This window comes from Pseudomonas sp. A39 (genome assembly GCF_058145955.1).
The window spans coordinates 1-55,983 of sequence record NZ_JBYVMD010000009.1; the positions used below are offsets into that span (position 1 = coordinate 1).

The 55,983-nt window shown below is 58.0% G+C and carries 58 protein-coding genes and 1 pseudogene; 47 read left to right on the forward strand and 12 right to left on the reverse strand.

Annotated elements, in window-relative coordinates; translation table 11 throughout:
- The 38 genes from rplJ to bfr all read left to right on the forward strand — a co-directional run.
- Nucleotides 1-390: 50S ribosomal protein L10 (gene rplJ / locus AC3ZU9_RS09075; RefSeq protein ID WP_490090622.1), on the forward strand; the 390-nt coding region annotated here is incomplete at its 5' end.
- Nucleotides 391-470: 80 nt separating this feature from the next.
- Entirely contained in the window at nt 471-836 is a 366-nt protein-coding gene (gene rplL / locus AC3ZU9_RS09080) for a 50S ribosomal protein L7/L12 (RefSeq protein WP_008073881.1), read from the forward strand.
- Between the two features lie 220 nt (nt 837-1,056).
- Complete coding sequence (gene rpoB, locus AC3ZU9_RS09085) at nt 1,057-5,130, forward strand: DNA-directed RNA polymerase subunit beta (RefSeq protein ID WP_015886138.1); 4,074 nt, start codon at nt 1,057-1,059, stop codon at nt 5,128-5,130.
- A 64-nt stretch (nt 5,131-5,194) separates the two neighbouring features.
- Complete coding sequence (gene rpoC, locus AC3ZU9_RS09090) at nt 5,195-9,394, forward strand: DNA-directed RNA polymerase subunit beta' (protein WP_015886137.1); 4,200 nt, start codon at nt 5,195-5,197, stop codon at nt 9,392-9,394.
- A 216-nt stretch (nt 9,395-9,610) separates the two neighbouring features.
- Nucleotides 9,611-9,982 (forward strand): 30S ribosomal protein S12, encoded by a 372-nt coding sequence (gene rpsL / locus AC3ZU9_RS09095; protein WP_002555494.1) that lies wholly within the window; start codon nt 9,611-9,613, stop codon nt 9,980-9,982.
- 118 nt (nt 9,983-10,100) lie between these two features.
- Nucleotides 10,101-10,571, forward strand: a complete 471-nt coding sequence (gene rpsG, locus AC3ZU9_RS09100; protein WP_002555493.1) for a 30S ribosomal protein S7 — start codon at nt 10,101-10,103, stop codon at nt 10,569-10,571.
- A gap of 30 nt (nt 10,572-10,601) precedes the next feature.
- Nucleotides 10,602-12,707, forward strand: a complete 2,106-nt coding sequence (gene fusA, locus AC3ZU9_RS09105) for an elongation factor G (RefSeq protein ID WP_015886136.1) — start codon at nt 10,602-10,604, stop codon at nt 12,705-12,707.
- A 30-nt stretch (nt 12,708-12,737) separates the two neighbouring features.
- Nucleotides 12,738-13,931, forward strand: a complete 1,194-nt coding sequence (gene tuf / locus AC3ZU9_RS09110; protein ID WP_003176426.1) for an elongation factor Tu — start codon at nt 12,738-12,740, stop codon at nt 13,929-13,931.
- Between the two features lie 159 nt (nt 13,932-14,090).
- Nucleotides 14,091-14,402, forward strand: coding sequence for a 30S ribosomal protein S10 (gene rpsJ, locus AC3ZU9_RS09115; RefSeq protein ID WP_003186070.1), 312 nt, complete (start codon nt 14,091-14,093; stop codon nt 14,400-14,402).
- Between the two features lie 81 nt (nt 14,403-14,483).
- Entirely contained in the window at nt 14,484-15,119 is a 636-nt protein-coding gene (gene rplC / locus AC3ZU9_RS09120) for a 50S ribosomal protein L3 (protein ID WP_003194649.1), read from the forward strand.
- Nucleotides 15,120-15,131: 12 nt separating this feature from the next.
- A complete protein-coding gene (rplD, locus tag AC3ZU9_RS09125; protein WP_003176424.1) occupies nt 15,132-15,734 on the forward strand; it encodes a 50S ribosomal protein L4 in 603 nt (200 codons plus the stop codon).
- Entirely contained in the window at nt 15,731-16,030 is a 300-nt protein-coding gene (rplW, locus tag AC3ZU9_RS09130; RefSeq protein ID WP_002555488.1) for a 50S ribosomal protein L23, read from the forward strand. The genes rplD and rplW overlap by 4 nt, the downstream gene beginning before the upstream one ends.
- Nucleotides 16,031-16,044: 14 nt before the next feature.
- On the forward strand, nt 16,045-16,869 hold the full coding sequence (gene rplB, locus AC3ZU9_RS09135) for a 50S ribosomal protein L2 (protein WP_003176423.1): 825 nt from the start codon (nt 16,045-16,047) through the stop codon (nt 16,867-16,869).
- Nucleotides 16,870-16,885: 16 nt separating this feature from the next.
- On the forward strand, nt 16,886-17,161 hold the full coding sequence (gene rpsS / locus AC3ZU9_RS09140; protein WP_003232420.1) for a 30S ribosomal protein S19: 276 nt from the start codon (nt 16,886-16,888) through the stop codon (nt 17,159-17,161).
- Nucleotides 17,162-17,172: 11 nt separating this feature from the next.
- Nucleotides 17,173-17,505, forward strand: a complete 333-nt coding sequence (gene rplV, locus AC3ZU9_RS09145) for a 50S ribosomal protein L22 (protein WP_003103908.1) — start codon at nt 17,173-17,175, stop codon at nt 17,503-17,505.
- Nucleotides 17,506-17,518: 13 nt separating this feature from the next.
- On the forward strand, nt 17,519-18,205 hold the full coding sequence (gene rpsC, locus AC3ZU9_RS09150; protein ID WP_003176422.1) for a 30S ribosomal protein S3: 687 nt from the start codon (nt 17,519-17,521) through the stop codon (nt 18,203-18,205).
- Nucleotides 18,206-18,217: 12 nt separating this feature from the next.
- Nucleotides 18,218-18,631 carry a 50S ribosomal protein L16 gene (gene rplP / locus AC3ZU9_RS09155; RefSeq protein ID WP_003176421.1) on the forward strand — a complete coding sequence of 138 codons (414 nt, stop codon included), beginning with the start codon at nt 18,218-18,220 and terminating at the stop codon, nt 18,629-18,631.
- The gene (gene rpmC / locus AC3ZU9_RS09160) at nt 18,631-18,822 is read left to right on the forward strand and encodes a 50S ribosomal protein L29 (RefSeq protein ID WP_002555481.1); all 192 of its coding nucleotides are present in this window, start codon (nt 18,631-18,633) and stop codon (nt 18,820-18,822) included. The genes rplP and rpmC overlap by 1 nt, the downstream gene beginning before the upstream one ends.
- Nucleotides 18,823-18,824: 2 nt before the next feature.
- Nucleotides 18,825-19,091 carry a 30S ribosomal protein S17 gene (gene rpsQ, locus AC3ZU9_RS09165; protein ID WP_003176419.1) on the forward strand — a complete coding sequence of 89 codons (267 nt, stop codon included), beginning with the start codon at nt 18,825-18,827 and terminating at the stop codon, nt 19,089-19,091.
- Nucleotides 19,092-19,114: 23 nt separating this feature from the next.
- Nucleotides 19,115-19,483, forward strand: a complete 369-nt coding sequence (gene rplN, locus AC3ZU9_RS09170) for a 50S ribosomal protein L14 (protein WP_002555479.1) — start codon at nt 19,115-19,117, stop codon at nt 19,481-19,483.
- Between the two features lie 11 nt (nt 19,484-19,494).
- Nucleotides 19,495-19,809 carry a 50S ribosomal protein L24 gene (gene rplX, locus AC3ZU9_RS09175; protein ID WP_003176416.1) on the forward strand — a complete coding sequence of 105 codons (315 nt, stop codon included), beginning with the start codon at nt 19,495-19,497 and terminating at the stop codon, nt 19,807-19,809.
- A 20-nt stretch (nt 19,810-19,829) separates the two neighbouring features.
- Nucleotides 19,830-20,369, forward strand: a complete 540-nt coding sequence (gene rplE / locus AC3ZU9_RS09180; RefSeq protein ID WP_003176415.1) for a 50S ribosomal protein L5 — start codon at nt 19,830-19,832, stop codon at nt 20,367-20,369.
- Between the two features lie 13 nt (nt 20,370-20,382).
- A complete protein-coding gene (rpsN, locus tag AC3ZU9_RS09185) occupies nt 20,383-20,688 on the forward strand; it encodes a 30S ribosomal protein S14 (RefSeq protein WP_003176414.1) in 306 nt (101 codons plus the stop codon).
- A 208-nt stretch (nt 20,689-20,896) separates the two neighbouring features.
- Entirely contained in the window at nt 20,897-21,289 is a 393-nt protein-coding gene (rpsH, locus tag AC3ZU9_RS09190; RefSeq protein ID WP_010566853.1) for a 30S ribosomal protein S8, read from the forward strand.
- 12 nt (nt 21,290-21,301) lie between these two features.
- Nucleotides 21,302-21,835 carry a 50S ribosomal protein L6 gene (gene rplF, locus AC3ZU9_RS09195; protein ID WP_003176412.1) on the forward strand — a complete coding sequence of 178 codons (534 nt, stop codon included), beginning with the start codon at nt 21,302-21,304 and terminating at the stop codon, nt 21,833-21,835.
- Nucleotides 21,836-21,845: 10 nt separating this feature from the next.
- Entirely contained in the window at nt 21,846-22,196 is a 351-nt protein-coding gene (rplR, locus tag AC3ZU9_RS09200) for a 50S ribosomal protein L18 (protein ID WP_015886135.1), read from the forward strand.
- A 3-nt stretch (nt 22,197-22,199) separates the two neighbouring features.
- The gene (gene rpsE / locus AC3ZU9_RS09205) at nt 22,200-22,700 is read left to right on the forward strand and encodes a 30S ribosomal protein S5 (RefSeq protein ID WP_003176409.1); all 501 of its coding nucleotides are present in this window, start codon (nt 22,200-22,202) and stop codon (nt 22,698-22,700) included.
- A 2-nt stretch (nt 22,701-22,702) separates the two neighbouring features.
- Nucleotides 22,703-22,879: a 50S ribosomal protein L30 gene (gene rpmD, locus AC3ZU9_RS09210; protein WP_003176408.1), complete on the forward strand. Its 177-nt coding sequence runs from the start codon at nt 22,703-22,705 to the stop codon at nt 22,877-22,879.
- Nucleotides 22,880-22,882: 3 nt separating this feature from the next.
- On the forward strand, nt 22,883-23,320 hold the full coding sequence (rplO, locus tag AC3ZU9_RS09215; RefSeq protein ID WP_003176407.1) for a 50S ribosomal protein L15: 438 nt from the start codon (nt 22,883-22,885) through the stop codon (nt 23,318-23,320).
- A complete protein-coding gene (gene secY / locus AC3ZU9_RS09220) occupies nt 23,321-24,649 on the forward strand; it encodes a preprotein translocase subunit SecY (RefSeq protein ID WP_003176406.1) in 1,329 nt (442 codons plus the stop codon).
- A gap of 28 nt (nt 24,650-24,677) precedes the next feature.
- Nucleotides 24,678-24,794 carry a 50S ribosomal protein L36 gene (gene rpmJ / locus AC3ZU9_RS09225; RefSeq protein WP_002555468.1) on the forward strand — a complete coding sequence of 39 codons (117 nt, stop codon included), beginning with the start codon at nt 24,678-24,680 and terminating at the stop codon, nt 24,792-24,794.
- Between the two features lie 129 nt (nt 24,795-24,923).
- On the forward strand, nt 24,924-25,280 hold the full coding sequence (rpsM, locus tag AC3ZU9_RS09230) for a 30S ribosomal protein S13 (protein ID WP_003210063.1): 357 nt from the start codon (nt 24,924-24,926) through the stop codon (nt 25,278-25,280).
- Between the two features lie 30 nt (nt 25,281-25,310).
- Nucleotides 25,311-25,700, forward strand: coding sequence for a 30S ribosomal protein S11 (gene rpsK / locus AC3ZU9_RS09235; RefSeq protein WP_002555466.1), 390 nt, complete (start codon nt 25,311-25,313; stop codon nt 25,698-25,700).
- A gap of 18 nt (nt 25,701-25,718) precedes the next feature.
- Complete coding sequence (gene rpsD / locus AC3ZU9_RS09240; RefSeq protein ID WP_003176404.1) at nt 25,719-26,339, forward strand: 30S ribosomal protein S4; 621 nt, start codon at nt 25,719-25,721, stop codon at nt 26,337-26,339.
- Nucleotides 26,340-26,361: 22 nt separating this feature from the next.
- A complete protein-coding gene (locus tag AC3ZU9_RS09245) occupies nt 26,362-27,363 on the forward strand; it encodes a DNA-directed RNA polymerase subunit alpha (RefSeq protein ID WP_003176403.1) in 1,002 nt (333 codons plus the stop codon).
- A 41-nt stretch (nt 27,364-27,404) separates the two neighbouring features.
- On the forward strand, nt 27,405-27,791 hold the full coding sequence (rplQ, locus tag AC3ZU9_RS09250) for a 50S ribosomal protein L17 (protein WP_003176402.1): 387 nt from the start codon (nt 27,405-27,407) through the stop codon (nt 27,789-27,791).
- Nucleotides 27,792-28,029: 238 nt separating this feature from the next.
- Complete coding sequence (locus AC3ZU9_RS09255; protein WP_046035682.1) at nt 28,030-29,478, forward strand: catalase; 1,449 nt, start codon at nt 28,030-28,032, stop codon at nt 29,476-29,478.
- Nucleotides 29,479-29,633: 155 nt separating this feature from the next.
- Nucleotides 29,634-30,098: a bacterioferritin gene (gene bfr, locus AC3ZU9_RS09260; RefSeq protein WP_015886133.1), complete on the forward strand. Its 465-nt coding sequence runs from the start codon at nt 29,634-29,636 to the stop codon at nt 30,096-30,098.
- Between the two features lie 65 nt (nt 30,099-30,163).
- On the opposite strand, the gene uvrA is transcribed toward bfr, so the two are convergent.
- A complete protein-coding gene (gene uvrA, locus AC3ZU9_RS09265; RefSeq protein ID WP_015886132.1) occupies nt 30,164-32,998 on the reverse strand; it encodes an excinuclease ABC subunit UvrA in 2,835 nt (944 codons plus the stop codon).
- 178 nt (nt 32,999-33,176) lie between these two features.
- Between uvrA and AC3ZU9_RS09270 the strand changes: the two genes are divergently transcribed.
- The 4 genes from AC3ZU9_RS09270 to tam all read left to right on the forward strand — a co-directional run bounded on the left by AC3ZU9_RS09270 (nt 33,177) and on the right by tam (nt 36,892).
- On the forward strand, nt 33,177-34,571 hold the full coding sequence (locus AC3ZU9_RS09270) for an MFS transporter (RefSeq protein WP_015886131.1): 1,395 nt from the start codon (nt 33,177-33,179) through the stop codon (nt 34,569-34,571).
- A 9-nt stretch (nt 34,572-34,580) separates the two neighbouring features.
- The gene (locus tag AC3ZU9_RS09275) at nt 34,581-35,096 is read left to right on the forward strand and encodes a single-stranded DNA-binding protein (protein WP_015886130.1); all 516 of its coding nucleotides are present in this window, start codon (nt 34,581-34,583) and stop codon (nt 35,094-35,096) included.
- A 169-nt stretch (nt 35,097-35,265) separates the two neighbouring features.
- Nucleotides 35,266-36,024: a DUF4365 domain-containing protein gene (locus AC3ZU9_RS09280; protein ID WP_490090623.1), complete on the forward strand. Its 759-nt coding sequence runs from the start codon at nt 35,266-35,268 to the stop codon at nt 36,022-36,024.
- 106 nt (nt 36,025-36,130) lie between these two features.
- Entirely contained in the window at nt 36,131-36,892 is a 762-nt protein-coding gene (tam, locus tag AC3ZU9_RS09285) for a trans-aconitate 2-methyltransferase (RefSeq protein WP_122810784.1), read from the forward strand.
- A gap of 21 nt (nt 36,893-36,913) precedes the next feature.
- Here tam and AC3ZU9_RS09290 read toward each other — a convergent pair whose 3' ends face one another.
- The gene (locus AC3ZU9_RS09290) at nt 36,914-37,474 is read right to left on the reverse strand and encodes a cysteine hydrolase family protein (protein ID WP_015886127.1); all 561 of its coding nucleotides are present in this window, start codon (nt 37,472-37,474) and stop codon (nt 36,914-36,916) included.
- A 96-nt stretch (nt 37,475-37,570) separates the two neighbouring features.
- Here AC3ZU9_RS09290 and AC3ZU9_RS09295 point away from each other — a divergent pair, with 96 nt between their 5' ends.
- From AC3ZU9_RS09295 to AC3ZU9_RS09305, 3 genes are all read left to right on the forward strand, one after another.
- Nucleotides 37,571-38,530, forward strand: coding sequence for a GlxA family transcriptional regulator (locus AC3ZU9_RS09295; RefSeq protein WP_490090624.1), 960 nt, complete (start codon nt 37,571-37,573; stop codon nt 38,528-38,530).
- Nucleotides 38,531-38,701: 171 nt separating this feature from the next.
- Entirely contained in the window at nt 38,702-39,811 is a 1,110-nt protein-coding gene (locus tag AC3ZU9_RS09300; protein WP_490090625.1) for a DUF3182 family protein, read from the forward strand.
- The gene (locus AC3ZU9_RS09305; protein ID WP_122810781.1) at nt 39,801-40,556 is read left to right on the forward strand and encodes an alpha/beta hydrolase family protein; all 756 of its coding nucleotides are present in this window, start codon (nt 39,801-39,803) and stop codon (nt 40,554-40,556) included. The genes AC3ZU9_RS09300 and AC3ZU9_RS09305 overlap by 11 nt, the downstream gene beginning before the upstream one ends.
- A gap of 55 nt (nt 40,557-40,611) precedes the next feature.
- On the opposite strand, the gene AC3ZU9_RS09310 is transcribed toward AC3ZU9_RS09305, so the two are convergent.
- From AC3ZU9_RS09310 to AC3ZU9_RS09325, 4 genes and pseudogenes are all read right to left on the reverse strand, one after another.
- A complete protein-coding gene (locus AC3ZU9_RS09310) occupies nt 40,612-41,568 on the reverse strand; it encodes a lysylphosphatidylglycerol synthase domain-containing protein (RefSeq protein ID WP_015886123.1) in 957 nt (318 codons plus the stop codon).
- On the reverse strand, nt 41,558-42,820 hold the full coding sequence (gene clsB / locus AC3ZU9_RS09315; RefSeq protein ID WP_046035686.1) for a cardiolipin synthase ClsB: 1,263 nt from the start codon (nt 42,818-42,820) through the stop codon (nt 41,558-41,560). The genes AC3ZU9_RS09310 and clsB overlap by 11 nt, the downstream gene beginning before the upstream one ends.
- Nucleotides 42,817-43,596: an endonuclease/exonuclease/phosphatase family protein gene (locus AC3ZU9_RS09320; RefSeq protein ID WP_046035687.1), complete on the reverse strand. Its 780-nt coding sequence runs from the start codon at nt 43,594-43,596 to the stop codon at nt 42,817-42,819. The genes clsB and AC3ZU9_RS09320 overlap by 4 nt, the downstream gene beginning before the upstream one ends.
- 346 nt (nt 43,597-43,942) lie before the next feature.
- Nucleotides 43,943-44,137: pseudogene (locus tag AC3ZU9_RS09325) on the reverse strand (MFS transporter); the annotation flags it as partial.
- Between the two features lie 185 nt (nt 44,138-44,322).
- On the opposite strand from AC3ZU9_RS09325, the gene AC3ZU9_RS09330 reads away from it, so the two are divergent.
- The gene (locus AC3ZU9_RS09330) at nt 44,323-46,428 is read left to right on the forward strand and encodes a mechanosensitive ion channel family protein (RefSeq protein ID WP_490090626.1); all 2,106 of its coding nucleotides are present in this window, start codon (nt 44,323-44,325) and stop codon (nt 46,426-46,428) included.
- Nucleotides 46,429-46,541: 113 nt separating this feature from the next.
- On the opposite strand, the gene AC3ZU9_RS09335 is transcribed toward AC3ZU9_RS09330, so the two are convergent.
- Nucleotides 46,542-50,801, reverse strand: coding sequence for an Lhr family helicase (locus AC3ZU9_RS09335; RefSeq protein ID WP_490090627.1), 4,260 nt, complete (start codon nt 50,799-50,801; stop codon nt 46,542-46,544).
- Nucleotides 50,802-50,942: 141 nt separating this feature from the next.
- On the opposite strand from AC3ZU9_RS09335, the gene AC3ZU9_RS09340 reads away from it, so the two are divergent.
- Nucleotides 50,943-51,827, forward strand: a complete 885-nt coding sequence (locus AC3ZU9_RS09340; protein WP_015886118.1) for a sugar nucleotide-binding protein — start codon at nt 50,943-50,945, stop codon at nt 51,825-51,827.
- 154 nt (nt 51,828-51,981) lie between these two features.
- Here AC3ZU9_RS09340 and AC3ZU9_RS09345 read toward each other — a convergent pair whose 3' ends face one another.
- The 5 genes from AC3ZU9_RS09345 to AC3ZU9_RS09365 form a co-directional block, all read right to left on the reverse strand.
- The gene (locus AC3ZU9_RS09345; RefSeq protein WP_015886117.1) at nt 51,982-52,680 is read right to left on the reverse strand and encodes an OmpW/AlkL family protein; all 699 of its coding nucleotides are present in this window, start codon (nt 52,678-52,680) and stop codon (nt 51,982-51,984) included.
- 94 nt (nt 52,681-52,774) lie between these two features.
- Nucleotides 52,775-53,296: a DUF3299 domain-containing protein gene (locus AC3ZU9_RS09350; protein WP_015886116.1), complete on the reverse strand. Its 522-nt coding sequence runs from the start codon at nt 53,294-53,296 to the stop codon at nt 52,775-52,777.
- Nucleotides 53,297-53,307: 11 nt separating this feature from the next.
- Entirely contained in the window at nt 53,308-54,573 is a 1,266-nt protein-coding gene (locus tag AC3ZU9_RS09355) for an ABC transporter permease (protein ID WP_490090628.1), read from the reverse strand.
- A 1-nt stretch (nt 54,574) separates the two neighbouring features.
- Entirely contained in the window at nt 54,575-55,285 is a 711-nt protein-coding gene (locus AC3ZU9_RS09360) for an ABC transporter ATP-binding protein (RefSeq protein ID WP_015886114.1), read from the reverse strand.
- Nucleotides 55,286-55,291: 6 nt separating this feature from the next.
- Nucleotides 55,292-55,882, reverse strand: a complete 591-nt coding sequence (locus AC3ZU9_RS09365; protein ID WP_490090629.1) for a DUF2796 domain-containing protein — start codon at nt 55,880-55,882, stop codon at nt 55,292-55,294.
- Nucleotides 55,883-55,983 lie beyond the last annotated feature (101 nt).

A 55,983-nucleotide genomic window follows, 5' to 3' on the forward strand; every position in this document is an offset into this window, starting at 1 on the left:
ATGACCGGACTCCGTAAAGAGGCTCGTGAAGCTGGCGTATACGTACGTGTTGTACGTAACACCCTGCTCAAGCGCGCCGTTGCTGGCACTCAATATGACGTGCTCAACGGCGTGTTCACCGGCCCGACCTTGATTGCATTTTCGAAAGAACATCCGGGCGCTGCTGCTCGTATCTTCAAAGAATTCGCAAAAGGTCAGGATAAGTTCGAGATCAAGGCAGCTGCGTTCGAGGGCAAGTTCCTCGCAGCTAATCAGATCGACGTACTGGCAAGTCTGCCGACCCGTGACGAAGCAATTTCTCAGCTGATGAGCGTGATTCAAGGCGCAACCAGCAAATTGGCTCGTACTCTGGCGGCCCTTCGCGACCAGAAAGAAGCTGCCGCAGCCTAAGGCTGAGCGACTCCTTTCAGCGTTTATTGTTTATTTCGATGGCCGCGTAGGCTGTCACCCCAATACAGGAATTTATAGTCATGTCTCTGACTAACGACCAAATCATCGAAGCAATCGGCGAAAAATCCGTTCTGGAAATCGTTGAGCTGATCAAGGCCATGGAAGAGAAGTTCGGCGTTTCCGCTGCCGCTGCTTCCGCTGGTCCAGCTGCTGTTGCTGCCGTTGTTGAAGAACAAACTGAATTCAACGTCATGCTGACCGAAGCTGGTGAGAAGAAAGTTAACGTGATCAAGGCAGTACGTGAACTGACCGGTCTGGGCCTGAAAGAAGCCAAGGCTGTAGTTGACGGCGCTCCTGCGATGGTTCTGGAAGCTGTTTCGAAAGACGCAGCTGACAAAGCCAAAGCAACTCTGGAAGAAGCAGGCGCTAAAGTCGAGCTGAAGTAAGCATCGACTTTGCACCTCCAGCCCGAGCGTTAAGCGACAGGCTGATGGCTGGTGGCTCTTGCCACCGGCCTTTTTCCGTTATTGGCAGCCGACTGGGTCGGTGCTGGTAACGAGTTGTAACCACCCGATGCGGTGGCGCAAACCATGGGGTTTGCACGATTTTCTGGCTGCTCCCGTCGGGAGGGGCCAAACAAGCAGGTGACCAAGCTGGGGAACGCTGATGGCTTACTCATATACTGAGAAAAAACGTATCCGCAAGGACTTTAGCAAGTTGCCGGACGTCATGGATGTCCCGTACCTTCTGGCTATCCAGCTGGATTCGTATCGTGAATTCTTGCAGGCGGGAGCGACCAAAGATCAGTTCCGCGACGTGGGCCTGCATGCGGCCTTCAAATCCGTTTTCCCGATCATCAGCTACTCCGGCAATGCTGCGCTGGAGTACGTCGGTTATCGCCTGGGCGAACCGGCATTTGATGTCAAAGAATGCGTGTTGCGCGGTGTCACGTACGCCGTACCTTTGCGGGTAAAAGTCCGCCTGATCATTTTCGACAAAGAATCGTCGAACAAAGCGATCAAGGACATCAAAGAGCAAGAAGTCTACATGGGCGAAATCCCATTGATGACTGAGAACGGTACCTTCGTTATCAACGGTACCGAGCGTGTTATCGTTTCCCAGCTGCACCGTTCCCCGGGCGTGTTCTTCGACCACGACCGCGGCAAGACGCACAGCTCCGGCAAACTCCTGTACTCCGCGCGGATCATTCCGTACCGCGGTTCGTGGTTGGACTTCGAGTTCGACCCGAAAGACTGCGTGTTCGTGCGTATCGACCGTCGTCGCAAGCTGCCGGCCTCGGTACTGCTGCGTGCGCTCGGCTATACCACTGAGCAAGTGCTGGACGCTTTCTACACTACCAACGTATTCAGCCTGAAGGATGAAACCCTCAGCCTGGAGCTGATTGCTTCGCGTCTGCGTGGTGAAATTGCCGTACTGGACATCCAGGATGAAAAGGGCAAGGTCATTGTTGAAGCTGGCCGTCGTATTACTGCGCGCCACATCAACCAGATCGAAAAAGCCGGTATCAAGTCGTTGGACGTGCCTCTGGACTACGTCCTGGGTCGCACCACCGCTAAGGTTATTGTTCACCCGGCCACAGGCGAAATCCTGGCTGAGTGCAACACCGAGCTGAACACCGAGATCCTGGCAAAAATCGCCAAGGCTCAGGTCGTTCGCATCGAAACCCTGTATACCAACGATATCGACTGCGGTCCGTTCATCTCCGACACATTGAAGATCGACTCCACCAGCAACCAATTGGAAGCGCTGGTCGAGATCTATCGCATGATGCGTCCTGGCGAGCCACCAACCAAAGACGCTGCCGAAACCCTGTTCAACAACCTGTTCTTCAGCCCTGAGCGTTATGACCTGTCTGCGGTCGGCCGGATGAAGTTCAACCGTCGTATCGGTCGTACCGAGATCGAAGGTTCAGGCGTGCTGTGCAAGGAAGACATCGTTGCGGTCCTGAAGACTCTGGTCGACATCCGTAACGGCAAAGGCATTGTCGATGACATCGACCACCTGGGTAACCGTCGTGTTCGCTGCGTAGGCGAGATGGCCGAGAACCAGTTCCGCGTTGGCCTGGTACGTGTTGAGCGTGCGGTCAAAGAGCGTCTGTCGATGGCTGAAAGCGAAGGCCTGATGCCGCAAGACCTGATCAACGCCAAGCCAGTGGCTGCGGCGGTGAAAGAGTTCTTCGGTTCCAGCCAGCTCTCGCAGTTCATGGACCAGAACAACCCGCTCTCCGAGATCACCCACAAGCGCCGTGTTTCCGCACTGGGCCCGGGCGGTCTGACGCGTGAACGTGCAGGCTTTGAAGTTCGTGACGTACACCCGACGCACTATGGTCGTGTATGCCCGATCGAAACGCCGGAAGGTCCGAACATCGGTCTGATCAACTCCCTGGCCGCTTATGCGCGCACCAACCAGTATGGCTTCCTCGAGAGCCCGTACCGTGTGGTGAAAGACGCTCTGGTCACCGACGAGATCGTATTCCTGTCCGCCATCGAAGAAGCTGATCACGTGATCGCTCAGGCTTCGGCCACGATGAACGACAAGAAAGTCCTGATCGACGAGCTGGTAGCTGTTCGTCACTTGAACGAGTTCACCGTCAAGGCGCCGGAAGACGTCACCTTGATGGACGTATCGCCGAAGCAGGTAGTTTCGGTTGCTGCGTCGCTGATCCCGTTCCTGGAGCACGATGACGCCAACCGTGCGTTGATGGGTTCCAACATGCAGCGTCAAGCTGTACCCACCCTGCGTGCTGACAAGCCGCTGGTAGGTACCGGCATGGAGCGTAACGTAGCCCGTGACTCCGGCGTTTGCGTCGTGGCTCGTCGTGGCGGCGTGATCGACTCCGTTGATGCCAGCCGTATCGTGGTTCGTGTTGCCGATGACGAAGTTGAAACTGGCGAAGCCGGTGTCGACATCTACAACCTGACCAAATACACCCGCTCGAACCAGAACACCTGCATCAACCAGCGTCCGCTGGTACGTAAGGGTGATCGCGTTCAGCGCAGCGACATCATGGCTGACGGCCCGTCCACCGACATGGGTGAATTGGCACTGGGTCAGAACATGCGCATCGCGTTCATGGCATGGAACGGCTTCAACTTCGAAGACTCCATCTGCCTGTCCGAGCGTGTTGTTCAAGAAGACCGTTTCACCACGATCCACATTCAGGAACTGACCTGTGTGGCACGTGACACCAAGCTTGGGCCAGAAGAAATCACTGCAGACATCCCGAACGTGGGTGAAGCTGCACTGAACAAGCTGGACGAAGCCGGTATCGTTTACGTAGGTGCCGAAGTAGGCGCAGGCGACATCCTGGTTGGTAAGGTCACTCCGAAAGGCGAGACCCAGCTGACGCCGGAAGAAAAACTGCTGCGTGCCATCTTCGGTGAAAAAGCCAGCGACGTTAAAGACACCTCCCTGCGCGTACCTACCGGTACCAAGGGCACTGTCATCGACGTACAGGTCTTCACCCGTGATGGTGTTGAGCGTGATGCTCGTGCGCTGTCCATCGAGAAGACTCAACTCGACGAGATCCGCAAGGACCTGAACGAAGAGTTCCGTATCGTTGAAGGCGCGACCTTCGAACGTCTGCGTTCCGCGCTGGTAGGCCACAAGGCCGAAGGCGGCGCAGGCCTGAAAAAAGGTCAGGACATCACCGACGAAATCCTCGACGGTCTTGAGCACGGCCAGTGGTTCAAACTGCGCATGGCTGAAGATGCTCTGAACGAGCAGCTCGAGAAGGCCCAGGCCTACATCGTTGATCGCCGCCGTCTGCTGGACGACAAGTTCGAAGACAAGAAGCGCAAACTGCAGCAGGGCGATGACCTGGCTCCAGGCGTGCTGAAAATCGTCAAGGTTTACCTGGCAATCCGTCGCCGCATCCAGCCGGGCGACAAGATGGCCGGTCGTCACGGTAACAAGGGTGTGGTCTCCGTGATCATGCCGGTTGAAGACATGCCGCACGATGCCAATGGCACCCCGGTCGACGTCGTCCTCAACCCATTGGGCGTACCTTCGCGTATGAACGTTGGTCAGATCCTTGAAACCCACCTGGGCCTCGCGGCTAAAGGTTTGGGCGAGAAGATCAACCGTATGATCGAAGAGCAGCGCAAGGTTGCTGACCTGCGCAAGTTCCTGCACGAGATCTACAACGAGATCGGCGGCCGCAAAGAAGAGCTGGATACCTTCTCCGACCAGGAAATCCTGGATCTGGCGAAGAACCTGCGCGGCGGCGTTCCAATGGCTACCCCGGTGTTCGACGGTGCCAAGGAAAGCGAAATCAAGGCCATGCTGAAACTGGCAGATCTGCCAGAAAGCGGCCAGATGCAGCTGTTCGACGGCCGTACCGGCAACAAGTTTGAGCGCCCGGTTACTGTTGGCTACATGTACATGCTGAAGCTGAACCACTTGGTAGACGACAAGATGCACGCTCGTTCTACCGGTTCGTACAGCCTGGTTACCCAGCAGCCGCTGGGTGGTAAGGCTCAGTTCGGTGGTCAGCGTTTCGGGGAGATGGAGGTCTGGGCACTGGAAGCATACGGTGCTGCTTACACTCTGCAAGAAATGCTCACAGTGAAGTCGGACGATGTGAACGGTCGGACCAAGATGTACAAAAACATCGTGGACGGCGATCACCGTATGGAGCCGGGCATGCCCGAGTCTTTCAACGTGTTGATCAAAGAAATTCGTTCCCTCGGCATCGATATCGATCTGGAAACCGAATAACACGTGACGCGAATCGAGAGCGGGGCTGTTTAGCCCGCTCTCTGCTCCGCCAGGAGGAAAGGCCTTGAAAGACCTACTGAATTTGCTGAAAAACCAGGGTCAAGTCGAAGAGTTCGACGCCATCCGTATTGGATTGGCATCGCCTGAGATGATCCGTTCGTGGTCGTTCGGTGAAGTTAAAAAGCCGGAAACCATCAACTACCGTACGTTCAAACCTGAGCGTGACGGCCTGTTCTGCGCCAAGATCTTTGGCCCGGTAAAGGATTACGAGTGCCTGTGCGGTAAGTACAAGCGCTTGAAGCACCGTGGCGTTATCTGCGAGAAGTGCGGCGTTGAAGTTGCACTGGCCAAGGTTCGTCGTGAGCGCATGGCGCACATCGAACTGGCTTCGCCGGTTGCCCACATCTGGTTCCTGAAATCGCTGCCGTCCCGTATCGGCTTGCTGATGGACATGACCCTGCGTGATATCGAGCGCGTTCTCTATTTCGAGAGCTATGTCGTTATCGATCCAGGCATGACCACCCTTGAAAAAGGTCAGCTGCTGAACGACGAGCAGTACTTCGAAGCGCTGGAAGAGTTTGGCGACGATTTCGATGCCCGCATGGGTGCCGAAGCTGTCCGCGAACTGCTGCACGCTATCGACCTGGAGCACGAGATTGGCCGCCTGCGCGAAGAAATTCCGCAAACCAACTCGGAAACCAAGATCAAGAAGCTGTCCAAGCGTCTGAAGTTGATGGAAGCCTTCCAGGGTTCCGGCAACTTGCCAGAGTGGATGGTGCTGACCGTTCTGCCGGTTCTGCCGCCAGACCTGCGTCCGCTGGTACCGTTGGACGGTGGTCGTTTTGCGACGTCCGACCTTAACGACCTGTACCGCCGCGTGATCAACCGTAACAACCGCTTGAAGCGCCTGCTTGATCTGTCCGCTCCGGACATCATCGTGCGCAACGAAAAGCGTATGTTGCAGGAAGCTGTCGATGCCTTGCTCGACAACGGTCGTCGTGGCCGCGCTATCACCGGTTCCAACAAGCGTCCTCTGAAATCCCTGGCTGACATGATCAAGGGTAAGCAAGGTCGTTTCCGTCAGAACTTGCTCGGTAAGCGTGTTGACTACTCAGGTCGTTCGGTAATTACCGTAGGCCCGACCCTGCGTCTGCACCAGTGCGGTCTGCCTAAGAAGATGGCACTTGAGCTGTTCAAGCCATTCATCTTCGGCAAGCTGGAAATGCGCGGTCTCGCGACCACCATCAAAGCGGCCAAGAAAATGGTAGAGCGCGAACTGCCAGAGGTTTGGGACGTTCTCGCTGAAGTGATTCGCGAACACCCGGTTCTCCTCAACCGTGCACCGACCCTTCACCGTCTGGGTATCCAGGCGTTTGAACCGGTACTGATCGAAGGTAAGGCTATCCAGCTGCACCCTCTGGTCTGTGCTGCGTACAACGCCGACTTCGACGGCGACCAAATGGCCGTGCACGTACCGCTGACACTGGAAGCCCAGTTGGAAGCGCGTGCGTTGATGATGTCGACCAACAACATTCTGTCGCCAGCCAACGGTGAGCCAATCATCGTTCCGTCGCAGGACGTTGTATTGGGTCTGTACTACATGACGCGTGAAGCGATCAACGCCAAGGGCGAAGGTCGTGTATTCGCTGATCTGCAAGAAGTTGACCGTGTGTTCCGTGCCGGCGAAGCCGCCCTGCACGCCAAGGTCAAAGTGCGGATCAACGAAACCGTCAATGACCGTGATGGCGGCAGCGTGACCAACACCCGTATCGTCGACACCACTGTCGGCCGTGCGCTGTTGTATCAAGTTGTGCCAAAAGGTCTGTCGTACGACGTTGTTAACTTGCCGATGAAGAAAAAGGCGATCTCCAAGCTGATCAACCAGTGCTACCGCGTGGTTGGTTTGAAAGAGACCGTGATCTTCGCTGACCAGTTGATGTACACAGGTTTTGCTTACTCGACCATTTCCGGCGTTTCGATCGGTGTTAACGACTTCGTTATCCCGGATGAAAAAGCCCAGATCATCGGTGCTGCTACCGATGAAGTGAAAGAGATCGAAAGCCAGTACGCATCCGGCCTGGTAACCCAGGGCGAGAAGTACAACAAGGTGATCGACCTTTGGTCCAAGGCCAACGACGAAGTGTCGAAGGCGATGATGGCTAACCTTTCGAAAGAAAAGGTTATCGACCGTCATGGTGTAGAAGTTGATCAAGAGTCGTTCAACTCGATGTACATGATGGCCGACTCGGGCGCACGGGGTTCTGCTGCGCAGATCCGTCAGCTCGCCGGTATGCGTGGCCTGATGGCCAAGCCGGACGGTTCTATCATCGAAACGCCGATCACTGCGAACTTCCGTGAAGGTTTGAGCGTACTTCAGTACTTCATCTCGACTCACGGTGCTCGTAAAGGTCTGGCGGATACCGCGTTGAAAACCGCTAACTCCGGTTACCTGACTCGCCGTCTGGTAGACGTTGCACAAGACTTGGTTGTGACTGAAGTCGACTGCGGTACCGAGCACGGTCTGCTGATGACTCCGCACATCGAAGGCGGCGACGTTGTAGAGCCGTTGGGTGAGCGCGTACTGGGTCGAGTAATCGCCCGTGACGTATTCAAGCCAGGTACCGAGGAAATTATTGTTCCTGCAGGCACCCTGGTAGACGAGAAGTGGGTCGAGTTCATCGAACTCAACAGCATCGACGAAGTGATCGTTCGCTCGCCGATCAGCTGCGAAACCCGCTACGGCATCTGCGCCAAGTGCTACGGTCGTGACTTGGCTCGTGGTCACCAAGTGAACATCGGTGAAGCGGTCGGCGTTATCGCTGCCCAGTCCATCGGTGAGCCGGGTACCCAGCTGACCATGCGTACGTTCCACATCGGTGGTGCGGCAAGCCGGACCTCTGCAGCCGACAGCGTTCAGGTGAAGAATGGCGGTACCGTCCGTCTGCACAACCTGAAACACGTTGAGCGAGTGGATGGCCACCTGGTTGCTGTGTCCCGTTCCGGTGAGCTGGCGATCGCTGATGACTACGGTCGTGAGCGTGAGCGCTACAAGCTGCCGTACGGTGCTGTGATTTCGGTTAAAGAAGGTGACAAGGTCGACGCTGGCGCAATCGTGGCTAAGTGGGACCCGCACACTCACCCAATCGTTACCGAAATGAAAGGTACCGTGACCTACGTGGGCATGGAAGAAGGCATCACGATCAAGCGTCAGACTGACGAATTGACCGGTATGACCAACATTGAAGTACTCGACGCCAAAGATCGTCCAGCTGCCGGTAAAGACATCCGTCCTGCCGTGAAGATGGTCGATGACAACGGCAAGGATCTGTTGCTGCCAGGCACTGACGTAATCGCTCAGTACTTCCTGCCAGCCAACGCCTTGGTCGGTGTGGCGGATGGTGCGAAGATCGCGATCGGTGATGTTATCGCGCGTATCCCGCAAGAAACTTCGAAAACCCGCGACATCACCGGTGGTCTGCCGCGTGTTGCCGACTTGTTCGAAGCTCGTCGTCCGAAAGAAGCGTCGATTCTGGCTGAAGTCAGCGGCACCATCGCGTTCGGTAAAGAGACCAAAGGCAAGCGCCGTCTGGTTATTACCCCGAACGACGGTAGCGATCCGTACGAAGAGCTGATTCCGAAGTGGCGTCACCTGAACGTGTTCGAAGGCGAACAGGTAAACCGCGGCGAAGTTATCTCCGACGGCCCAAGCGATCCACACGACATCCTGCGTCTGCTGGGTGTGAGTGCGCTGGCCAAGTACATCGTTAACGAGATCCAGGACGTTTACCGCCTGCAAGGCGTGAAGATCAACGATAAGCACATCGAGACCATCCTGCGTCAGATGCTGCGTAAAGTTGAAATCGCTGAATCCGGCGATTCCAGTTTCATCAAGGGCGACCAGATGGAACTGACTCACGTACTGGTAGAGAACGAACGTCTGGGCGCGGAAGACAAGTTTGTCTCCAAGTTCACTCGTGTGTTGCTGGGTATCACCAAGGCGTCGTTGTCCACTGAGTCGTTCATCTCGGCGGCCTCCTTCCAGGAGACCACTCGCGTACTGACCGAAGCAGCGGTAACCGGCAAGCGCGATTACCTGCGCGGCCTGAAAGAAAACGTGGTCGTGGGTCGTCTGATCCCGGCAGGTACCGGTTTGGCTTACCACAGCGAGCGCAAGCGCCGCCGTGATGCTGACAAGCCGTTGCGCGTAAGCGCCAGTGAAGTGGAAGCTGCACTGACCGAAGCACTGAACTCAAGCGGTAACTGAGTTCTGCACTAGATAAGTCCGGGCCCTGGCAGCCCCATTCGTCGGAACGAGGCAAATTTGCCCCGGTTCGACGAGAGGGGAGGTCGGGGCCTTGCCTTGACTGGGGGCAAGATCCTCTTTAGACTCTTGTACCCCTAAATTTGGCGGGAATTCGTTCCTGCCATTTTGCTTTTCTTGCAAGACAATAGCGTCGCAAGACAACAGTGGAGCTAGTAGATGGCAACTATCAACCAGCTGGTACGTCAGCCGCGTAAGCGTATCGTCGAGAAATCCGACGTGCCTGCGCTGCAGAACTGCCCGCAACGTCGTGGCGTATGCACTCGCGTGTATACCACTACGCCGAAAAAACCTAACTCGGCACTGCGTAAAGTATGCCGTGTGCGCCTGACCAACGGTTTCGAGGTTTCCTCGTACATCGGTGGTGAAGGTCACAACCTGCAAGAGCACAGCGTGGTACTGATCCGCGGCGGTCGTGTAAAAGACTTGCCAGGTGTTCGTTACCACACCGTACGCGGCTCCTTGGATACTTCCGGCGTTAAAGGTCGTAACCAGGGTCGTTCGAAGTACGGTACCAAGAAGCCTAAGTAGTAGCGGCTTTTTGCAAAACTGAATCATCTTATTTTCTGAGTCGATAAGAGTAAGGTCGGAGGCGTCCCGAAAGGGCACCGATTCCGAGCGAACCTGAAGACCGTTTGAGGGCTTATCCATGCCAAGAAGACGCGTAGCAGCCAAGCGCGAAGTGCTTGACGATCCAAAATACGGAAGCCAAATTCTGGCCAAGTTCATGAACCACGTGATGGAAAGCGGCAAGAAAGCCGTTGCCGAGCGTATCGTTTATGGCGCGCTGGAAAAGGTTAAAGAACGCAAGAACAGCGACCCCCTGGAAATCTTCGAGAAAGCTCTCGACGCCATCGCTCCGCTGGTCGAAGTGAAGTCGCGCCGTGTAGGCGGTGCTACTTACCAGGTTCCGGTTGAAGTTCGTCCGTCCCGTCGTAACGCCCTGGCAATGCGCTGGTTGGTAGACTTCGCCCGTAAGCGTGGCGAGAAGTCTATGGCTCTGCGTTTGGCCGGCGAGTTGTTGGACGCTGCTGAAGGTAAAGGTGCTGCTGTTAAGAAGCGTGAAGACGTGCACCGTATGGCTGAAGCTAACAAAGCTTTCTCGCACTACCGCTTCTAATCTTAGCTTCACTAATTTTGCGAGGGCTTTATGGCTCGTACTACTCCGATTAGCCGCTACCGTAACATCGGTATCGTTGCTCACGTGGATGCTGGTAAAACCACCACCACTGAGCGCGTACTGTTTTACACCGGCAAAAGTCACAAAATGGGCGAGGTGCATGACGGCGCCGCGACCACAGACTGGATGGTTCAGGAGCAGGAGCGTGGTATTACCATTACTTCTGCTGCTATTACCGCCTTCTGGAAGGGTTCCGAGAAGCAGTACAAAGACGAGCACCGTTTCAACGTAATCGATACCCCAGGCCACGTAGACTTCACCATTGAAGTTGAGCGTTCCCTGCGCGTACTCGACGGCGCTGTCGTTGTGTTCTGCGGCACCTCGGGTGTTGAGCCTCAGTCGGAAACCGTATGGCGTCAAGCCAACAAATACGGCGTTCCACGTCTTGTTTACGTAAACAAGATGGACCGTGCTGGTGCCAACTTCCTGCGCGTGATCGGTCAGATCAAGCAACGTCTGGGTCACACCCCAGTGCCAATCCAGTTGGCTATCGGTTCCGAAGACAACTTCCAAGGCCAGATCGATCTGCTGACCATGGAAGCGGTTTACTGGAACGACGCTGACAAAGGTATGGTTCCTGTTCGCAAGCCTATCCCTGCAGAGTTGCAGGAACTGGCTGACGAGTGGCGCAACAACATGGTTGAAGCTGCGGCTGAAGCCAACGAAGAGCTGATGAACAAGTACCTCGAAGGTGAAGAACTCACCAACGTGGAAATCAAGGCTGCTCTGCGTCAGCGTACTATTGCTGGTGAGATCGTCTTGGCTGTTTGCGGTTCCTCGTTCAAGAACAAGGGTGTACCCCTGGTTCTCGATGCTGTGATCGACTATCTGCCAGCACCTGTTGATATTCCTGCCATCAAGGGTACCGACCCGGATGACGAGACTATCGAGCTGGAGCGTCACGCAGACGACGCAGAACCGTTCTCCGCTCTGGCATTTAAAATTGCCACTGACCCATTCGTGGGTACCTTGACCTTCGTCCGTGTTTACTCGGGCGTGTTGAACTCCGGCGACGGCGTGATCAACTCGGTTAAAGGCAAGAAAGAGCGCGTGGGTCGTATGGTGCAAATGCACGCAAACGCCCGTGAAGAAATCAAGGAAGTGCGCGCTGGTGACATCGCGGCCTTGATCGGCATGAAGGACGTCACCACTGGTGAAACTTTGTGCAACGCTGACAAGCCAATCATCCTGGTTCGCATGGACTTCCCGGAGCCGGTTATTTCGGTTGCCGTAGAGCCTAAGACCAAGGATGACCAGGAAAAAATGGGTATCGCTCTGGGCAAGCTTGCTCAGGAAGATCCATCTTTCCGCGTCAAAACTGATGAAGAGACTGGTCAAACGATCATCTCCGGCATGGGCGAGTTGCACCTGGACATCCTGGTTGACCGGATGCGCCGTGAGTTCAACGTCGAAGCCAACATCGGTAAGCCTCAGGTTTCCTATCGTGAGCGCATCACGAAGAACTGTGAAATCGAAGGCAAGTTCGTTCGTCAGTCCGGCGGTCGTGGTCAGTTCGGTCACTGCTGGATCCGTTTTGCTCCTGCTGACGAAGGTCAGGAAGGTCTGCAATTCGTGAACGAAGTAGTAGGTGGTGTTGTTCCTAAGGAATACATCCCTGCTATCCAGAAGGGTATCGAAGAGCAGATGAAGAACGGTGTTGTTGCCGGCTATCCGCTGATCGGCCTGAAAGCAACCGTTTTTGACGGTTCTTACCACGACGTCGACTCCAACGAGATGGCGTTTAAGGTGGCTGCTTCCATGGCAACCAAGCAACTGGCCCAGAAGGGCGGTGGTGAGTTGCTTGAGCCAATCATGGCGGTAGAAGTTGTTACACCTGAAGACTATATGGGTGATGTCATGGGCGACCTTAACCGTCGTCGCGGCATGATCTTGGGTATGGAAGACACGGTTTCCGGCAAAGTGATTCGCGCCGAGGTTCCGTTGGGTGAGATGTTCGGTTATGCGACCGACGTTCGCTCCATGTCCCAGGGTCGCGCAAGCTACTCTATGGAATTCAAAAAATACAACACAGCTCCGGCGCACATCGCTGAAACTGTATCCAAAAAACAAGGCTGATTCAGTCCTTTAGGCAAGGAGTTAATTGTCGTGGCTAAAGAAAAATTTGATCGTTCCCTACCGCACGTCAACGTTGGCACTATCGGTCACGTTGACCACGGTAAAACCACTCTGACTGCTGCTCTGACTCGCGTTTGCTCCGAAGTATTCGGTTCTGCAATCGTTGATTTCGATAAAATCGACAGCGCACCAGAAGAGAAAGCTCGTGGTATCACCATCAACACCGCGCACGTTGAATACAACTCGCTGATCCGTCACTACGCTCACGTTGACTGCCCAGGTCACGCTGACTATGTGAAGAACATGATCACCGGTGCTGCCCAGATGGACGGCGCGATCCTGGTTTGCTCGGCCGCTGATGGTCCGATGCCACAAACCCGTGAGCACATCCTGCTGTCCCGTCAGGTAGGCGTTCCGTACATCGTGGTTTACCTGAACAAGGCTGACCTGGTAGACGACGCTGAGCTGCTGGAACTGGTTGAGATGGAAGTGCGCGATCTGCTGAGCACTTACGACTTCCCAGGCGACGACACTCCGATCATCATCGGTTCTGCTCGTATGGCTCTGGAAGGCAAAGACGACAACGAAATGGGCACCACGTCCGTTCGTAAACTGGTTGAGACTCTGGACAGCTACATCCCAGATCCAGTCCGTGTTATCGACAAGCCGTTCCTGATGCCAATCGAAGACGTATTCTCGATCTCCGGTCGTGGTACTGTTGTGACTGGTCGTATCGAGCGCGGTATCGTTAAGGTTCAAGATCCACTGGAAATCGTTGGTCTGCGTGACACTACCGTCACCACCTGCACCGGTGTTGAAATGTTCCGTAAGCTGCTCGACGAAGGTCGTGCTGGCGAGAACTGCGGCGTTCTGCTGCGTGGTACCAAGCGTGACGACGTTGAGCGTGGCCAGGTTCTGGTCAAGCCAGGTTCGGTTAAGCCGCACACCAAGTTCGAAGCTGAAGTGTATGTGCTGAGCAAAGAAGAAGGCGGTCGCCACACTCCGTTCTTCAAAGGCTACCGTCCACAGTTCTACTTCCGTACTACTGACGTGACTGGTAACTGCGAGCTGCCGGAAGGCGTTGAGATGGTAATGCCAGGCGACAACATCAAAATGGTTGTCACCCTGATCAAAACCATCGCAATGGAAGACGGTCTGCGTTTCGCTATCCGCGAAGGCGGCCGTACCGTTGGTGCTGGTGTTGTAGCTAAAATCATCGAGTAATTATCTCTTCTGAGATAGCTCGGTTTTTTTGAGAAGGCCCCCGCTTAGCGGGGGCCTTTTTTATTGGGTTGACACCTATCTGGGGCGTCTATAGAATTGCGCCTCCTTTTAACGGGCGTATTGCGCTCGCTGGGAATAGCAGCCGGAGTCTGAAATCCAATGCAAAATCAGCAAATCCGTATCAGGTTGAAGGCTTTTGACCATCGCCTGATCGACCAATCCACCCAGGAAATCGTGGAAACCGCGAAACGTACTGGTGCTCAAGTGCGTGGTCCAATTCCACTGCCTACCCGTAAAGAGCGGTTCACCGTTCTGGTCTCCCCGCACGTCAACAAAGACGCGCGTGACCAGTACGAGATCCGTACTCATAAGCGCGTACTGGACATCGTCCAGCCAACGGATAAAACCGTTGATGCACTTATGAAGCTCGATCTGGCGGCCGGTGTGGAAGTACAGATCAGCCTCGGCTAAGACTTGGGTCTTAGTCGTGTAACGCTCTGAAATGGGCGGCCATAGCGGGTGAAAGCCCCGTACACTCATGAGGTTTACAACATGACTATTGGTGTAGTCGGTCGTAAATGCGGTATGACCCGTATTTTCACCGAAGAAGGTGTCTCCATTCCGGTTACGGTCATTGAGATCGAACCGAATCGCGTCACCCAGTTCAAAACTGAAGAGACCGATGGCTATCGTGCAGTGCAAGTCACTGTCGGCGAGCGTCGTGCTTCGCGCGTGACTGCTGCTCAAGCAGGTCACTTCGCTAAAGCAAACGTTGCAGCTGGTCGCACTGTTATGGAGTTCCGTCTCGAAGACGGCGACTACCAGGCTGGCGATCTGATCAACGCTGAAATCTTCGCCGCTGGTCAACTGGTTGATGTAACCGGTCAGTCCAAAGGTAAAGGCTTCCAGGGTACGATCAAGCGTTGGAATTTCCGTGGCCAAGACAACACTCACGGTAACTCCGTTTCCCACCGCGTCCCGGGCTCTATTGGCCAGTGCCAGACTCCTGGTCGTGTATTCAAGGGCAAAAAAATGTCCGGTCATATGGGCGCTGAGCGCGTGACCGTGCAGTCCCTCGAAGTAGTGCGCGTCGACGCTGAACGCAATCTGTTGTTGGTCAAGGGTGCTGTTCCTGGCGCTACTGGCGGCAACCTGGTTGTACGTCCAGCGGCCAAGGCTCGCGGTTAAGGGGAAGCTGACATGCAATTAAATGTAAATGACGCTCAAGCGATCGAAGTTTCCGAACTGACGTTTGGCGGCGAGTTCAACGAGACGCTGGTTCACCAAGCAGTCGTGGCCTACATGGCCGGCGGCCGTCAAGGTAGCAAGCAGCAAAAGACCCGTTCCGACGTTCGTGGTGGCGGTAAGCGCCCTTGGCGTCAGAAAGGTACTGGCCGTGCTCGTGCCGGTACTATCCGTAGCCCAATCTGGCGTGGCGGCGGTACCACTTTCGCAGCTCGTCCACAGGATCACTCGCAGAAGCTCAACAAGAAGATGTACCGCGCAGCTCTGCGCTCCATCCTTGCTGAACTCGTGCGTACTGACCGTCTGGTCGTGGTTCAGGATTTCGCTGTTGAGAGTCCAAAAACCAAAGATCTGCTGGGCAAACTGAACAACATGAGCCTGACCGACGTTTTGATCGTGTCGGAAGCTGTTGATCAGAACCTGTACCTGGCTGCTCGCAACCTGCCACACGTTGATGTACGTGACGTGCAAGGTTCCGATCCAGTTAGTCTGATCGCATACGACAAGGTGTTGATCACCGTGTCGGCCGTGAAGAAATTCGAGGAGCTGCTGGGATGAACCAGGAACGCGTATTTAAAGTTCTGCTTGGCCCGCACGTTTCCGAAAAGGCTACGGTTCTGGCTGACAAGAAAGGCCAGTTCGTTTTCAAGGTTGCAACTGACGCAACCAAGCTGGAAATCAAGAAGGCCGTCGAAAGCCTGTTCAGCGTGAAAGTAGAGCGTGTTACTACCCTGAATGTTCTGGGTAAGAGCAAGCGCACTGCTCGCGGTCTGGGCAAGCGTAATGACTGGAAGAAGGCAGTTATCTCCCTTCAGCCAGGCCAAGATCTCGATTTCAGCAGCAGTGCTGAGTAAGGAAGGGGTGCATCATGGCAATCGTTAAATGCAAACCGACTTCCCCTGGCCGCCGTTTTGTGGTCAAGGTGGTCAACCAGGAGCTGCATAAAGGCGCTCCTCACGCACCGCTGCTCGAGAAAAAATCGAAGACTGGTGGTCGTAACAACAATGGTCGTATTACCACTCGTCACATCGGTGGTGGCCATAAGCAGCATTATCGTCTGGTCGATTTCCGTCGCAACGACAAAGATGGCATCTCCGCCACTGTCGAGCGTATTGAATACGATCCAAACCGTACTGCTCACATCGCACTGCTGCTGTACGCAGATGGCGAGCGTCGCTACATCATCGCCCCTAAAGGCGTGAGTGCTGGTGACCAGCTGATCGCAGGTGCCTTGGCGCCGATCAAGCCGGGCAACGCTCTGCAACTGCGCAACATTCCAGTTGGTAGCACCGTACACGGCATCGAATTGAAGCCAGGTAAAGGCGCGCAAATCGCTCGTTCCGCTGGTGCTTCGGCTCAGTTGATCGCTCGTGAAGGTGTCTACGTGACCCTGCGTCTGCGTTCTGGTGAGATGCGTAAAGTGCTGGCTGAATGCCGCGCGACCCTGGGCGAAGTCTCGAACTCCGAGCACAGCCTGCGTTCGCTGGGTAAAGCTGGTGCCAAACGCTGGCGTGGCGTTCGCCCAACCGTTCGTGGTGTTGCCATGAACCCGGTTGACCACCCACACGGTGGTGGTGAAGGTCGTACCTCTGGTGGTCGTCATCCGGTATCGCCATGGGGCTTCCCGACTAAGGGCGCGAAGACTCGTGGTAATAAGCGTACCGACAAAATGATCGTCCGTCGTCGCAAGTAAATAGAGGGATACGACAGTGCCACGTTCTCTGAAAAAAGGTCCTTTTATTGATCTTCACCTACTGAAGAAGATCGAAGTGGCGGCGGAAAAGAACGATCGCAAACCAGTTAAGACCTGGTCGCGTCGTTCGATGATCCTGCCACAAATGGTCGGTTTGACCATCGCTGTACACAACGGTCGCTTGCACGTCCCAGTTCTCGTGAACGAAGACATGGTCGGCCACAAACTAGGCGAGTTTGCCGGTACCCGCACTTATCGTGGGCACGTGGCAGACAAGAAAGCCAAGCGTTAAGGGGTTAGGAAATGGAAGTAGCCGCTAAGTTGTCGGGCGCTCGAATCTCCGCCCAGAAAGCCCGCTTGGTCGCCGACCAGATCCGCGGGAAGAAGGTGGGCGAAGCGCTCAACCTGTTGGCTTTCAGCAGTAAGAAAGCCGCCGAGATCATGAAGAAAGTGCTGGAGTCGGCCGTAGCCAACGCCGAGCATAACGAAGGCGCAGACGTTGATGACCTGAAGGTCAGCACCGTTTTCGTCAACGAAGGGCGTTCGCTGAAGCGCATCATGCCACGTGCCAAAGGCCGTGCTGATCGCATCGTCAAGCGGTCTTGCCATATCACTGTCAAGGTTGCTGACAAGTAACGGAGTCGAAGAGATGGGTCAGAAAGTACATCCCATTGGCATTCGCCTGGGAATCGTCAAGGAGCACACCTCCGTCTGGTACGCAGACGGTCGGACTTATGCGGACTATTTGTTCGCTGATCTGAAGGTGCGTGAGTATCTCCAAGACAAACTAAAAAGCGCGTCCGTAAGCCGTATCGATATCCATCGTCCGGCGCAAACTGCACGTATCACCATCCACACCGCTCGTCCAGGTATCGTTATCGGGAAGAAAGGTGAAGATGTTGAGAAACTGCGTCAGGACCTGACCAAGCAAATGGGTGTGCCTGTGCACATCAATATCGAAGAGATCCGTAAGCCGGAGCTCGACGGTATGCTGGTTGCGCAGAGCGTAGCTCAGCAGCTGGAGCGTCGCGTAATGTTCCGTCGCGCTATGAAGCGCGCTGTACAGAACGCCATGCGCATTGGTGCCAAAGGCATCAAAATCCAAGTGAGCGGTCGTCTCGGCGGTGCTGAAATCGCACGTACTGAATGGTATCGCGAAGGTCGTGTGCCACTGCACACCCTGCGTGCCGACATCGACTATGCCAACTACGAAGCTCACACCACTTACGGTGTGATCGGTGTAAAGGTTTGGATCTTCAAAGGCGAAGTAATTGGTGGTCGCCAAGAAGAACTGAAACCACAAGCACCAGCGCCTCGTAAAAAAGCTGCTAAGTAAGGGGTACGCCAAATGTTGCAACCTAAGCGTACGAAGTTCCGCAAGCAGATGACAGGCCACAACCGTGGTCTGGCTCAGCGCGGTAGCAAAGTCAGCTTCGGCGAGTTCGCGCTGAAGTCTGTAGCTCGTGGTCGTCTCACCGCTCGTCAGATCGAGTCAGCGCGTCGTGCTCTGACCCGTCACGTAAAACGTGGCGGCAAGATCTGGATCCGTGTATTCCCGGACAAGCCGATTTCCAAAAAACCTCTCGAGGTTCGGATGGGTAAAGGTAAGGGTAACGTGGAATACTGGGTAGCCCAGATTCAGCCAGGTAAAGTCCTGTATGAAATCGAGGGTGTTTCTGAAGAGCTGGCGCGTGAGGCTTTCGCCCTGGCTGCTGCAAAGCTGCCGCTCGCCACCTCCTTTGTTAAACGGACGGTGATGTGATGAAAGCGAATGAACTTCGTGAAAAATCCGCACAGCAGCTGAACGAGCAACTGCTCGGCCTGCTGCGCGACCAGTTCAATCTGCGTATGCAGAAAGCAACTGGCCAGTTGGGGCAGTCTCATCTGCTCTCGCAAGTTAAGCGTGACATTGCTCGCGTGAAGACTGTGCTCAACCAGCAGGCAGGTAAGTGATCATGGCTGAAGCCGAAAAGACTGTCCGTACGCTGACTGGCCGTGTTGTCAGCGACAAGATGGACAAAACCATCACCGTTTTGATCGAGCGTCGCGTTAAGCACCCGATCTACGGTAAATATGTTAAGCGTTCGACTAAGCTGCACGCGCACGACGAAACCAACCAGTGCCACATCGGCGACAAAGTCACTATTCGTGAAACTCGTCCGCTGGCCAAGACCAAGTCTTGGGCGCTGGTTGATGTTCTCGAACGCGCTGTGGAAGTCTAAGGACTAGGGGTCGGAGAAATTATATGATTCAGACTCAATCCATGCTCGATGTGGCCGATAACAGCGGCGCTCGCCGCGTTATGTGCATCAAGGTGCTGGGTGGCTCCCATCGTCGTTACGCTGGTATCGGTGACATCATCAAAGTTACCGTGAAGGAAGCAATTCCTCGCGGTAAAGTGAAAAAAGGCCAAGTGATGACTGCTGTTGTAGTCCGCACTCGTCACGGCGTACGCCGTGCTGATGGCTCCATTATCCGCTTTGATGGCAACGCTGCTGTTCTTCTGAACAACAAGCAAGAGCCGATCGGCACCCGTATCTTTGGGCCAGTGACCCGTGAACTTCGTACTGAGAAGTTCATGAAGATCGTCTCGCTCGCCCCAGAAGTGCTGTAAGGAGATCCGACATGCAAAAGATTCGTCGTGACGACGAGATCATCGTGATCGCCGGCAAAGACAAAGGTAAGCGCGGTAAGGTGCTTAAGGTTCTCGCTAATAACCGTCTGGTTATCGGTGGTCTGAACCTGGTTAAGCGTCATACCAAGCCTAACCCGATGTCGGGCGTACAAGGCGGTATCGTCGAAAAAGAAGCTCCACTGGACGCTTCTAACGTCGCCATTTTCAACGGCGAAACCAACAAGGCTGACCGCGTTGGTTTCAAAGTAGAAGATGGCAAGAAAATTCGTGTCTTCAAGTCGACCCAAAAAGCGGTTGATGCTTGAACACTGCTAGGTAGAAGACCATGGCACGACTAAAAGAGATTTACTGGAAAGAAATCGCACCGAAACTTAAGGAAGAACTTAAGCTTTCGAACGTGATGGAAGTTCCACGCGTTACCAAAATCACCCTGAACATGGGTCTTGGCGAAGCGGTCGGCGACAAAAAAGTCATCGAACACGCTGTAGCTGACCTGGAAAAGATCACCGGTCAAAAAGTCGTTGTGACTTACGCTCGGAAATCCATCGCTGGCTTTAAAGTCCGTGAAGGTTGGCCGATCGGCGTCAAAGTGACTCTGCGCCGTGAGCGTATGTACGAATTCCTGGATCGTCTGCTGTCGATCTCCCTGCCTCGGGTTCGCGACTTCCGCGGCCTGAATGCCAAGTCCTTCGATGGTCGTGGTAACTACAGCATGGGCGTGAAAGAGCAGATCATCTTCCCGGAAATCGACTACGACAAGATCGATGCTCTCCGCGGTCTGGACATCACCCTGACCACCACTGCCAAGAACGATGATGAAGGTCGCGCCCTGCTGCGTGCTTTCAAATTCCCGTTCCGCAACTGATTGGAGTAGGACCATGGCCAAGATGAGCATGAAAAACCGCGAGCTGAAGCGTCAGCTCACGGTTGCCAAGTACGCCAAGAAGCGTGCAGCACTGAAAGCAATCATCGTTGATCTGAACGCAAGTCCAGAAGCGCGTTGGGAAGCTACAGTTGCCCTGCAGAAGCAGCCACGTGACGCAAGCGCTTCGCGCATGCGTAACCGCTGCCGCCTGACCGGTCGTCCACACGGCGTTTACCGCAAGTTCGGCCTCGGCCGTAACAAACTGCGTGAAGCGGCAATGCGTGGTGACGTACCAGGTCTGGTTAAAGCCAGCTGGTAAGTACTTTCAACGTCCGGGTGGTCTGAGTCGCAAGATACTGACCGCCGGTGACCTTGAATCTGGAACAAGCCCCTTTTGGGGCTTGTTTCATTTCCGTAGTGTGTCTAAAATACGCGGCTCGCCTGAGCCCGTGTTTTTTACGCTCGGAGATTCTCGGCGACATATGTAGCCGCAAGGCTAATTTTTTTGTATTAGGAGCGTCTAGCCCATGAGTATGCAGGACCCGTTAGCGGACATGCTAACTCGTATCCGTAATGCCCAGATGGCTGAAAAGTCCGTCGTAAGCATGCCATCTTCCAAGTTGAAGGTAGCTGTTGCCAAAGTCCTGAAAGACGAAGGCTACATTGCGGGTTATCAGATCAGCAGCGAAACCAAGCCACTGCTGTCCATCGAGCTGAAGTACTTCGAAGGCCGTTCGGTCATCGAGGAAGTGAAGCGCGTTAGCCGTCCAGGCCTGCGTCAGTACAAGTCCGCCGAAGATCTGCCGAAAGTTCGTGGCGGTCTGGGTGTGTCTATCGTCTCCACCAACAAAGGTGTGATGACGGATCGTGCTGCGCGCGCTGCCGGTGTCGGCGGCGAAGTTCTTTGCACTGTGTTCTAAGGGGGGATAAGCATGTCACGCGTCGCTAAGAACCCCGTTAAGCTGCCAGCCGGTGTCGAAGTCAAATTCGCAGGCCAACAGCTTTCGGTGAAGGGTGCCAAGGGTACTCTTGAACTGAACATCCATTCGTCCGTTGAGATCGTTGAAGAAGCTGGTGAGCTGCGTTTCGCTGCTCGCAATGGCGATCAACAAACTCGCGCAATGGCCGGTACCACGCGTGCGTTGGTAAACAACATGGTCCAAGGCGTAAGCCAAGGCTTCGAGCGTAAGCTCCAGCTGGTCGGTGTTGGTTACAAAGCGCAAGCAAAAGGCACGGTTTTGAACCTGGCCCTTGGCTTCTCGCACCCAGTGGATTACGAACTGCCGGAAGGCATCACCGCTGAGACCCCTAGCCAAACCGATATCCTGATCAAGGGCATCGATAAGCAGCTGGTAGGTCAGGTGGCCGCTGAGATCCGCGACTTCCGTCCACCAGAGCCGTACAAAGGCAAAGGTGTGCGCTACGCGGACGAAGTCGTCCGTCGTAAAGAAGCCAAGAAGAAGTAGGGCATAGCAAATGACCGACAAAAAAGTTACTCGACTGCGTCGCGCTCGCAAAGCACGCCTGAAAATGCACGAACTCGAAGTCGTGCGTCTCTGCGTGTATCGCTCGTCGCAGCACATCTACGCCCAGGTCATCTCGGCCGACGGCAACAAAGTCCTGGCAAGCGCCTCGACTTTGGATAAAGAACTGCGTGATGGTGCCACTGGCAACATCGACGCGGCCACAAAGGTTGGCCAGCTGGTCGCTACGCGTGCTAAGGCCGCCGGCGTCTCGCAAGTGGCTTTCGACCGCTCTGGCTTCAAGTACCACGGTCGCGTGAAAGCGCTGGCTGATGCTGCTCGTGAAGCTGGGCTGGAGTTCTAAGTTATGTCAAATAACGACCAAAAGCGCGACGAAGGCTACATTGAGAAGCTGGTTCAAGTTAACCGCGTAGCCAAAACCGTTAAAGGCGGCCGTATCTTCACTTTCACCGCGTTGACCGTGGTAGGTGATGGTAAAGGGCGTGTTGGCTTCGGCCGTGGCAAGTCACGTGAAGTGCCTGCTGCGATCCAGAAGGCAATGGAAGCTGCTCGTCGCAACATGATCCAAGTTGATCTGAACGGCACCACTCTGCAGTACGCAATGAAATCCGCCCATGGCGCTTCCAAGGTGTACATGCAGCCTGCTTCTGAGGGTACCGGTATCATCGCTGGCGGCGCTATGCGTGCTGTCCTCGAAGTGGCTGGTGTTCAGAACGTTCTGGCCAAGTGCTACGGCTCGACTAACCCGGTAAACGTGGTTCACGCCACTTTCAAAGGTTTGAAAGCTATGCAATCTCCTGAGTCCATCGCTGCCAAGCGTGGTCTGACTGTCAAGGAGATCTTCTGATCATGGCTACCGTTAAAGTAACGCTGATCAAAAGCATGACCGGCCGCATCCCTAACCACAAACTGTGCGTTAAAGGTTTGGGTCTGCGTCGCATCGGTCACACTGTAGAAGTCCAGGATACTCCCGAGAATCGCGGGATGATCAACAAGGCTTACTACATGCTGCGTGTAGAGGGTTAATCGATGAAACTCAATGATCTGAGTCCAGCGCCGGGTTCCCGTCGCGAAAAGCATCGTCCGGGCCGTGGTATCGGTAGCGGTTTGGGTAAGACTGGTGGCCGTGGCCACAAAGGTCAAACCTCCCGCTCCGGTGGCACCATCGCTCCAGGCTTTGAAGGCGGTCAACAGCCGCTGCATCGTCGCCTGCCTAAGTTCGGTTTCGTATCCCTGAAAGCTATGGATCGCGCAGAAGTGCGTCTGTCCGAGCTGGCTAAAGTGGAAGGCGACATCGTTACTGTGCAGACCCTGAAAGATGCCAACGTGATCAACGTCAACGTACAGCGTGTGAAAATCATGCTGTCCGGTGAAGTGACTCGCGCTGTCACTATCGGCAAGGGAATCGGCGCCACCAAAGGTGCGCGTTCGGCTATCGAAGCAGCTGGCGGCAAGTTCGAGGAATAAATGGCTAAGCAAGGTGCTCTCTCAGCGCTCGGCAAAGGCGGTATGTCTGAACTTTGGGCTCGTCTGCGTTTTCTGTTCCTGGCGATTATCGTCTACCGAATAGGCGCACACATCCCGGTTCCAGGTATCAACCCGGACCGACTCGCAGACCTGTTTCGACAGAATGAGGGGACCATTCTTAGCTTGTTCAACATGTTTTCCGGCGGCGCGCTGGAACGGATGAGCATCTTTGCACTGGGGATCATGCCGTACATCTCGGCATCGATCATCATGCAACTGATGACCGCCGTCAGCCCGCAGCTGGAGCAGTTGAAGAAGGAAGGTGAAGCTGGCCGTCGCAAGATTAGCCAGTACACCCGCTACGGCACTGTCATCCTCGCCCTGGTTCAAGCTATCGGCATGTCCGTTGGCTTGGCGGGGCAGGGTGTTGCGTTCACTGGTGACTTTGGCTTCCATTTCGTCGCGGTATCCACGTTTGTGGCTGGTGCGATGTTCATGATGTGGCTGGGTGAGCAGATTACTGAGCGTGGTGTTGGTAACGGTATCTCGATGTTGATTTTCGCAGGTATCGTCGCCGGTCTTCCGAGAGCAATCGGGCAGTCTTTCGAGTCTGCGCGTCAGGGTGATATCAATATTTTCGCCCTGGTTGCCATCGGTTTGCTGGCAGTAGCGATTATCGGTTTTGTGGTGTTCATTGAGCGTGGCCAGCGTCGTATTGCTGTTCACTACGCCAAGCGTCAGCAGGGCCGTAAGGTCTTTGCTGCGCAGACCAGCCACTTGCCGCTGAAAGTGAATATGGCCGGTGTTATTCCGGCAATTTTCGCGAGCAGCATTTTGCTGTTTCCGGCTTCGTTGGGTACCTGGTTTGGTCAGTCTGAAAATATGGGCTGGCTGCAGGACCTCTCTCAGTCGATCGCTCCTGGTCAGCCGTTGAATATTCTGCTGTTTAGTGCAGGGATTATTTTCTTCTGCTTCTTCTATACGGCGTTGATGTTCAATCCGAAAGACGTAGCGGAAAACCTGAAGAAGTCCGGTGCCTTTATTCCGGGCATCCGTCCAGGTGAGCAGTCTGCGCGCTACATTGATGGCGTTCTGACTCGTTTGACCCTGTTCGGTGCTCTATATATGACGGCCGTGTGCTTGCTTCCCCAGTTCCTGGTGGTTGCAGCAAACGTTCCGTTCTACCTTGGCGGGACCTCGTTGCTGATCGTGGTCGTGGTTGTGATGGACTTCATGTCCCAAGTACAATCGCACCTCGTTTCGCACCAGTACGAATCCCTGATGAAGAAAGCCAACCTGAAGGGCTACGGCAGCGGCATGTTGCGCTGAGTACCCCATAAGGTTCGAGGAGTTGGTGATGAAAGTTCGTGCATCGGTGAAAAAGCTGTGCCGTAACTGCAAGATTATTCGCCGCGAAGGTGTTGTTCGAGTAATTTGCAGCGCGGAACCGCGTCACAAACAGCGCCAAGGCTGAGTGTGATCCGCTTGAAGCCCGGCAGCTAGTGCGCTGCCGGGTTGATTATTTGTTATTACAGCGATATTATCTCGCGCCCTATTTCTTGGCTTCCGGGGCGTAGGTAGCTGTCAATTGGAGTCCCACTGAATGGCCCGTATTGCAGGCGTTAACATTCCAGATAACAAGCACACTGTTATCTCGCTGACCTACATCTATGGTGTTGGTCGCACTACTGCGCAGAAAATTTGCGCAGATACTGGGGTAAACCCAGCCGCAAAGATCAAAGATCTGAGCGACGAGCAGATTGAGCTGTTGCGTGGCGAAGTGGCGAAGTTCACCACTGAAGGTGACCTGCGTCGCGAAATCAACATGAAAATCAAGCGTTTGATGGACCTCGGTTGCTACCGTGGTCTGCGTCATCGTCGTGGTCTTCCAGTGCGCGGTCAGCGTACCAAGACTAACGCGCGTACCCGTAAAGGTCCGCGTAAGCCGATCCGCAAGTAATCGCCCACGCGAATCGACAGGAAAATTATCATGGCAAAACCTGCTGCTCGTCCTCGTAAAAAAGTTAAAAAGACAGTGGTTGATGGCATCGCCCACATCCATGCATCTTTTAACAACACCATCGTGACCATCACCGACCGTCAAGGTAACGCGCTTTCTTGGGCTACCTCCGGTGGTTCGGGTTTCCGCGGTTCCCGCAAGTCCACCCCGTTTGCTGCTCAAGTAGCTGCTGAACGTGCTGGTCAAGCTGCGCTGGAATACGGCCTGAAAAACCTCGACGTTAACGTCAAAGGTCCAGGTCCAGGTCGTGAGTCTGCTGTCCGTGCTTTGAACGGCTGTGGCTATAAGATCGCCAGCATCACCGACGTGACGCCAATCCCGCACAACGGGTGCCGTCCGCCGAAGAAGCGCCGCGTGTAATCCAGGAGATTGTAAAGAATGGCTCGTTACATTGGTCCAAAATGCAAACTCGCTCGTCGTGAAGGCACCGATCTCTTCTTGAAGAGCGGCGTGCGCGCGATCGAATCGAAGTGCAACATTGAAGCAGCACCTGGTATCCACGGCCAACGCCGCGGTCGCCAGTCCGATTACGGCACCCAACTGCGTGAAAAGCAGAAGGTCCGTCGTATCTACGGCGTTCTCGAGCGTCAGTTCAGCGGCTACTACAAAGAAGCTGCTGGCAAGAAAGGTGCAACCGGTGAAAACCTGCTGCAACTGCTCGAATGCCGTCTGGACAACGTTGTATACCGTATGGGCTTTGGTTCGACTCGTGCCGAATCCCGTCAGCTGGTATCGCACAAATCGATCAGCGTTAACGGTCAGACCGTAAACGTTCCGTCCTACCAGGTTCGTGCTGGTGACGTGGTCGCAGTCCGCGAGAAAGCAAAAAACCAACTTCGCATTGTCCAAGCTCTCGATCTGTGTGCCCAACGTGGCCGCGTAGAATGGGTAGAAGTAGACACTGAGAAGAAGTCGGGCGTTTTCAAGAACGTTCCTGCTCGCAGTGATCTGTCCGCCGACATCAACGAAAGCCTGATTGTCGAGCTCTACTCCAAGTAAGGGCTAGAAAATAGGTGCATCCATGCAGATTTCGGTAAATGAGTTCCTGACACCCCGCCACATTGATGTGCAGGTTGTCAGTCCAACCCGCGCCAAAATTACTCTCGAGCCTCTCGAGCGTGGTTTTGGCCACACCCTGGGCAACGCGCTGCGCCGCATCCTGTTGTCCTCAATGCCCGGCTGTGCAGTAGTCGAGGCCGAGATTGACGGTGTGCTCCACGAGTACAGCGCCATCGAAGGTGTACAGGAAGACGTAATTGAAATCCTGTTGAACCTTAAAGGTCTGGCTATCAAGCTGCACGGCCGTGACGAAGTTACGCTGACCTTGTCGAAGAAGGGTTCGGGGGTGGTTACCGCTGCCGATATTCAGCTGGATCATGATGTCGAGATCGTTAACCCCGATCACGTAATCGCTAACCTGGCGTCTAACGGCGCCCTGAACATGAAGCTCACCGTAGCTCGTGGTCGTGGTTATGAACCGGCCGACTCGCGTCAGAGCGATGAAGACGAAAGCCGCAGCATTGGTCGCTTGCAGCTTGACTCTTCGTTCAGCCCGGTTCGCCGTATCGCATACGTGGTGGAAAACGCCCGTGTCGAGCAGCGTACTAACCTGGACAAGCTGGTTATTGATCTGGAAACCAACGGTACTCTGGACCCTGAAGAGGCTATCCGTCGCGCTGCAACCATCCTGCAACAGCAGTTGGCTGCGTTCGTCGACCTCAAAGGTGACAGCGAACCAGTGGTAATCGAGCAGGAAGACGAGATCGATCCGATCCTGCTTCGCCCGGTTGACGATCTGGAACTGACTGTACGTTCGGCTAACTGCCTTAAGGCGGAAAACATTTACTACATCGGTGACCTGATTCAGCGTACCGAAGTAGAACTGTTGAAGACTCCGAACCTGGGCAAGAAATCCTTGACTGAAATCAAGGACGTTCTGGCCTCCCGCGGTCTGTCCCTCGGCATGCGCCTCGACAACTGGCCGCCTGCAAGTCTTAAGAAGGACGACAAGGCGACTGCCTGATCGTCGTAATCACCGAACGTGAGTTTGGTAAGGAATGAACCATGCGTCATCGTAAAAGTGGTCGTCACCTGAGCCGTACCAGCTCGCACCGCAAGGCCATGTTCCAAAACATGGCGGTGTCGCTGTTCGAGCACGAGCTGATCAAAACTACACTGCCGAAAGCTAAAGAACTGCGTCGCGTTGCTGAGCCGCTGATCACTTTGGCCAAGACAGACAGCCTGGCTAACCGCCGTCTGGCTTTCGACCGTACTCGTTCGAAAGCTATCGTTGGTAAGCTCTTCAACGACCTGGGCAAGCGTTACGCTACCCGTGAGGGTGGCTACCTGCGCATCCTCAAGTGCGGTTTCCGCGCTGGCGACAACGCGCCTATGGCGTACGTCGAGTTGGTTGATCGTGCTACTGCCGGCGAAGCTGTAAGCGCCGAGTAAGACGACAAGCTGTAACGAAGAACCGGGCCTAGTGCCCGGTTTTTTGTGCGCGTAATAAAAGCGCGATTTGTACAAGCTTGCTCGAGCTATGCTCGGCACTATTAGGCCTGGGGATATTGGTAGTTATTTTCTATCGGTGACTAAAATTTAATGAATTTGTAGGCGTCATATTGATGATCAATACTCCCTCCAAGCCGATTAGCCGGCAGTTCCAAGTCCGACCTGAGGGAAATTGAGCATGAGCCAGAATAAAATCCTTACTACCGCCAGCGGAGCTCCCGTTGCGGACAATCAGAATTCCCGTTCCGCCGGCCCGCGCGGCCCGTTGCTGCTCGACGATTTTCACCTGATCGAGAAGCTTGCCCACTTCAACCGTGAAAACATTCCTGAGCGTCGCGTACATGCCAAGGGCTCGGGCGCCTATGGGACCTTCACGGTCACACAAGACATCACGCAATACACCAGCGCCAAGCTGTTTGAGTCCATCGGCAAACAAACGCCGACGTTCCTGCGGTTTTCCACCGTGGGCGGTGAGCGCGGTTCGGCTGACACCGAGCGTGACCCTCGTGGTTTCGCCCTGAAGTTCTATACCGAAGAGGGCAACTGGGACATCGTGGGTAACAACACCCCTGTGTTCTTCATTCGTGACCCATTGAAGTTTCCTGACTTCATCCACACCCAAAAGCGCCTGCCACAAAGCAACCTGAAAAGTGCGCAGATGATGTGGGACTTCTGGTCGCACTCCCCTGAGGCGTTGCACCAGGTCACCATCCTGTTTTCGGACCGTGGTATCCCGGACGGCTACCGCCACATGCACGGCTTCGGTAGCCACACCTACAGCCTGATCAACGCCAAGGGCGAGCGTCACTGGGTCAAATGGCACTACAAGACCAAGCAAGGCATCAAGAACCTGTCGCCTGCTGACGCTGCACGCTTGGCCGGTACCGACCCTGATTACGCCCAACGCGATCTGTTTGGCGCTATCGAACGCGGTGATTTCCCGAAATGGCGTGTGTGCATCCAGATCATGACTGAAGCCCAGGCCAGCGCTCACTACGAGAACCCTTTCGACGTGACCAAGACCTGGTCGCAGAAAGAGTTCCCATTGATCGAAGTCGGTGAGCTGGAGCTGAACCGTAACCCGCTTAACTACTTCGCTGAGGTTGAGCAGGCTGCTTTCGGTCCAAGCAACATGGTTCCGGGTGTTGGTTTGTCGCCGGACCGCATGCTGCAAGGTCGTGTGTTCGCTTACGCTGATGCCCACCGCTACCGTGTCGGCACCAACCACCAGCACCTGCCGGTGAACGCGCCACGCAGCCCGGTTAACAGCTACCAGCGTGATGGTTCGATGGCATTCGGCAGCAATGGCGGTGCGGCTCCAAACTACGAGCCAAATAGCTACGCCGATGCACCGAAGCAGGCTCCGCAGTATGCCGAGCCGGCATTGGCACTGAGTGGCTCGGCGGATCGTTATGATCATCGCGAAGACAGCGATTACTACAGCCACGCCGGTGCGTTGTTCCGCTTGATGAATGATGAGCAGAAAGCCCTGCTGATCAACAACATTGCCGGCGCCATGGCGGGCGTTTCCAGCGACGTTGTTCAGCGTCAGTTGCAGTACTTCTTCAAGGCAGATCCTGCTTATGGAGAAGGGGTCGCATCTGCACTGGGTGTATCGCTTAACTAACTCTAAACGATAAGCAGAACCGCCCTCATTTGGGCGGTTTTTGCGTTATTTCAGCTACTTTTCTCCGGAAATGTTCACTTTTCTGCCGTTGGTCCCGTGACCTTCAAGTCATCATGGTTCAAACTACAGACTTTCAAGCAGGGAGATGTAGGGCGATGCAAGGTCACCCCGACGTAATCGATTACCTCAACACGTTGCTGACGGGCGAACTGGCTGCTCGTGACCAATATTTCATCCACTCGCGCATGTACGAAGACTGGGGCTTTACCGAGCTCTACGAGCGTATCAACCACGAGATGGAAGAAGAGGCACAGCACGCCGACGCACTGATGCGCCGTATCCTCATGCTCGAAGGCACGCCGCGTATGCGTCCCGATGATCTGGATGTGGGCACCACGGTACCTGACATGCTCGCTGCCGACCTGCGCCTCGAGTACAAGGTCCGTGCCGCGCTCTGCAAGGGCATCGAGCTCTGTGAGCAGCACAACGACTATGTCACTCGGGAAATTCTGCGGGTGCAGTTGAATGACACCGAAGAAGATCATACCTACTGGCTTGAAAAGCAGCTGGGCCTGATCAAGCTGGTGGGCCTGGAGAATTACCTGCAATCGCAGTTCTGATTCCGGCTATAAAAAAGCCCCTGTCACTTTGCAGTGACAGGGGCTTTTTATTGGGCCTGAATAACTCAGGCCCGGTCGCGTGCTAACAACGGTTTCAAGTAGTAACCGGTGTGCGACTGTGGCATTTCGGAGACCTGCTCCGGTGTGCCAACGGCGATGATCTGGCCACCCTTGGAGCCGCCTTCCGGCCCCAGGTCGACCAACCAATCCGCGGTCTTGATCACATCAAGGTTGTGCTCGATCACCACCACGGTATTGCCGTGGTCGCGCAGGCGGTGCAACACGTCCAGCAGTTGCTGGATATCCGCGAAGTGCAGGCCGGTGGTCGGCTCATCGAGGATATACAGGGTCTTACCGGTATCGCGCTTGGACAGCTCGCGAGACAGCTTCACCCGCTGCGCCTCACCACCCGACAGCGTGGTCGCCGATTGGCCCAGCTTGATATACGACAAACCCACGTCCATCAGTGTCTGCAGCTTGCGCGCCAACGCCGGGACCGCATCAAAGAACACCCGTGCTTCCTCGATGGTCATTTCTAAGGTTTCGTGGATGCTCTTGCCCTTGTACTTGATCTCCAGGGTTTCGCGGTTGTAGCGCTTGCTCTTGCATACATCGCACGGCACGTAGATGTCCGGCAGGAAGTGCATCTCCACCTTGATCAAGCCATCGCCCTGGCAGGCTTCACAGCGACCGCCTTTGACGTTGAACGAGAACCTGCCAGGCCCGTAACCCCTTGAGCGGGATTCCGGCACGCCAGCAAACAGCTCACGAATAGGCGTGAACAACCCGGTGTAGGTCGCCGGGTTGGAGCGCGGCGTGCGGCCAATCGGGCTCTGATCGATATCGACCACCTTATCCAGGTGTTCCAGGCCTTTGATGCTGTCGTGGGCTGCCGCTTCCAGGGTTGTCGCGCCATTCAGGGCGGTGGCACTCAAGGGGAACAGCGTGTTGTTGATCAGCGTCGATTTGCCCGAGCCGGAAACACCGGTCACGCAGGTCAGCAGACCCAGTGGAATCTCCAGGTCCACATTGCGCAAGTTGTTGCCACGCGCGCCCTTGAGGTGCAGCGCCAGCTTCTTGTTGCGCGGTGTACGTTTTGCAGGCACTGCGATCTTCACACGGCCGGAAAGGTATTTGCCGGTCAGCGAATCCGGATGAGCCATGACTTCGGCGGGCGTGCCCTCGGCGACAATATGGCCGCCATGCACGCCAGCGCCCGGGCCAATGTCGACGACGTAATCTGCCAGGCGGATCGCGTCTTCATCGTGCTCGACCACAATTACCGTGTTGCCGATATCCCGCAGGTGTTTCAACGTGCCCAGCAGGCGATCATTGTCACGCTGATGCAGGCCGATCGACGGTTCATCAAGGATGTACAAGACGCCCACAAGGCCAGCACCAATCTGGCTGGCCAGGCGAATCCGCTGGGCTTCACCGCCGGACAAGGTATCGGCACTGCGATCCAGCGACAGGTAATCCAGGCCAACGTTGACCAGGAACTGTAGCCGTTCGCGGATTTCCTTGAGAATCTTATCGGCGATTTCCCCGCGGCGACCGGTCAGCTTGAGCACACCAAAGTACTCGCAGGCATCACCAATCGGCAGGTTGGTCACCGCCGGCAAGGTTTTTTCGCCCACCCACACATGCCGGGCTTCACGGCGCAGGCGAGTACCGCGGCAATCCGGGCAAGGCTGGGTGCTGAGGAATTTCGCCAACTCTTCGCGTACGCTCGCCGACTCGGTCTCACGGTACCGACGCTCGAGGTTCGGCACGATACCTTCGAACGGGTGTGAGCGCTTGACGATATCGCCACGGTCGTTCAGGTACTTGAAGTCGACATTCTGTGAACCGCTGCCGTGGAGAATGACCTTCTGCTGGTCCGCCGGCAGTTGGTTGAAGGGCACTTCCAGGCTGAATTTATAGTGCGACGCCAACGACCCAAGCATCTGGAAGTAATAGACGTTGCGCCTGTCCCAGCCGCGAATCGCCCCCTCCGCCAGCGTCAGGTCACCGTTGACCAGGCGCTTGATGTCAAAGAATTGCTTCACCCCCAGGCCATCACAGGTCGGGCAGGCGCCAGCCGGGTTGTTGAAGGAAAACAGCTTGGGTTCCAGCTCGCTGATGGCGTGGCCGCAGATAGGGCAGGCAAAGCGCGCGGAGAAGATGATCTCTTCGCCCGGCTCGTCATCCATCGGCGCCACCAGGGCAATGCCGTCGGCCAGCTTCAACGCGGTTTCGAAAGATTCCGCCAGGCGCTGCTGCAGGTCGGCGCGCACTTTGAAGCGGTCGACGACCACATCAATCGAGTGTTTCTTCTGTTTGTCGAGTTTCGGCGCTTCGTCCAGCTCATACAGCTTGCCGTTGATCCGCGCGCGCACAAAACCTTGCGCACGCAGCTCTTCGAAGACGGAAAGGTGTTCGCCCTTGCGCTCACGGATCACCGGTGCCAGCAGCATCAGCTTGGCGCCTTCCGGCTGGGCCAGCACCAGGTCCACCATCTGGCTGACGGTCTGGGCTTCCAGGGGAATGTCATGATCGGGGCAACGCGGGATACCTACGCGTGCATACAGCAGGCGCAGGTAGTCATAGATCTCGGTAATGGTGCCCACGGTGGAGCGCGGGTTATGGGAAGTCGACTTCTGCTCGATGGAGATCGCCGGCGACAGGCCTTCAATGGTGTCGACGTCGGGTTTTTCCATCATCGACAGAAACTGGCGGGCGTAGGCCGACAGCGATTCCACATAGCGACGTTGGCCTTCGGCATACAGCGTGTCGAACGCCAGGGACGATTTGCCGGAGCCGGACAAGCCGGTGATGACGATCAGTTTGTCCCGGGGTAGGGTCAGGTCGATATTCTTCAGGTTGTGGGTTCTAGCCCCACGAATCAGGATCTTGTCCAAGATGGCCTCGCACGGCGGGCGTAAATAATGCCGGAGTATACGGCTAAAGACTGGATGAATATACACTGTCAAAAGGCCGCTTGCAGCCTTAGATGAAAGCTGCGCGGCAAAGCGCCGCATATACCCTCTCAATCGATGGGACTGGTAGAATCGCCGCCGGTTCACACGAGGTTTTTCCATGCACGATCCCCACAGCGAACGCATGAGTAGCGGCGAGACCCGAGCGGCAAGCGGTCTGGCCCTGGTGTTCGCCTTCCGTATGCTGGGCATGTTTATGGTGTTGCCGGTGCTGGCGACCTATGGAATGGATCTCGCAGGCGCGACCCCCGCATTGATCGGCCTGGCGATTGGCGCCTATGGCCTGACCCAGGCGATTTTTCAGATTCCGTTCGGGATCATTTCCGACCGCATTGGCCGCCGCCCGGTGATCTACCTGGGGCTGATCGTGTTTGCCCTCGGCAGTGTGCTCGCAGCCCAATCGGATTCGATCTGGGGCGTGATCGCCGGTCGTATCCTGCAAGGCGCCGGCGCGATCTCCGCAGCGGTCATGGCGCTGTTGTCGGACCTGACTCGCGAACAACATCGCACCAAAGCCATGGCCATGATCGGCATGACCATCGGCCTGTCATTTGCCGTAGCCATGGTGGTCGGCCCATTGCTGACCCGCGCGTTCGGCCTGCACGGGCTGTTCCTGGCCACCGGCGGCATGGCGCTGTTCGGTATTGTGATCGTGGCCTTTATGGTGCCGCGTTCCACCGGTACGTTGCAGCACCGTGAGTCGGGCGTGGCCCGCAAGGCACTGTTGCCGACGCTCAAGCATCCCGACCTGTTGCGCCTGGATTTAGGTATCTTCGTGTTGCACGCGATGCTGATGTGCAGCTTTGTAGCGCTGCCCCTGGCACTGGTGGAAAAAGCCGGCCTGCCCAAGGAACAGCACTGGTGGGTCTACCTCACAGCGCTGCTGATTTCGTTCTTCGCCATGATCCCGTTCATCATCTATGGCGAGAAAAAACGCAAAATGAAACGAGTTCTGCTCGGCGCCGTCGCGACCCTGATGCTCACTGAGCTATTCTTCTGGCAGTTCGGCGACAGCCTGCGGGCGCTGGTCATCGGCACGGTGGTGTTCTTCACCGCGTTCAACCTGCTGGAGGCGTCATTGCCTTCGCTGATCAGTAAGGTTTCACCGGCGGGCGGCAAAGGCACGGCCATGGGGGTGTATTCCACCAGCCAGTTCCTGGGTTCGGCACTGGGCGGCATCATGGGGGGCTGGATGTTCCAGCATGGCGGTTTGTCGGTTGTCTTCCTCGGATGCGCCGGGCTGGCTGCACTTTGGCTCGCCTTTGCTGTTACCATGCGCGAACCTCCCTACGTCACAAGTCTGCGTCTGCCGCTATCGCCTGAGGCGATCCGTGAAAGCGGCCTGGTAGAGCGCCTGAAGGCCGTCGTAGGGGTAACAGATGCAGTTGTGGTCGCAGAAGAGGCGGCCATTTACATCAAATTGGACACCGAATTATTGGATCGCGCGACGCTCGAGCAACTGGTCAACCCAGTGCCGACAGCGCGCCCAGCCTAGGAGAACGTTATGGCCCGTGGGGTTAACAAAGTCATATTGGTCGGTACGTGCGGCCAGGATCCCGAAGTTCGCTACTTGCCTAACGGTAACGCCGTGACCAACCTGAGTCTGGCGACCAGCGAGCAGTGGACCGACAAGCAGAGCGGCCAGAAGGTCGAGAAAACCGAATGGCACCGTGTGTCGATGTTCGGCAAGGTTGCAGAGATCGCCGGTGAATACCTGCGTAAAGGTTCGCAGGTCTACATCGAAGGCAAACTGCAAACCCGCGAGTGGGAAAAAGACGGCATCAAGCGTTACACCACCGAAATCGTGGTCGACATGCAAGGCACCATGCAACTGCTGGGCGGCCGTCCACAGGGCGACCAACAGGGCCAGGGTGGCATGTCCAACTCGGCACCGCGTCCACAGCAGTCGCGTCCACAGCCAAGCCAGCAGCCACAGCGTGAGTCGCGTCCAGCGCCACAACAGGCCGCTCCGCAACCGGCTCCGGATTTCGACAGCTTTGATGACGATATCCCGTTCTAGGATACGGCTCAGAGACTTGATGTAGAGTTTTACCCTGAAAGCCCCGGTGCATAAGCATCCGGGGCTTTTTCTTTGCCTGCGAGAAAGTAAAGATCACATGGCTGGCCACGCTGTAGACCTCAGCAGGGGCCGCATGGTGTAAGCCACTTTTGGAGGGGGATAGTTAGCAATGAGGGCATTACCTAAACGTCCAGCTTCTCACGTCATAGGGACTCTGGCTGAGTCTCTGGTAGAACGGGCTATCACGGCGAGGGGCTGGATTTATCGCCGTCTGGAAAAAGATAAAGACTATGGCATCGACGGCGAGGTTGAAGTATTCAGCGAGCGTGGTCATGCGACTGGGATCCTCTTCAAGGTTCAAGTCAAAGGTTCCAGGAAGAAGGTACGAGCCCTGAAACTCAAGCAAAGTACTGAAAACTATCTTTCTATTTCGCCACTGCCTGTCTTCCTTTTCGTGGTTGAAGTGGAGAGCGGCACGATCAGGTTTCTGCTGGCCGAGCGCAATCGGGCAAACCATGGCGCGATTAGTCTGGATGAGTCCGAGGAATTGAATGAGAGTGGCTTCGCATTGCTTGAGGAGATTGCCGGCGAACACTGTCAGGCGTGCTTAACGATGGCTGATTACACGTTGCACAACGCGTCGGCGCAGCTCATCAGGTGCCTTGATCTGATGTTGAATTTTGGTGGTGATGTGGAGGCGATGGTTAAGTGGTTACGTTTTTTTGCGTCAGATGAAGTGTTAACCCTTTCCTATGGGTACGCGGTGTTTTTGAGAAATGAAATAAAGCGAGACGAAGGTTTACTCGAGAGAATTCGTGAGTGGGTGATTGAATTTTTCCCTGAGTGTCAGGAGGAAATCGATCAGGCCATAGCGGCCTTTGATCGTGGAGAGGTGATGGGGCGGCGTCTGGAGGTTGCTCACCTTTGATTGGCGACGATGCTCTTTACGCCGGCATGAACAGGCACTGGCGTTTGTGCATTGCAGGTCGCAAGAATTAGGCTGTCGCCCACCCTCAAAAACAAGGAAAGCCGTGATGACCTGGTCAGCCCAGCAGTACACGATGTTCGAACAGCAGCGCACCCGTCCTGTCCGTGACTTGGTCGCGGCCATTCCGAATGCTGAAGTGCGCCATGCCGTGGACTTGGGCTGCGGTCCCGGCAACTCCACGGAGGTGCTGGCCGCGCGCTTCCCGCACGCGCACGTCACCGGCATGGACAGCTCCGACGACATGCTGGTCGACGCCCGTAAACGCCTGCCCGCGCTGAACTTCGAGCTGGCGGATATCGGTGCCTGGAACCCCGCGCAAGCCTTCGATGTGATCCTGGCCAACGCGTCCCTGCAATGGCTGCCGGACCACGCCACGCTGTATCCGCACTTGGTCAAGCACCTGACGCAAGGCGGTACGCTGGCGGTGCAAACCCCGGACAACCTTGATGAACCCGCCCACCGTCTCGCCCGCGAAGTCGCGGCCGATGGCCCATGGTCTGCCAAAATTGGCGCGGTCAAACACAATGAGCGCCACACCGCGAGTGACTACTACGAGTTGCTGAGCACACATTGCAGCACCGTCGATGTGTGGCGCACCACCTACCAGCACCCGCTGGCGGACCACGGCGCCGTGGTGGAATGGTTCAAGGCCTCAGCCCTACGTCCATTCCTGGCGCCGTTGAGCGACGACGAAAAAGCCGCTTTTCTTCAGGCATACAAAGCGCGGATCACCCAGGCTTACCCAGCGCTGGCCGATGGCACCGTACTGTTGCCATTCCCGCGCTTGTTCATCATCGCGACTCGCTGATATGCCCTGAGCAAGCGGTGGTCAAGACGCCGCTTGCGCCTTCAAGTATTCATCCGCCGACACCACGCCCGCATAACCAAACGCCAGCGACGCCATATAAGCCCCATGCACCTGCGCCGCCGGAATCACCGTGCCATTAAATTCCAGATCCCGCGTCGCACACGCATCATGAATCACCGTGACCTTGTAACCCAGGTCCGCCGCCGCCCGTACCACGCCGTCAATACACATGTGGCTCATGCTGCCGACTACCACCACTTCGGTGATGCTGCGTTGCTCCAGTAAGGCACGCAGGTTGGTCTCGCGAAACGCATTCACGAAATGCTTGAGCACCACCGGCTCATTGCCCTCGTTCAGCACTTTGCTATGTAGGTGCGCGCCCTCGGAGCCTGGCGTGAAGAACGGCGCTTCATCGGACGTGAACTCATGACGCACATGAATCACTGCATCGCCGGCCTGGCGAAAAGCATGCAGCACCTGCGCGGCTTTGTCTGCCGCGGCCTCCACGCCGTCGAGTGGCCACTTGCCCTGGGGGAAGTAGTCGTTCTGGATATCGATTAGGATGAGCGCTTGCTTGGCCATGTGTGTTGCCTCGTGATGGGTTGATGGGCCCAGTATGTTAGCTGGCGCCTGCACTTAGGATTGGCTGCACCGACAATAACAGGGGGAAAACTGACAATGGTCGTTGTTGAGCTGGGCGTGTTGATCTACCAAGGCGCGCAATGGGCGGCCGTGCATGGCCTGACCGACCTGTTCGGCGTGGCCAATCGCATCGCCGCCGAGCACCAGTCCGCGCAATTGCCGTTGCTGCGGGTCAGCCATTGGCAGGTGGAGGCGAGCGGCACACCCGTGCGCGTGTTCAGCAGTGCCCCCGGCCCCGATCAACCGTTGATGGCCGTACTGGTACCGCCGTCGATGGGTGAGTTCACCGAAGACCAGGCGCCCCCTGAGCTACTGGAATGGCTTCGCCGGCAACACACGGCCGGCACGGTGTTGGGCGGCGTGTGTGTGGGCTCGATCATGCTGGCGCGCAGTGGACTGCTCGACGGGCGTAGCGCCACCACCCATTGGTCTTCCGCCGAATCCTTCGCGGCCCGCTACCCGGCCGTACGCCTGGAGGCGAACAAACCCATTGTCGATGACGGCGACCTGATCACCACCGCCGGTTTGATGGCTTGGTCCGAACTCGGCCTGCGCCTGGTCGATCGCCTGATGGGCCCAAGCGTCGCGGCCGACACGGCGCGTTTCCTGGTGATCGAGCACAGTGACAGCGCCAGCCAGTGCGGCAGTAACTTCGCGCCCATTCTCGGCCACGGTGACGCAGCCATCCTCAAGGTTCAGCATTGGCTGCAGGCCAGCGGTGCGGTGGATGTGTGCGTGGCGGCGATGGCTCAGGAGGCGGGCCTGGAAGAGCGTACGTTCCTGCGGCGTTTTCGCAACGCCACCGGCTTGAAACCCACCGAATACTGCCAGCACCTGCGCGTGGGCAAGGCACGGCAGATGCTTGAGTTCACCAACGGCACTATCGACCATATTGCCTGGACCGTGGGTTACCAGGACCCCAGTGCCTTTCGCGCTATCTTCAAGAAGATCACCGGCATGGCGCCCAGCGATTACCGCAGCCGCTTTGGCGTCTGAATCGTGCAGAACGCCGCGGCGCTGAAGCACTGTCGTGCAGAATGAGGCAGGCCAACTGCCATCGGTTTTCCGACAACTGCTTGATTTGAAAACCTTCTCCCCTGAAACAGCCTTGGCCTGATCCCTGCAGCCTTCTCTGCACACACATGGCTGGATGGCCAAGGGGGACGCATGACCCCGATTCAACGCAAGAAGCTGGTAGTTGCGCATTCCATACGCGAGGGCGCGCCGCTGCATGAGGTCGAGACCAACCGCGCCCTGGCGCGCTGGCTGGCGCAGATCCTGGGGCTCAAATTCGGCGGCAGCTATGACCCCGATCTGCATGCGGGGCGAGCGCTGTACCTGCTGCCCACGCAAACCCTGGTCGGCCCGGCGCAGGCTCGAACGCTCAATATCAAAGGGCCTGAGGATGTGTGGGGCGGCTACGTCGACCACGACTTCATCTGCACCAAGGCCATCAGTCATGGCTTACTCGGCCCCGAGGCCAAAGCGCCGGAAGGTTGGTCTGCGCTGTTCTGCGAGCGTGTGCGAAACGTCGTGCTGGATGGCTTGAGCGTTTTTGCCCTTGAGGACGCACGGCCTGCTGCCACGCGCTTGCTCTACAGCGGTCCAATCCGCATAAAACCTGTGCACGCCTGTGCGGGACGCGGGCAGGAAGTTATCCACAGCCTCGACGAATTCGACGCTGTGCTGGCGCGACCTGACGCTGCGAAGCTGTTCAGCGAAGGCGTGGTGCTGGAGCAGGACCTGCACGATGTGGTCACCCATAGCGTCGGCCAAAGTTTTATCGGCGGGCACGTGTTCAGTTACTGCGGCGAGCAATACCTGACGAAAGACGGGCAGGGCGAAGACGTCTACGGCGGCTCCGACCTGCTGGTGGTGCCGGGAGGCTACGCCGACCTGTTGCTGCTCGACGTGCCCGACGACGTGCGTGAAGCCATTGAGCAAGCCCAGGTTTTCGACAATGCCGCCGATGAGGCCTACCCTGGCTTTTATGCCTCACGGCGCAACTACGACATCGCCCAAGGCCTGGACAGTGACGGCCAGCGTCGCAGCGGCGTGCTCGAGCAGTCCTGGCGTATGGGCGGGGCGAGCAGTGCGGAAGTCGCGGCGTTGCAGAGTTTTATCAACAACCCTGGCCTGCGCGCGATCCATGTGTCCTCGGTGGAAACCTACGTGGACGAACCGTTGCCGGCTGATGCCATCGAGGTGTATCGCGGCCCGGCGGAAAACAGCGGGTTTCTTCTCAAGTACGTGACGGTTAAATCTTATGACGGCTAGAAGCGAAAGCATTGCGATCGATATTGACGACGAACAGATGAGCGGCACATTCCTGAGCCCCAAATCCAAAGTGCCGGGGGTGTTGTTCGTGCACGGCTGGGGCGGGAGCCAGGAGCGCGACCTTGAACGTGCCAAGGGCATCGCCGGCCTCGGGTGCGTGTGCCTGACCTTCGACCTGCGAGGCCACGCCGGCTCCGGCATTCCGTTAGCCCGTGTGACCCGCGAAGACAACCTGCGCGACTTGCTGGCGGCGTACGACCGGCTGTTGTCACACCCGGCCATCGACACCTCGGCGGTGGCCGTCGTCGGCACCAGTTACGGTGGATACCTGGCGGCGATCCTCACCTCCTTGCGTCCGGTGCGCTGGCTGGCGTTGCGCGTGCCTGCGTTGTACCGCGACGACGAATGGCTTAAGCCCAAGCGCGATCTGGACAAGATGGATTTGATGGATTACCGCAGCACCCTGGTCCACGCGGAAACCAATCGCGCCTTGCACGCGTGTTCGGCGTTTACCGGCGACGTGCTGATCGTCGAGTCGGAAACCGACGACCATGTGCCCCACGCCACCATCATGAGTTACCGCGCGGCGTGCCAGCAGACGCATTCACTGACTCACCGCATCATCGACGGGGCCGATCATTCCCTCAGCGATCCGGTGTCCCAGCAGGCCTACACCTCCATCCTGGTGGACTGGATCACGGAGATGGTGGTGGGTGAGCGGTTGAGCATCATCCAGGCTCAATAGTTTAGATCGCTATCGCCGGCTGGCCTGCGATAGCGCTTGATCAACCCACATTCTTTCAAGCCGGTGTTTTCTTCACCCGCAATGCCTTGGCCTTGGCTTCCACGCCGAGGTACATCACCAGCGCAATCAGCAGCGGCACAATAAAGTAGATCGCCCGATAAGCGATCAACCCCGCCAGCAAACTGCCCCGCGACGCCTCGTGCTGCAACAGCGCAATAAACACTGCCTCCAGCACCCCAAGCCCGGCCGGTATGTGGGTGAGCACCCCGGCAATCGCGCTGATCAGCAACACGCCCAGCACCAGTGGATAGTCCAGCTTGGCCGGCAGCAGGGTGAAAATCACCGCAGCCATCAGCGACCAGTTCAGCGCGCCCAACATCAATTGCAAACACGCCATGCGCAGCGACGGCAGGTTGATTTCCATGCCGCGAATCGTCCACGCACGCTTTTTCGAATACTGGCAGGCCGCCAGATACCCGAGGCTGACCAGCACTAACACCGCACCAATGCCTTGCAATGCAAGGGTACTGACCTTCCACCCCGGCGGCATCGTGACCAGGCCGCTGCTGAAAATCACCCCGGCTATCGCCATGTAGCCAAACCAGTTGGTGGCCAGGCTCAGGCCCAGGATCTTGGCGATATTGCTGTTGCTCACGCCCAGCCGTGAATACAGCCGATAGCGCATCGCGATGCCCCCGACCCACGCACTCAGGTTGAGGTTGAACGCATAGCTGATGATGCCCACCGGCAGGATCTGCTTCCACACCAGGGGCTGGCGAATATAGGTGCGGCCGATCAGGTCGAAACTGGCGTACACCAGAAAACTGCATAACGTCAGCGTGCCTGCGATCACCAGCGTGCGCAGTTTGAAATCGCCCAAGGTCTGCACCACTTCGCTCCAGTCGATACGCCGGGCGAGCATGGTGAACAGTACGATCAGCAGCAGGAAGAAGGCGATGGTCAGCGGTTTCTTCCAGCGCTTGAACCGCGAGCCTTTGGTTTCAGACGTCATGGGACGGGCTCTCGAAAGGTTTCAAACGGGGCTTGTGCGCCGGCAACCAACCCGTCAGCGCGGGAAAGTGGCGCATCACATGGAACACCAGGAACCCCACGGTCAATCGCCAGAGCCACAGGCGCGGCTTACGGTTTTCCGGCATCGTCTGGCAATGATTTTTTGCCAGGGTTTCCAGGCGTTCATACAGCTGCTGATTGAACGCACGGTCGCGGATCAGCACGTTGGCTTCCAGGTTCAGTGACAGGCTCAACGGGTCCAGGTTGCTCGAGCCGACGGTGCTCCATTCGTCATCCACCAAGGCGACTTTGCCATGCAGCGGGCGCTGGCAATATTCGTGAATCACCACGCCATCCTTGAGCAGATAGTCGTAGAGCATGCGCGCCGCCAGCTTGGCCAGCAGCACATCGGGCTGGCCCTGCATGATCAGTTGCACCTGCACGCCACGGCGCGCTGCATTGCGGATCTCGCGCAGCAAGCGGTAGCCGGGGAAGAAGTAAGCGTTGGCGATTACCACGCGATGTTGTGCCTTGCTCAACGCGTACACATACGCTTCTTCGATGTCGTCGCGGTGCTGCAGGTTGTCGCGGTAGATCAAGCGCACCTGGCCGTCGCTCTTGTCGGTGGACCACAACGCCGGTCGCTGCTGGCGCCGCCGCCAACCGCGCCGCGTGCGCACCTGGCGACCGCTTTGGGCAAGGGCGAAGTGATGCACGTCCGCCACGGCCGGGCCGGTCACCCGAACCGCATAGTCCTGCTTGGCCTCAGGCCCATAGTCACCCAAGTGATCGGCGGAAAAATTGATCCCGCCGATGAACGCCACCTCGGCGTCCACCACCACAATCTTGCGGTGCAGGCGGCGGAACCAATTGGTACGAATGCCGAGGGTTTTCGGCGCAGGGTCGAACATCTGCACCGCCACGCCCGCCTCGGCCAGCTCACTGAGAAACACCGGGCTCAACTCGCCGCAGCCAAAACCGTCGAGGCTGACCACCACGTTCACGCCGCGCTGCGCCGCCTCGATGAGAATGCCCTGCAGCTCATGGCCGACCTTGTCTTCGAAGAGAATGAAGGTCTCCAGCAGGATCTCCCGCCGCGCCGCGCGCAGTGCCTCGAACACCTTGGGAAAGTACGCCTCGCCATTCTCGAGCAACTCAACCTGGTTGCCGCTCTGCCAGCCGTAATCCAGGTCACGGGCCTTGGCTTCATCCGGCGGCTGGTCAGTGGAAATATGTTCTACGGCAACGTTCATAGTTCGATCTCCACCGACAGCGGCACGTGGTCGGACAAATGCGACCAAGGCCGTGAGGTCAGCACCCGAGGGTTATGCACTTTCACATTGCGCACATAGATGCGGTCCAGTGGCAGCAAGGGCAGGCGCGCCGGGAAGGTGCGCGGGAGTTTGCCGTGGGTTTCGATGAAGACTTCCCGCAGTCCGCTTTGACTGAGGTCGGCCTTCTGGCGCCAGTCGTTGAAGTCGCCCGCGACCACCAGCGGTGCATCGGCCGGGATCTCGCTGATGCGCTGCTCCAGCAAGCGCAACTGTTGCTGGCGATGCACCTCACGCAGGCCCAGGTGGATGCAGATCGCGTGCACTTCCTGCCCGGTGCCCGGCAAGCGCAGCACGCAATGCAGCAGCCCACGGTTTTCATGCCCGCTTTGGGAGATATCGAGGTTGTCGTAGTGCACGATCTGGAATTTCGACAGCAGGGCATTGCCGTGGTCGCCGTGGGGGTAGACCGCATTGCGCCCGTAGGCGAACTGCGGCCAGATGCTGTCGGCAAGGAACTCATACTGAGGCATGTTCGGCCAGTCGCTGAAGCGCTGGGGGTGACGCTCATGAGTGCCGTGAATTTCCTGCAGGAACACCATGTCGGCGCCCACACTGCGCACCGCCTCACGCAGCTCGGGCAGGATGAAGCGTCGATTGAGGGCGGTGAAACCCTTGTGGATATTGACCGTCAGCACCGTGAAGCGACTGATGGCGACGCTGGGGGTTACGGGCACCCAGTCAGGGATCGCAGCCATAATTGCTCCTGTGAAAAAGTGGGAGGGGGGGCTGGCCTAATGCCGGTCAGCTAAGGATGAGCACCGTACCTGTGGCGAGGGAGCTTGCTCCCGCTGGGTCGCGAAGCGGCCCCAGCTCTTTGTTTCAAAAGACTGGGACTGCTGCGCAGTCCAGCGGGAGCAAGCTCCCTCGCCACGGGTTACTTTTCGCTCTTGCTGCTTCTTAACTAACTGGCATTAGGGGCTAGCCCCCGTTTATGGCTGACTATGATTTTTGGCTGAAAGTTTCCACCTTCCTACAGACGGCATAGAACCCATGTGGGAGGGAGCAAGCCCTCTCCCACATTGGATGTGTATGGCTGCTGATTCAGTGCCCGGCGACTATCCGCGTCGAACGCTCTGCGTACACCGGCCCCAGCCGACCCAGTCGGCCACTCCAGGCTGTCAGCGCCAAGGCCACCAGCACGACCAGTCCACCGATCCAGGCCGTGTGGATGAGCGCCATATGCGTCACGATCAACCCGCCGCCCCAGGCGCCACCGGCGATCCCCAGGTTAAAGGCAATGGGCATGGCTGCAACTCCGGTGGGTTTCAATCAGGAGCGCAGTGTCGAGTGTTGGCTGTTGCGGAAAAAGCCAGGGATTGGCATTTGATAGTTGCCTGCAAGTCAAAGATGCCGCAAACGGGGAACGATCAAGGCTCAAACCCGTCAGTTCCTTACAGACCCTTCTGAAGGAGCCCGGTGTTTTGCTGAATCTAAAGACTGCATTACTGCTCGGCGCGCTGCTGTTTTGTCCCAGTGCCGCACTGCAAGCCGCGGCCACCGCGCCGGAACCTGAAGCGCCGGCCACGCCGGAATTGCTGGTCGAGGGCGGCCTGCTCGGCGCGATCAGCTCCAGCATCGATGATGTGCAAGAGAAGCTCGACCTCAACCAGAACCTGATCGACGCCTGGCGCCTGCGGGCCGACCGTGCGGCGGATGAAGTCGGGCGGCTGGTCGACCAGACGTCCGAGCGTTCGCCATGGAGCATCGCAGGGAACTTCCTGCTGTTGTCAGGGGTGTGGATCGGCGCCTTTACCCTGCTGACGCTGCTGGGGCGTTTTATCGTCCAACGCGTGAGCCGGCGCCCATTTGTCGCCCGGCGCGGGCGCCTGCAAGCGGTGCTTGGGTATGTGCTGCCCTACACGATTCCCGCGCTGATCTGCCTGCCGCTGACGCTGTACGTCAGCCACTTTTTACCCACATCGATAGGGCGTGCGCTGGCGTTGTGTTTTGCCTACGCCACCAGCAGCGGTATTTTTTCCACGTCGATGCTGTTGTGCGTGATTGTGATGTTCAATGTCGGCCACAAGCGCCCGGCGGTGCAGATCATCCGCAGCTACTGCCCCACGCCGTTGTTCCTGATCGGCTTTCTCGCCGCCCTCAGCGACGCGCTGACCAGCCCGCAAATCGCCCGTCAGTTCGGCGGCAATATCACCAGCAGCATCGCGGTGTTTACCGGCCTGTTCGCCGCCGTGATCTTCGGCGTGCTGGTGGTGCGCCTGCGTCGACCGGTGGCCCACCTGATCCGCAATCGACCGTTGACTCAACGCCTTAAACACCCGGCGTTGCAGCAATCACTGCGGGTGTTTTCCGGGTTGTGGTACTGGCCGATCCTGTTGATGGTGCTGGTCTCGGCGATCAACTTGATCGGGGCCGGCGACGATAACCAGAAGGCCCTGCGTTGTGCGTTGTTCACCACCATTTTGCTGATTGGTACGGTGTTCCTGAGCACCGTGCTGCAACACCTGTTCAAATCCCGCAGCCAGGTCGCGATCCAGCGCAGCAGCGCCTACAAGGAACGCTTCCTCAGCTTGTTGCATGCGATCCTGCGTATCGTCATGGCCATCGCCTTTATCGAGATTCTTGGACGAATCTGGGGCGTGTCGCTGTTCGAATTTGCCCAGCGTAACTCGGTGGGCCGGGCGATCAGCGACTCCCTCAGCAGCATCGGCCTGATCCTGCTGATGACTTGGCTGTTCTGGGTGGTACTCGACACGGCGATCCAGGAAGCGCTCAAGCCACCGGTCAATAAACGCTCCAGCCGCCAGCCCAGCACGCGGGTCAAAACCATCCTGCCGCTGCTGCGCAATGCGGTGAAAATCATCCTGGTGGTGATCTGCGCGATCACCACCATGGCTAACCTCGGGATCAACGTCGCGCCGCTGCTGGCGGGGGCCGGGGTGGTCGGCCTGGCCATCGGCTTCGGGTCGCAGCAACTGGTGCAGGATGTGATCACCGGCCTGTTCATCATCATCGAAGACACCCTGTCCATCGGCGACTGGGTGGTGCTTGACTCCGGCCACGCCGGCACCGTCGAAGGCCTGACCATCCGCACCCTGCGCCTGCGCGACGGCAAGGGCTTTGTGCACTCGGTGCCGTTCGGGCAGATCAAGGCGGTCACCAACCAATCGCGGCAATTTGCCTATGCGTTCTTCTCAGTGCAGTTCACCTACGACACCGACGTGGACAAGGCGGTGGAGCTGATTCGCGAAGCGGGGCAGTCGATCCGTGATGACGTGTTTCTCAAGTACAACCTGCAAGGGCCGCTGGAGGTGTTCGGCGTCGACAAGATGGACCTCAATGGCGTGGTGCTTACCGCGCAGTTCCGCACGGTGTCGGGCGGGCAGTATGCAGTGAGTCGCGCGTTCAATCAGCGCCTCAAAAAGCTTGTGGATAACTGTGATGAGGTGCACTTCGCGCAGACTTATCCACAGCAGGTGCTGTTGCCTAAACGTGCGGCGCAGGTGGATGAGCCAGATGAGGAGGTGCCTGCATCGGTGGTGTTGACGGAGCAGCCCAGGCCTCAATGAGTTGTGTTGACGCTTAAGGCCTCATCGCAGGCAAGCCAGCTCCCACACGTGGAATGCATTCCCAGGTGGGAGCCGGGCTTGCCCGCGATGAGGCAGGCAGGGTCAATACAGGCTCAATGCCTGATCAACTTCTCCTGCACCACCTGCTGATCCACCTCCAGCAACACCTGCTGCTTGCCCGCCACCATGACCGCCGCGGGCAACCCATCCCGGTACACAATCCGATTGCCACTCACCGCCGGCACCTTGGTGCCCGGTAACAGCGTGCCCACCAGGTTCAACGGGTCCGCGCCACACACCGCAATCAAACTCCCATCATGGGGTCGACGCCGCACTTCACGCAGCAACGGAATCGCCTCCGGCAACGCAAACTGTTCCCCCGCCAAACCACTGACAAACCGCCCACCCCGAATCTCCCCGCGCGCCTCCAGCCGATGGAAAGTGCGCAGCAACTCGCGCCAGCTCGGCAGCCACTCCGCCTCGCGCTCCAGCAAGCGCCAGAACACCACGCCATAGCGGCGCAGCAAGGTCATCGCCACATGCTCCAGGGTCTCGGCGGAAGGCGGACCTGCGGCAGTCGACGGGCGTCGGATCAGCGCCCAACGCCCCGCATCGTCCATACCGCCGATAAACGCGCCGCGCCCGCGCCGACTGCTGCGCGCCTGGCGTTTGCTCGCGGGGGTGGTCAGCGCACGCAACCCGGCAAAGCTGTCGGCGTTCACCAAACCGGCACCCACCAGTTCCTGCAAAGCGGTTTCCAGTTCGCTGCGCAGTAAGTGGGCTTCATGCACCAGTTCATCAAAAAACAGCGCGCCGTGGTCGCGCAGGGCTTGATGCACCTTCTGCGCCTTGGGCGACAGTGTGGTGGCGTCGGCGGGTTCGGTCAGTCCGCTCCACAGTCCCACGTGGCTGCGTGGCAGCAACACCACCGGAGTGCTGCGCAATGCCATGGCGCTGGTCTTGTTGCTCAAGCGCGTCCATACCAGTTTGCCGCTGCGGCATAACTCATCGAGCCAGGTCGAGGAGTAATCCTTGAGCCGCGCACTGAGCAAATCGCTGTCCCAGGCGGAAGTGGCGGCGGCGTAACCTTCGAACTGCCCGACGATATGCGGCAACATCGCGCTGCCCTGGCCACGGGTGCCGTCGGACAAATGCTGCCAATCGAACAGAAAACGCATGAAGTCCTGCAGCGCCACCGGCTCGATTTCCCGGCGTAGGCGCTTAACCGTGTAACGATGAATGCGCGCCAGCAAATGGCGTTCGCACCATTGCTCCTGGGTGGCACCGGGGCTGAAATGCCCGCGCAGCACGTAGCCTTCCTGCTCCAGACGGGCCAGTGCCTGGGTGACATCCGCCACCGGCAAGGCCAGGGGCGCGGCGATCTCGATCAGGCTCAGCGGGCCAAACCCACCGAGGCGCGCGCGCAGCACTTCCGTGACGGCCTCCTCAACGGTCCAGGGCTCATCGAAGCCGGGCAGCAACGGCGCGTTGCCGGGGTAGATCGTCTGCACACAACTCAGGCGTTCGACGGCGACCCACAGGCGGGTGTGTAAGTGAGTGTGCAGTTGATAGGCGCGGCCACTCTGGGCCAATGCGTGCAGCCAAGTCGCCCATTGCGGCGTGACTTCGTTACCGGCGATGCACGCCAGGCTCATCAACGCCTCATGCATTTCGTCCGGCCCGTTGGGCGCCGGCCAGGCTTCTTCGCGCACGCCGGCGATGGCATCCGCATCCAGTGCGCCGAGGTCGTCGGTGCTCTGCGGGTCGCTCCAGCGTCGGTTGAGCACGGCCTGGGTGCGGCGCTCTTCCAGGGGGGCATCGTCGAGAAAGGTGTAGGGGCGGGCGCTGAGGATTTCTGCGGCCATGGGCGAGGGCGCGGGCAGGTCGCGGCTGATCAGGCGCACCTCGCCATGTTCCATGCGCCGCAACAGCGCAAGCCAACCCTCGCTGTCCATGGCTTCGTGCAGGCAGTCGTCGAGTGTTTGCTCGACCAGCGGGTGTTCAGGCACCTCGCGCTCGCCGGCGAGGTTTTCCAGGCAGGCGATCTGGTCGGGGAAGACGCTGGCGATCAGGTCTTCGCTTTTCATGCGCTGAATCTGCGGCGCCACTTTGCGCCCCCCGGTATAGCGCGGCAACGCCAGCGCCACCCCGGCATTCCAGCGCCAGCGCACGCCAAACAGCGGCGCATCCAGCACCGCTTGTATCAGGATATGCTCGGCGCTCTGGCTATTGAGGTAACGCCACACCTCGTCCAGCTCGAAACTGTGGCCGGTGGACAGCGACAGCACGATTGCGTTTTCGCTGGCCGCCGCCTGCAATTCAAAATTGAACGTGCGGCAAAAACGCTTGCGCAGGGCCAGGCCCCAGGCGCGGTTGACGCGGCTGCCGAACGGCGTGTGGATGATCAGTTGGGTGCCGCCGGACGCGTCGAAAAAACGCTCCATGATCAACGTGTCCTGGGACGGCAACGCACTCAGGGCCAAGCGAGCGCGGGCCAGGTAATCGAGGATCTGCTCGGCGCTGGCGCGGTTCAGGCCGAGGGTGGCGGTAAGCCAATCCTGTGCGGCGTGCAGGTCACCCGGCGTGGCGCTGAGCAGCGCGTCCATCTGACCTTGGAGGCGCGCCACCGCCGCTGACAATTCGTGGCTGCGCCCCGGCGCCTCACCGAGCCAGAAGGGGATGGTCGGCGGTTGGCCATGGGCGTCCTCGACGCGCACTTTGCCGGCTTCGACCCGCAAGATGCGATACGAGGTGTTGCCCAGCTGGAAGATATCCCCGGCGATGCTTTCCACCGCGAAGTCTTCGTTGACGCTGCCGATGTTCAGGCTCTGGGGTTCGAGCAACACGCTGTAGTCGGCGTTGTCGGGGATGGTGCCGCCACTGGTGACGGAGGTCAGCTTGGCGCCCCGTCGACCGCGCAGGGTGCGAGTCAGGGCGTCGCGGTGCAGGTAGGCGCTGCGGATGCCCTGGCGACCGTTGTAACCGTCGGAGAGCATTTGCAGCAGTGCCTGGTAGTGGCGCTCATCCAGCGTGGCGTAGGGCGCGGCGCGGTGGATGAGCGCCAGCAAGGCCTGCTCGGACCATTCCTGGGCGCTGACCTCGGCGATGATCTGCTGGGCCAGTACATCCAGAGGCGCCACGGGAATCTGCAGCGTGTCGAGTTCGCCCCGGCGCACGCAGTCGAGCAGGGCGGCGCATTCAATCAGGTCGTCGCGGGTGGTGGCGAACAGTCGTCCCTTGGGCGTGCCACCCACCTGGTGGCGGGAGCGACCGACTCTTTGCAGAAAGCCGTTGATGGAGCCGGGCGAGCCAATCTGGCAAACCAGATCGACATCGCCGATATCAATCCCCAACTCCAGGGACGCGGTGGCGATCAGCACCTGCAGCTCGCCGCCCTTGAGGCGCTGTTCGGCGTCCAGGCGCATTTGCTTGGCCAGGCTGCCGTGGTGGGCGGCCACGGCGGTTTTGCCCAGGCGCTCGCTCAAATGCCGGGCCAGGCGCTCGGCCAGGCGCCGGGTGTTGACGAAAATCAGCGTGGTACGGTGTTCGCGGGCCAACTCGGCGAGGCGGTCGTAGACCCGCTCCCACACATCGTTGGCCATCACCGCAGAGAGCGGCACGGGCGGCACCTCGATATCCAGGTCGCGCGGGCGGGCGTGGCCGATATCCACAATCGCGCACGCCCGGCCGCTACCGACGAGGAACCGCGACACCGCGTCGATGGGCTTTTGCGTGGCCGACAAGCCGATGCGCATCAGTGGCTCGGCGCACAAGCCTTGCAGGCGTTCCAGGCTCAAGGCCAGGTGGCTGCCACGTTTGCCGGCGGCGATGGCGTGGATTTCATCGATGATCACCGTGCGCGTGCTGGCGAGCATCTGTCGGCCGGAGTCCGAGCCCAGCAGCACGTAGAGCGATTCCGGGGTGGTCACCAGGATATGCGGCGGGCGCTTGCGCATCAGTGCGCGGTCTTTTTGCGGGGTGTCACCGGTGCGCACGGCGGTGCGGATGGCCAGCGGCGGCAGGCCCAGGTTCCGCAGGTGCTCAGTGATCCCGGCCAGCGGGTTTTGCAGGTTGATCTGGATGTCGTTGGACAGCGCCTTGAGTGGCGACACATAGACCACCAGGGTTTCATCCGGCAGTTCACCGCCGTTGGCCAGGCCTTGGTGGACCAAGTCATCCAGCACCGCCAGGAACGCTGTGAGCGTCTTGCCGGAGCCGGTGGGCGCGGCGATCAGTGTTGATTGGCGCTGGCGGATCAGCGGCCATGCCTGGGCCTGGGCGCCTGTCACCGAGGGGAAGGTGCTGCGGAACCAGGTGCTGACGGCGGGGTGGAAGCCGGTCAATGCGGTGTCGGTGGATTCAGGAAGGTTCATGGAGTGATTGATAGCCCCTGTTCCAACAAGTTGCAATCGCGCACTTTATCCGTGACGGTTGCGCTACAAACCCGCAAAATGCAACGATTCTGACAAATACCTGAAAACCTTCGTTCCACACAGACCGGGCCTGCTCAATCTATGCGAATGCGCCTTATGTTACTGGGCGGCGGGAATGCCCTCGGGCAGGCGCTGATTCGCCTCGGTGCAGAGGAAGACATCGGTTTCCTCGCCCCCAAACCGCCCAAAGACGGCTGGGATGCCGCGAGCCTTACCCAACTGCTCGACGACACCCGTCCCGATGCGTTGATCAACCTCGCCTACTATTTCGACTGGTTCCAGGCCGAGGTGGTCAGCGAAACCCGTTTGGCCGCCCAGGAATTCGCCATCGAGCGCCTGGCCGAACTGTGCCAGCACCACAACATCACCTTGCTGCAACCGTCCAGCTACCGCGTGTTCGATGGCTCCCGCGCCACCGCCTACAGCGAAAAAGACGAGCCGGTGCCCCTGGGCCTGCGCGGCCAGGCGTTGTGGCGAATCGAACAGAGTGTGCGCGCCACCTGCCCACAACATGTGCTGTTGCGTTTCGGCTGGCTGCTGGATGACAGCGTCGACGGCACCCTCGGGCGCTTCCTGGCGCGGGCCGAGAAGCCGGATGAATTGCTGATGGCGGACGACCGTCGCGGCAACCCGACGCCGGTGGATGACGCGGCGCGGGTGATCATCTCGGTGCTCAAGCAACTCGATTGCGCGGCGCCGTTGTGGGGCACGTACCACTACGCCGGGCATGAGGCGACCACACCGTTGGCGCTGGGCCAGGCGATTTTGACTGAAGCACGTACCTTCCACCCGCTGGCGATCGAATCCCCCACCGCCCAGGCCCATGCGGCCCGGCCGGATGCGGCGGATGAGCCGCAACACGCGGTGCTGGCTTGCAAGAAAATCCTTCACACCTTCGGCATCAAGCCACGGGCGTGGCGGGCGGGGCTGCCGGCGTTGCTGGACCGGTTCTACCGTCACAGCTGATCCCGCACACAAACCTAATGTGGGCACGAGCCAAATGTGGGAGGGGGCTTGTCCCCGATAGCGGTGGTTCAGTCAAATATGTGTTGGCTGACACACTGCAATCGGGGGCAAGCCCCCTCCCACATTGAGTTTTGTGTTACTGGTCAGGTTGGTGTCAGAACTTGTAGCCGATACCCACCATGTAGACCATCGGGTCCACGTCCACATTGACCTTGGCGCGCGTGCCCTGGCCCAGGGCATTGTTGTCCACCGTCGCTTTGGTGCTGATGTCGATGTAGCGCGCCTGGGCGTTGATCATCCACTTGTCGTTGATCATGTAGTCGGCACCGATCTGCGCCGCCCAGCCCCAGGAGTTCTCGGCCTTGAAGTTGCTGAAGCCTGCGTCCGATGCGCGGCTGCCGACGTGTTCGTCATAGATCCAGGTGTAGTTGATACCGGCGCCCACGTACGGCTGGAAAGCCGACTTGTTGTCCAGTGGGTAGTACACGACGCTCAGGGTCGGCGGCAGGTGTTTCAGGGTGCCGAGTTTGCCGTTCGCGGCGCCAAGGGCGGTGTTCTTGATCTTCACGTCATGCTCGAACGGTGTGGCCGCCAGCAGTTCGATACCGACGTGGTTGGTCAGCATGTAGGCGAAGTTCAAGCCCAACTGAGTGTCGCTGCTCATGGTCGCCTTGCCGCCCAGATTGGCGCCGGCCAATGGGCCCTGGTCAACCTTGACGCTGCTGCTGTCTGCCTTCGGGTTCACGGTGATTGCACCGGCGCGAATCAGAATGTCGCCCGCTTCGTGAGCGTGTGCAACAGGGGCAGCGAGGGCGAGCGCGAAGAGGGACGCGCCGAGCAGAGACTTGTTCATGGGAGCTCCAAAGGACGTTTAAAAGTTGTACGTCCAATGGTAAAGATCGTTCCGTTCGGTCTTTTGACTCAGCTCAATGAAAGGGCGATCAGCGCTATTCCGGCAGCTCGTACATGTAAATTTTCTCGGCATCCATCTGGTAACCGGCATCGGCGAGTTCGCTGGTGGACGGTTTGACTTGCATCGCGCCTTCGATCCAGTACGGCTGGTAGAGCTCATCGAGCTTCACGCCGATTTCGCTTTTGACATGCACGATCTGGTTCGACGGCGGCGGCGGCACATGGATGCACGCGCCGAAATACGGCACCAACAGAAACTCGGTGGTACGGCCTTCTTCGCTGACTTCCAGCGGCACGATATAACCCGGTAAACGGATGTGCTGACCGTCGAGGCTCTGCACCACCGGCGCGTTGGGCAAATCCTGTTTGGCGGCCGGCGCCGCCTCGACGGACAACGCATCGGCCATGTTCGACAGGTCGTGCAGCGGTTTCATATTGGGAATTTCCGGCGGCGCGTCCGGCGGGATCATTTCCTGCCAGGACAAGTCCTTGGGCTGATCTTCCGCCCAGGCGGGCAGGGCAATCAGCAGAAACAGGGCAAGCAGGGCGCGACGCATCAAAGCCTTCCTCATAAACGTATGGACAGGCCATCGGCCAGGGATTGTCGATAGGCGCGCCACGCGGGCACGCTGCCCATCAACAGCGCTGCCGCCAGGATACCGGCGAGCAACGTCCATTCATATTCGCTGGGCCACGACATCGGCAAGTCCAGGCCGTAGTTGGCCTGCAGGTACCCGCGCGACGCGGCCATGCACACGTACAGCAAACCCACGCCCGCGATCACGCCAGACAGCGCCAGGGCGAAGGCTTCGAAGATCAGCAGCGTCGCGATATGCCACGGGCGTGCGCCCACCGAACGCAGGATCGCCATCTCGCGGCGGCGTTCGTTGAGGCTGGTGAGGATCGCCGTGAGCATGCCGATCAGGCCGGTGAGCACCACGAACAGCGAGATCACGAACAGGGCTTTTTCGGCGGTGCCCATCATGCTCCACAGCTCTTGCAGTGCCACGCCGGGCAGGATCGCCAGCATCGGTTCGCCGCGGAATTCGTTGATCTCCCGTTGCAGGGCGAAGGTGGAAATCTTGTTGTTCAGGCCGAGCATGAACGCGGTGATGGCCTGCGGCGTAAGGTCCATGTTGCGTGCCTGGTCGGCGCTGATACGGCCTTTGCCCTGCGCGGGCACGCCGTTGTGCCAGTCGATATGGATCGCTTCCATGCCGCCGAGGCTGATGTGCAACGTGCGGTCCACCGGCGTGCCGGTGCGCTTGAGAATGCCGACCACGGTGAACGGTTTGTCGTCGTGCTTGACCAGGCTGACCACCGCCACGCCGTGGGCAAGCACCAGTTTGTCGCCGAGTTTGTAATGCAACGCGTCGGCGACTTCGGCACCGAGCACCACTTCGAACGGGTCGGTCGCGAAGGCGCGGCCGCTGGCCAGTTCGAGGTTTTGCTTGCGGCCGTATTGGTAGTGTTCGAAGTAGGACGCGTTGGTGCCCATCACGCGGTAGCCGCGATGGGAGTCGCCGAGGGACATCGGGATCGCCCACTTCACCTGGGGGCTGGCGGCAAAGTGTTCGAAGCTGTCCCAACGGATGTTGTTGGTGGCGTTGCCGATGCGGAACACCGAGTACAGCAGCAGGTTGACCGAGCCCGAGCGGGCGCCGACGATCAGGTCGGTGCCGCTGATGGTGCTGGCGAAACTGTTGCGCGCCTCAACGCGCACGCGCTCCACCGCGAGCAACAAGCAGACTGAAAGCGCGATGGCGAAAGCAGTGAGGGTCGCGGTAAAGCGGCGGTTAGCCAGGCTGGCCATGGCTAGACGGAACAGATACATCTCAAACCTCTGCGGGCGTGGCGGCGCGATTGAGTTCGGCCAGCGACAGGTTGCGGTCGAACAGCGAAGCCAGGCTTTGGTCATGGCTGACAAACAACAGGCTGGCGCCCGCTTCGCGGCATTCGGCGAACAGCAGTTGCAGGAAGGCTTCGCGGGCGTCGTAGTCCAGGGCCGAGGTAGGCTCGTCGGCGATCACCAGTTCCGGCTGGCCGATCAACGCACGGGCGGCGGCCACCCGTTGTTGCTGGCCGATGGACAGCGAGTCGGCACGCCTTTCGAGCAGGTCTTTGTCTTTCAAGCCCAGGTGCGCGAGCAACGCAGCGGCGGCCTGGTCGACACTGCCGTGGCGCTGTTTTGCTCGTTGCGCGCGCAGCGTGGAAAAGTGGCACGGCAATTCGACGTTCTCGCGCACCGACAGGAACGGCAGCAGGTTGAACTGCTGGAAGATGTAGCCGGTGTGGTCGACGCGGAAACGGTCGCGGGCACCGGCCGAGAGCTCAGTCAGCTCCTGGCCGAGCAGGCGGATGCTGCCTCGGCTGGGTTTCTGCACGCCGCCGAGCAGGCCCAGCAGTGTGGTTTTGCCACTGCCGCTCGGGCCTTTGAGAAACAGGGTTTCCCCTGCTTCCAGGCGGAACGCGGGGATGTCCAGCAACTGTGGATGCCCAGGCCAGTTGAAGCCCAGGTCAGACAGTTCGATCAATGCGTGGGTCATGGGGACTCAGAACTTCAGGGTGGCTGCGGTGGCCGTCGCTTCAACACCTTGCTGGCCGCTCGGGCCGATCAGTTGTACCTGAATTTTCTGGGTGGCGGGGAAGGTCTTGAACACCTGGGTCAGGTCAAGAGTGCTCAGGGCCGCCGGTGTGGCACAGGTGAACTGGTAGTGGGCGTGGATTTCGCTGTGGTCGTGAGGGTGGTCGTGGGCGGCGTCTTTGGCGTCGTCATCGTCGTCGTCATGGTCGGCTTCGGGCTTATCGCCGAACAGTGGGCTGTTGAGCTCCTGGGTGCTGACCACGCAACCGGCAGCCTTAGGCAGGTTGAACAGGGCAACGGGGTTCTCCAGTTGCTTGCGCGCGGCGGCGACCTTGGCTTTGTCCGCCGGGGTGGTGGCCAGGTGTTCGAAACCCACCAGGTTCATTGCCGGGCTGTCCAACTCAAGCTCCAGGGCCTGGCCGTCGAGCACTGCGTTGAGGCGGCCGACGCCATGCTCGTGGGCGCCGAGGCTGCCGTGTTCATGGTCGTGGTCGTCATGAGCATGGGCAACCGCCAATGGCAGCAGGGCAAACGGCAAAGCAAGCAACAAACGGCGCATGAGAAGACTCCAGAACATGAAAGTTTTGTTATGTGATCTTATAACAATTGACTGAGAGTTTGACCGCCCGCTTGGCGTTGCGCAAGCCGCATGGGAGCATG

Coding starts and splice junctions, on each gene's coding strand:
- rplL (WP_008073881.1), top strand. CDS start 471: ATGTCTCTGACTAACGACCAAATCATCGAAGCAATCGGCGAAAAATCC.
- rpoB (WP_015886138.1), top strand. CDS start 1,057: ATGGCTTACTCATATACTGAGAAAAAACGTATCCGCAAGGACTTTAGC.
- rpsL (WP_002555494.1), top strand. CDS start 9,611: ATGGCAACTATCAACCAGCTGGTACGTCAGCCGCGTAAGCGTATCGTC.
- rpsG (WP_002555493.1), top strand. CDS start 10,101: ATGCCAAGAAGACGCGTAGCAGCCAAGCGCGAAGTGCTTGACGATCCA.
- fusA (WP_015886136.1), top strand. CDS start 10,602: ATGGCTCGTACTACTCCGATTAGCCGCTACCGTAACATCGGTATCGTT.
- rpsJ (WP_003186070.1), top strand. CDS start 14,091: ATGCAAAATCAGCAAATCCGTATCAGGTTGAAGGCTTTTGACCATCGC.
- rplC (WP_003194649.1), top strand. CDS start 14,484: ATGACTATTGGTGTAGTCGGTCGTAAATGCGGTATGACCCGTATTTTC.
- rplD (WP_003176424.1), top strand. CDS start 15,132: ATGCAATTAAATGTAAATGACGCTCAAGCGATCGAAGTTTCCGAACTG.
- rplW (WP_002555488.1), top strand. CDS start 15,731: ATGAACCAGGAACGCGTATTTAAAGTTCTGCTTGGCCCGCACGTTTCC.
- rplB (WP_003176423.1), top strand. CDS start 16,045: ATGGCAATCGTTAAATGCAAACCGACTTCCCCTGGCCGCCGTTTTGTG.
- rplV (WP_003103908.1), top strand. CDS start 17,173: ATGGAAGTAGCCGCTAAGTTGTCGGGCGCTCGAATCTCCGCCCAGAAA.
- rpsC (WP_003176422.1), top strand. CDS start 17,519: ATGGGTCAGAAAGTACATCCCATTGGCATTCGCCTGGGAATCGTCAAG.
- rplP (WP_003176421.1), top strand. CDS start 18,218: ATGTTGCAACCTAAGCGTACGAAGTTCCGCAAGCAGATGACAGGCCAC.
- rpmC (WP_002555481.1), top strand. CDS start 18,631: ATGAAAGCGAATGAACTTCGTGAAAAATCCGCACAGCAGCTGAACGAG.
- rpsQ (WP_003176419.1), top strand. CDS start 18,825: ATGGCTGAAGCCGAAAAGACTGTCCGTACGCTGACTGGCCGTGTTGTC.
- rplN (WP_002555479.1), top strand. CDS start 19,115: ATGATTCAGACTCAATCCATGCTCGATGTGGCCGATAACAGCGGCGCT.
- rplX (WP_003176416.1), top strand. CDS start 19,495: ATGCAAAAGATTCGTCGTGACGACGAGATCATCGTGATCGCCGGCAAA.
- rplE (WP_003176415.1), top strand. CDS start 19,830: ATGGCACGACTAAAAGAGATTTACTGGAAAGAAATCGCACCGAAACTT.
- rpsN (WP_003176414.1), top strand. CDS start 20,383: ATGGCCAAGATGAGCATGAAAAACCGCGAGCTGAAGCGTCAGCTCACG.
- rpsH (WP_010566853.1), top strand. CDS start 20,897: ATGAGTATGCAGGACCCGTTAGCGGACATGCTAACTCGTATCCGTAAT.
- rplF (WP_003176412.1), top strand. CDS start 21,302: ATGTCACGCGTCGCTAAGAACCCCGTTAAGCTGCCAGCCGGTGTCGAA.
- rplR (WP_015886135.1), top strand. CDS start 21,846: ATGACCGACAAAAAAGTTACTCGACTGCGTCGCGCTCGCAAAGCACGC.
- rpsE (WP_003176409.1), top strand. CDS start 22,200: ATGTCAAATAACGACCAAAAGCGCGACGAAGGCTACATTGAGAAGCTG.
- rpmD (WP_003176408.1), top strand. CDS start 22,703: ATGGCTACCGTTAAAGTAACGCTGATCAAAAGCATGACCGGCCGCATC.
- rplO (WP_003176407.1), top strand. CDS start 22,883: ATGAAACTCAATGATCTGAGTCCAGCGCCGGGTTCCCGTCGCGAAAAG.
- secY (WP_003176406.1), top strand. CDS start 23,321: ATGGCTAAGCAAGGTGCTCTCTCAGCGCTCGGCAAAGGCGGTATGTCT.
- rpmJ (WP_002555468.1), top strand. CDS start 24,678: ATGAAAGTTCGTGCATCGGTGAAAAAGCTGTGCCGTAACTGCAAGATT.
- rpsM (WP_003210063.1), top strand. CDS start 24,924: ATGGCCCGTATTGCAGGCGTTAACATTCCAGATAACAAGCACACTGTT.
- rpsK (WP_002555466.1), top strand. CDS start 25,311: ATGGCAAAACCTGCTGCTCGTCCTCGTAAAAAAGTTAAAAAGACAGTG.
- rpsD (WP_003176404.1), top strand. CDS start 25,719: ATGGCTCGTTACATTGGTCCAAAATGCAAACTCGCTCGTCGTGAAGGC.
- AC3ZU9_RS09245 (WP_003176403.1), top strand. CDS start 26,362: ATGCAGATTTCGGTAAATGAGTTCCTGACACCCCGCCACATTGATGTG.
- rplQ (WP_003176402.1), top strand. CDS start 27,405: ATGCGTCATCGTAAAAGTGGTCGTCACCTGAGCCGTACCAGCTCGCAC.
- AC3ZU9_RS09255 (WP_046035682.1), top strand. CDS start 28,030: ATGAGCCAGAATAAAATCCTTACTACCGCCAGCGGAGCTCCCGTTGCG.
- bfr (WP_015886133.1), top strand. CDS start 29,634: ATGCAAGGTCACCCCGACGTAATCGATTACCTCAACACGTTGCTGACG.
- AC3ZU9_RS09270 (WP_015886131.1), top strand. CDS start 33,177: ATGCACGATCCCCACAGCGAACGCATGAGTAGCGGCGAGACCCGAGCG.
- AC3ZU9_RS09275 (WP_015886130.1), top strand. CDS start 34,581: ATGGCCCGTGGGGTTAACAAAGTCATATTGGTCGGTACGTGCGGCCAG.
- AC3ZU9_RS09280 (WP_490090623.1), top strand. CDS start 35,266: ATGAGGGCATTACCTAAACGTCCAGCTTCTCACGTCATAGGGACTCTG.
- tam (WP_122810784.1), top strand. CDS start 36,131: ATGACCTGGTCAGCCCAGCAGTACACGATGTTCGAACAGCAGCGCACC.
- AC3ZU9_RS09290 (WP_015886127.1), bottom strand. CDS start 37,474: ATGGCCAAGCAAGCGCTCATCCTAATCGATATCCAGAACGACTACTTC.
- AC3ZU9_RS09295 (WP_490090624.1), top strand. CDS start 37,571: ATGGTCGTTGTTGAGCTGGGCGTGTTGATCTACCAAGGCGCGCAATGG.
- AC3ZU9_RS09300 (WP_490090625.1), top strand. CDS start 38,702: ATGACCCCGATTCAACGCAAGAAGCTGGTAGTTGCGCATTCCATACGC.
- AC3ZU9_RS09305 (WP_122810781.1), top strand. CDS start 39,801: ATGACGGCTAGAAGCGAAAGCATTGCGATCGATATTGACGACGAACAG.
- AC3ZU9_RS09310 (WP_015886123.1), bottom strand. CDS start 41,568: ATGACGTCTGAAACCAAAGGCTCGCGGTTCAAGCGCTGGAAGAAACCG.
- clsB (WP_046035686.1), bottom strand. CDS start 42,820: ATGAACGTTGCCGTAGAACATATTTCCACTGACCAGCCGCCGGATGAA.
- AC3ZU9_RS09320 (WP_046035687.1), bottom strand. CDS start 43,596: ATGGCTGCGATCCCTGACTGGGTGCCCGTAACCCCCAGCGTCGCCATC.
- AC3ZU9_RS09335 (WP_490090627.1), bottom strand. CDS start 50,801: ATGAACCTTCCTGAATCCACCGACACCGCATTGACCGGCTTCCACCCC.
- AC3ZU9_RS09340 (WP_015886118.1), top strand. CDS start 50,943: ATGCGAATGCGCCTTATGTTACTGGGCGGCGGGAATGCCCTCGGGCAG.
- AC3ZU9_RS09345 (WP_015886117.1), bottom strand. CDS start 52,680: ATGAACAAGTCTCTGCTCGGCGCGTCCCTCTTCGCGCTCGCCCTCGCT.
- AC3ZU9_RS09350 (WP_015886116.1), bottom strand. CDS start 53,296: ATGCGTCGCGCCCTGCTTGCCCTGTTTCTGCTGATTGCCCTGCCCGCC.
- AC3ZU9_RS09355 (WP_490090628.1), bottom strand. CDS start 54,573: ATGTATCTGTTCCGTCTAGCCATGGCCAGCCTGGCTAACCGCCGCTTT.
- AC3ZU9_RS09360 (WP_015886114.1), bottom strand. CDS start 55,285: ATGACCCACGCATTGATCGAACTGTCTGACCTGGGCTTCAACTGGCCT.
- AC3ZU9_RS09365 (WP_490090629.1), bottom strand. CDS start 55,882: ATGCGCCGTTTGTTGCTTGCTTTGCCGTTTGCCCTGCTGCCATTGGCG.